Source organism: Bacteroides rodentium JCM 16496 (assembly GCF_000614125.1).
In the GTDB taxonomy this organism is placed as follows: domain Bacteria; phylum Bacteroidota; class Bacteroidia; order Bacteroidales; family Bacteroidaceae; genus Bacteroides; species Bacteroides rodentium.
Genome location: NZ_BAKJ01000041.1, coordinates 1 through 45,274 on the forward strand (window position 1 = coordinate 1; position 45,274 = coordinate 45,274).

At 49.4% G+C, this 45,274-nt stretch carries 23 protein-coding genes and 10 pseudogenes; 22 read left to right on the forward strand and 11 right to left on the reverse strand.

Annotated elements, in window-relative coordinates; all coding sequences use genetic code 11:
* Nucleotides 1-119 precede the first annotated feature (119 nt).
* The 12 genes and pseudogenes from pheT to JCM16496_RS15820 all read left to right on the forward strand — a co-directional run bounded on the left by pheT (nucleotide 120) and on the right by JCM16496_RS15820 (nucleotide 15,866).
* Nucleotides 120-1,394, forward strand: a complete 1,275-nt coding sequence (pheT, locus tag JCM16496_RS24120; protein ID WP_244440432.1) for a phenylalanine--tRNA ligase subunit beta — start codon at nucleotides 120-122, stop codon at nucleotides 1,392-1,394.
* Between the two features lie 35 nt (nucleotides 1,395-1,429).
* A pseudogene (locus JCM16496_RS24125) lies at nucleotides 1,430-2,577 on the forward strand (hypothetical protein); the annotation flags it as partial.
* Between the two features lie 62 nt (nucleotides 2,578-2,639).
* Nucleotides 2,640-3,377, forward strand: a complete 738-nt coding sequence (locus JCM16496_RS15775; RefSeq protein WP_025835492.1) for a YebC/PmpR family DNA-binding transcriptional regulator — start codon at nucleotides 2,640-2,642, stop codon at nucleotides 3,375-3,377.
* A complete protein-coding gene (locus tag JCM16496_RS15780) occupies nucleotides 3,377-3,622 on the forward strand; it encodes a TIGR03905 family TSCPD domain-containing protein (protein ID WP_025835494.1) in 246 nt (81 codons plus the stop codon). The genes JCM16496_RS15775 and JCM16496_RS15780 overlap by 1 nt, the downstream gene beginning before the upstream one ends.
* Before the next feature lie 127 nt (nucleotides 3,623-3,749).
* Nucleotides 3,750-5,014, forward strand: a pseudogene (locus tag JCM16496_RS15785) (Nramp family divalent metal transporter).
* 29 nt (nucleotides 5,015-5,043) lie between these two features.
* Nucleotides 5,044-5,808: an exodeoxyribonuclease III gene (locus tag JCM16496_RS15790; RefSeq protein ID WP_025835496.1), complete on the forward strand. Its 765-nt coding sequence runs from the start codon at nucleotides 5,044-5,046 to the stop codon at nucleotides 5,806-5,808.
* Nucleotides 5,808-6,278 (forward strand): C-GCAxxG-C-C family protein, encoded by a 471-nt coding sequence (locus JCM16496_RS15795; protein ID WP_025835498.1) that lies wholly within the window; start codon nucleotides 5,808-5,810, stop codon nucleotides 6,276-6,278. The genes JCM16496_RS15790 and JCM16496_RS15795 overlap by 1 nt, the downstream gene beginning before the upstream one ends.
* Before the next feature lie 151 nt (nucleotides 6,279-6,429).
* Nucleotides 6,430-6,630, forward strand: coding sequence for a winged helix-turn-helix domain-containing protein (locus JCM16496_RS15800; RefSeq protein WP_005828272.1), 201 nt, complete (start codon nucleotides 6,430-6,432; stop codon nucleotides 6,628-6,630).
* 124 nt (nucleotides 6,631-6,754) lie between these two features.
* Complete coding sequence (lepA, locus tag JCM16496_RS15805) at nucleotides 6,755-8,536, forward strand: translation elongation factor 4 (protein WP_025835500.1); 1,782 nt, start codon at nucleotides 6,755-6,757, stop codon at nucleotides 8,534-8,536.
* Between the two features lie 39 nt (nucleotides 8,537-8,575).
* Nucleotides 8,576-9,894, forward strand: a pseudogene (nhaA, locus tag JCM16496_RS15810) (Na+/H+ antiporter NhaA).
* A gap of 184 nt (nucleotides 9,895-10,078) precedes the next feature.
* A pseudogene (locus JCM16496_RS25325) lies at nucleotides 10,079-12,357 on the forward strand (sensor histidine kinase).
* 108 nt (nucleotides 12,358-12,465) lie between these two features.
* A pseudogene (locus JCM16496_RS15820) lies at nucleotides 12,466-15,866 on the forward strand (TonB-dependent receptor).
* Between the two features lie 99 nt (nucleotides 15,867-15,965).
* On the opposite strand, the gene JCM16496_RS15825 reads toward JCM16496_RS15820, so the two are convergent.
* The 5 genes and pseudogenes from JCM16496_RS15825 to JCM16496_RS15850 form a co-directional block, all read right to left on the reverse strand.
* The gene (locus JCM16496_RS15825; protein WP_025835502.1) at nucleotides 15,966-17,051 is read right to left on the reverse strand and encodes an endonuclease/exonuclease/phosphatase family protein; all 1,086 of its coding nucleotides are present in this window, start codon (nucleotides 17,049-17,051) and stop codon (nucleotides 15,966-15,968) included.
* 9 nt (nucleotides 17,052-17,060) lie between these two features.
* Nucleotides 17,061-18,017: a D-2-hydroxyacid dehydrogenase gene (locus JCM16496_RS15830; protein ID WP_025835504.1), complete on the reverse strand. Its 957-nt coding sequence runs from the start codon at nucleotides 18,015-18,017 to the stop codon at nucleotides 17,061-17,063.
* Between the two features lie 104 nt (nucleotides 18,018-18,121).
* A pseudogene (locus JCM16496_RS15835) lies at nucleotides 18,122-19,390 on the reverse strand (replication-associated recombination protein A).
* Between the two features lie 293 nt (nucleotides 19,391-19,683).
* Nucleotides 19,684-22,269, reverse strand: a complete 2,586-nt coding sequence (locus JCM16496_RS15845) for a DUF5686 and carboxypeptidase-like regulatory domain-containing protein (RefSeq protein WP_025835508.1) — start codon at nucleotides 22,267-22,269, stop codon at nucleotides 19,684-19,686.
* Between the two features lie 299 nt (nucleotides 22,270-22,568).
* Nucleotides 22,569-23,663 carry a UDP-N-acetyl glucosamine 2-epimerase gene (locus JCM16496_RS15850; RefSeq protein ID WP_025835510.1) on the reverse strand — a complete coding sequence of 365 codons (1,095 nt, stop codon included), beginning with the start codon at nucleotides 23,661-23,663 and terminating at the stop codon, nucleotides 22,569-22,571.
* A gap of 152 nt (nucleotides 23,664-23,815) precedes the next feature.
* Between JCM16496_RS15850 and JCM16496_RS15855 the strand changes: the two genes are divergently transcribed.
* The gene (locus JCM16496_RS15855) at nucleotides 23,816-24,442 is read left to right on the forward strand and encodes a trimeric intracellular cation channel family protein (protein WP_005836440.1); all 627 of its coding nucleotides are present in this window, start codon (nucleotides 23,816-23,818) and stop codon (nucleotides 24,440-24,442) included.
* Between the two features lie 188 nt (nucleotides 24,443-24,630).
* Here JCM16496_RS15855 and JCM16496_RS15865 read toward each other — a convergent pair.
* Nucleotides 24,631-27,532: pseudogene (locus tag JCM16496_RS15865) on the reverse strand (M16 family metallopeptidase).
* A 271-nt stretch (nucleotides 27,533-27,803) separates the two neighbouring features.
* On the opposite strand from JCM16496_RS15865, the gene JCM16496_RS15870 reads away from it, so the two are divergent.
* On the forward strand, nucleotides 27,804-28,307 hold the full coding sequence (locus JCM16496_RS15870) for an RNA polymerase sigma factor (RefSeq protein WP_005828302.1): 504 nt from the start codon (nucleotides 27,804-27,806) through the stop codon (nucleotides 28,305-28,307).
* A gap of 144 nt (nucleotides 28,308-28,451) precedes the next feature.
* On the forward strand, nucleotides 28,452-30,227 hold the full coding sequence (locus tag JCM16496_RS15875) for a hydroxymethylglutaryl-CoA lyase-like TIM-barrel protein (RefSeq protein WP_025835515.1): 1,776 nt from the start codon (nucleotides 28,452-28,454) through the stop codon (nucleotides 30,225-30,227).
* Between the two features lie 24 nt (nucleotides 30,228-30,251).
* Here JCM16496_RS15875 and JCM16496_RS15880 read toward each other — a convergent pair whose 3' ends face one another.
* From JCM16496_RS15880 to JCM16496_RS15895, 3 genes and pseudogenes are all read right to left on the reverse strand, one after another.
* Nucleotides 30,252-32,942 (reverse strand): hybrid sensor histidine kinase/response regulator, encoded by a 2,691-nt coding sequence (locus JCM16496_RS15880; RefSeq protein ID WP_025835517.1) that lies wholly within the window; start codon nucleotides 32,940-32,942, stop codon nucleotides 30,252-30,254.
* 16 nt (nucleotides 32,943-32,958) lie between these two features.
* A pseudogene (locus tag JCM16496_RS15885) lies at nucleotides 32,959-34,148 on the reverse strand (glycosyltransferase family 2 protein).
* 274 nt (nucleotides 34,149-34,422) lie between these two features.
* Nucleotides 34,423-35,625 carry a BamA/TamA family outer membrane protein gene (locus tag JCM16496_RS15895; RefSeq protein ID WP_025835521.1) on the reverse strand — a complete coding sequence of 401 codons (1,203 nt, stop codon included), beginning with the start codon at nucleotides 35,623-35,625 and terminating at the stop codon, nucleotides 34,423-34,425.
* Between the two features lie 159 nt (nucleotides 35,626-35,784).
* Here JCM16496_RS15895 and JCM16496_RS15900 point away from each other — a divergent pair.
* From JCM16496_RS15900 to nqrF, 7 genes and pseudogenes are all read left to right on the forward strand, one after another.
* Nucleotides 35,785-37,183 (forward strand): annotated as a pseudogene (locus tag JCM16496_RS15900) (C1 family peptidase).
* 221 nt (nucleotides 37,184-37,404) lie between these two features.
* A pseudogene (locus JCM16496_RS15905) lies at nucleotides 37,405-38,753 on the forward strand (Na(+)-translocating NADH-quinone reductase subunit A).
* Nucleotides 38,754-38,806: 53 nt separating this feature from the next.
* Nucleotides 38,807-39,976 carry an NADH:ubiquinone reductase (Na(+)-transporting) subunit B gene (locus JCM16496_RS15910; RefSeq protein ID WP_025835522.1) on the forward strand — a complete coding sequence of 390 codons (1,170 nt, stop codon included), beginning with the start codon at nucleotides 38,807-38,809 and terminating at the stop codon, nucleotides 39,974-39,976.
* A 14-nt stretch (nucleotides 39,977-39,990) separates the two neighbouring features.
* On the forward strand, nucleotides 39,991-40,680 hold the full coding sequence (locus JCM16496_RS15915) for a Na(+)-translocating NADH-quinone reductase subunit C (RefSeq protein ID WP_025835523.1): 690 nt from the start codon (nucleotides 39,991-39,993) through the stop codon (nucleotides 40,678-40,680).
* A gap of 4 nt (nucleotides 40,681-40,684) precedes the next feature.
* Entirely contained in the window at nucleotides 40,685-41,323 is a 639-nt protein-coding gene (locus tag JCM16496_RS15920) for an NADH:ubiquinone reductase (Na(+)-transporting) subunit D (RefSeq protein ID WP_025835525.1), read from the forward strand.
* Between the two features lie 113 nt (nucleotides 41,324-41,436).
* Entirely contained in the window at nucleotides 41,437-42,063 is a 627-nt protein-coding gene (gene nqrE / locus JCM16496_RS15925) for an NADH:ubiquinone reductase (Na(+)-transporting) subunit E (protein ID WP_005828321.1), read from the forward strand.
* Nucleotides 42,064-42,080: 17 nt separating this feature from the next.
* Nucleotides 42,081-43,355, forward strand: a complete 1,275-nt coding sequence (gene nqrF, locus JCM16496_RS15930; protein ID WP_025835529.1) for an NADH:ubiquinone reductase (Na(+)-transporting) subunit F — start codon at nucleotides 42,081-42,083, stop codon at nucleotides 43,353-43,355.
* Between the two features lie 77 nt (nucleotides 43,356-43,432).
* Here the strand turns inward: nqrF and JCM16496_RS15935 are convergent, their stop codons facing one another.
* Both JCM16496_RS15935 and JCM16496_RS15940 read right to left on the reverse strand, forming a co-directional pair.
* Complete coding sequence (locus tag JCM16496_RS15935) at nucleotides 43,433-43,900, reverse strand: nucleoside deaminase (RefSeq protein ID WP_025835530.1); 468 nt, start codon at nucleotides 43,898-43,900, stop codon at nucleotides 43,433-43,435.
* Between the two features lie 89 nt (nucleotides 43,901-43,989).
* Nucleotides 43,990-44,877, reverse strand: coding sequence for a hypothetical protein (locus JCM16496_RS15940; protein WP_025835532.1), 888 nt, complete (start codon nucleotides 44,875-44,877; stop codon nucleotides 43,990-43,992).
* Nucleotides 44,878-45,274 lie beyond the last annotated feature (397 nt).

Sequence of the window (45,274 nt, forward strand, 5' to 3'; positions counted from 1 at the left end):
ACTCTTCACAATGTGTAGAGTATACTATTTTGTTATTTTCTTCATTTATAATTCCCTGCCAACCAAAAAATCTTATTACCTTTGCGGGTCACTTTTGAAAACAATAAAAATATAATGATATGAATATCTCTTATAATTGGTTGAAAGAGTATGTCGATTTCGATTTGACACCGGATGAAGTTGCTGCGGCACTGACCTCCATCGGACTGGAAACGGGAAGTGTGGAAGAGGTGCAGACCATTAAAGGCGGACTGGAAGGACTGGTCATCGGCGAAGTGCTGACATGTGAAGCTCATCCCAACTCAGACCATATGCACGTCACTACGGTGAACTTGGGGCAAGGTGAACCCGTGCAGATTGTATGCGGCGCTCCGAATGTAGCTGCCGGGCAGAAAGTGGTAGTGGCCACGCTGGGCACAAAACTGTATGACGGTGACGAATGCTTTACCATTAAGAAATCAAAACTTCGTGGCGTGGAATCTGTCGGCATGATTTGTGCTGAAGATGAAATCGGTATCGGTACGGACCATGCGGGTATCATCGTACTGCCGGAAACAGCTGTTCCGGGTACGCTTGCCAAGGATTATTATAACATCAAGAGCGATTACGTGCTGGAAGTGGACATCACTCCCAACCGTGCCGATGCTTGCTCACATTATGGGGTGGCACGCGACTTGTACGCCTACTTGATACAGAACGGTAAGCCGGCTACCTTGAAGAAACCTTCGGTAGACGCTTTTGCGGTGGAAAATCACGACTTGGATATTAAAGTAACCGTAGAGAATAGCGAGGCATGTCCCCGATATGCCGGTGTTACGGTGAAAGGGGTTACCGTGAAAGAAAGCCCCGAATGGTTGCAGAACAAGTTGCGTATTATCGGTCTGCGTCCTATCAATAATGTGGTGGATATTACCAACTATATCGTTCATGCTTTCGGCCAGCCGCTGCATTGTTTCGATGCGGATAAGATTAAAGGCGGTGAGGTGATTGTAAAGACCATGCCGGAAGGTACTCCGTTTGTAACTCTTGACGGCGTGGAGCGTAAATTGAACGAACGCGACCTGATGATTTGCAACAAGGAAGAGGCGATGTGTATTGCCGGCGTGTTCGGCGGTCTGGATTCCGGCTCTACGGAAACCACCAAGGATGTGTTCCTTGAAAGTGCTTACTTCCATCCGACGTGGGTGCGCAAGACAGCCCGCCGCCATGCGCTGAACACAGATGCTTCTTTCCGTTTTGAAAGAGGTATCGACCCGAATGCCACTATTTACTGTCTGAAGCTGGCTGCTTTGATGGTAAAGGAACTTGCCGGAGGTACCATCTCTTCTGAAATAAAGGATGTGTGCGCCGCTCCCGCCCAGGATTTCCGTGTGAACTTGCTTATGAGAAAGTGAACTCACTGATTGGTAAAGTGATTCCGGTGGATACCATCAAGAGTATCGTGACAAGTCTGGAAATGAAGATTGTAGACGAGACTGCCGAAGGGCTTACGCTGGATGTTCCTCCTTACCGTGTGGACGTGCAGCGCGATTGCGATGTGATAGAGGATATTCTGCGTATCTACGGATATAATAATGTAGAGATTCCGACTACCTTGAAGTCTTGTCTGACTACCAAGGGTGAATATGATAAATCCAACAAACTGCAGAACTTGGTTGCCGAGCAGTTGGTGGGCTGTGGTTTCAATGAGATTCTGAATAACTCATTGACCCGTGCCGCTTACTATGACAACCTGGAGTCTTATCCGTCAAAGAATCTGGTAATGTTGCTGAATCCGTTGAGTGCAGACCTGAATGCCATGCGTCAGACACTGCTTTTCGGCGGATTGGAAAGCATCTCGCACAATGCCAACCGCAAGAATGCAGACTTGAAATTCTTTGAATTCGGTAACTGCTACCACTTCAACGAGGAGAAGAAGAATCCGGAAAAGGTGCTTGCCGCTTATTCCGAAGACTATCATCTTGGTTTGTGGGTGACTGGCAAGAGGGTGACCAACTCATGGCTCATCCGGATGAGAACAGCTCGGTATATGAGCTGAAGGCATACGTTGAGAATGTCTTTGCCAGATTGGGGCTGCACATGCATGATTTGGTTGTCGGTAATCTGACCGATGACATTTATGCTGCCGGTTTGTCCATACAGACAAAGGGAGGAAAGCGACTGGCTACCTTCGGCGTCGTAACGAAGAAGTTACTGAAGGCATTCGACATTGACAATGAGGTGTATTACGCCGATTTCAACTGGAAAGAATTGCTGAAAGCCATCCGTAATGTGAAGGTGAGCTATACGGAAATTTCCAAGTTCCCTGCCGTGAAACGTGACTTGGCACTGCTGCTCGACAAGAAAGTGCAGTTTGCGGAAATCGAGAAGATTGCTTACGAGACAGAGAAAAAGTTGCTGAAGGAGGTTTCTCTCTTCGACGTTTACGAGGGTAAGAATCTGGAAGCCGGAAAGAAGAGTTACGCGGTGAGCTTCTTGCTGCAGGATGAGAATGCAACGTTGAACGACAAGCAGATTGACAAGATTATGTCCAAACTGGTGAAGAACCTGGAGGACAAGTTGAATGCCAAGCTGCGTTGATTCATTATTCAGAATTTATTATTCAGAATTTATAATTCATAATTTAAAATACAGTTCCAATGGGAAGAGCGTTTGAATATAGAAAAGCTGCCAAATTGAAAAGATGGGGTCACATGGCAAAGACCTTTACAAGATTGGGTAAACAAATTGCTATTGCGGTGAAGGCCGGCGGTCCGGAACCGGAAAACAACCCGACACTGCGTTCGGTAATCGCTACTTGTAAGCGTGAAAACATGCCGAAGGATAATATTGAACGTGCCATCAAGAATGCGATGGGCAAGGACCAGAGCGACTATAAGGGTATGACTTATGAAGGATACGGTCCTCACGGTGTAGCTGTTTTTGTGGATACACTGACTGATAATACTACCCGTACAGTAGCCGATGTGCGTTCCGTATTCAACAAGTTCGGCGGTAACTTGGGAACAATGGGTTCACTGGCTTTCTTGTTTGACCACAAGTGCGTGTTCACTTTCAAGAAGAAAGACGGTATCGATATGGAAGAGCTCATCCTTGACTTGATTGACTACGATGTAGAGGAAGATTTCGAGGAAGATGAAGAAGAAGGCACTATCACCATCTATGGTGACCCGAAGAGCTATGCGGCCATCCAGAAGCATTTGGAAGAGTGCGGCTTCGAAGATGTCGGTGGTGAGTTCACTTACATCCCCAATGATACGAAGGATGTGACTCCCGAGCAACGCGAGACTATCGACAAAATGATAGAACGTCTCGAAGAGTTTGATGATGTACAGACGGTTTATACCAACATGAAACCGGAAGAAAGCGAAGAGTAATGACATATACATACAAGACTCAAGGTACATGTAGCAGTAACATCGAACTGGATGTGGAAGATGGCATTGTGAAAGAGGTGGCATTTTGGGGTGGATGTAATGGAAACCTGCAAGGACTTTCACGTTTGGTGAAAGGTATGCCGGTAGATGCAGTGATTACCCGTTTGGAAGGAATTCGCTGCGGAAGACGTTCCACTTCCTGCCCTGACCAGTTGTGCAAAGCATTGCACGAGATGGGGTATTGAGCCTCCCGCCTGAAAGAATGGATGAGAGCCCCTGACATTGAAAGATGCCAGGGGCTTTTTTTTGAACCTAACATGGGAGTATTTGTTATTATTTGAGTATTTTTACGCTCTTAATAGAACAGACACAATGATGAATATTTTTAAAGACTTGAAACGGAGAGACCACAAACGCTATTTGGGCGGTCTGGACGTTTTTAAATATATAGGTCCCGGACTGCTGGTGACTGTAGGCTTTATCGACCGGGAAACTGGGCATCTAATTTTGCAGCAGGTTCTGAATTTGGCTATTCGTTGCTGTGGGTCGTGACTTTATCTACTATCATGCTGATTGTATTGCAGCATAATGTGGCGCATCTTGGCATTGTAACCGGATTGTGCTTGTCCGAAGCCGCTACCAAATATACTCCTTCCTGGGTGTCGCGTCCCATATTGGGCACAGCGGTATTGGCTTCCATATCGACTTCGCTGGCAGAGATATTGGGAGGTGCCATTGCTTTGCAGATGCTGTTCGGCATTCCCATCATATGGGGCTCTGTCTTGACTGCCGTGTTTGTAGTCGTCATGCTTTTCACCAATTCCTATAAGAAGATAGAACGTTCCATCATTGCTTTTGTTTCGGTCATCGGGCTCTCCTTTATCTATGAGCTGTTTCTGGTGAAGATAGATTGGCCGCTGGCCGCACAGGGGTGGGTGACACCTTCGTTTCCGCATGGAAGCATGCTGATTATCATGAGTGTACTCGGTGCGGTGGTGATGCCGCATAATCTGTTCCTCCACTCGGAAGTGATACAGAGCCATGAATATAATAAGAAAGATGATGCGTCCATCCGCAAGGTGTTGAAATATGAATTGTTCGATACCTTGTTTTCCATGGTTGTAGGGTGGGCCATCAATAGTGCCATGATACTGCTGGCGGCGGCAACTTTCTTTAAGAGCGGTATTCAGGTGGAAGAGTTGCAACAGGCCAAATCTTTGCTGGAACCGTTGCTGGGGGGCAGTGCTGCCGTGGTTTTTGCATTGGCATTACTGATGGCGGGTATATCTTCTACGATAACCAGCGGTATGGCGGCAGGTTCTATTTTTGCCGGTATTTTCGGAGAATCCTATCATATCAAAGACAGTCACTCGCAGGTGGGTGTGATTCTGTCGCTGGGCATTGCGCTGCTGCTGATTTTCTTTATCGGAGACCCGTTCAAAGGTTTGCTGATTTCACAGATGATACTGAGCATCCAGCTGCCGTTTACGGTTTTCCTGCAAGTGGGACTGACTTCTTCACGCAAAGTGATGGGGCAGTATGTAAACAGTAAATGGAGCACATTTGTGCTTTACGCCATTGCTGCGGTGGTCACTGTGCTGAATATCATGCTGCTGGTATCCGAGTTGACATCTTGAATAATTCATTTCTAAGAAATCAAATAAGTATGAAGATTATTACATATAACGTAAATGGGTTACGGGCTGCCGTGACAAAAGGTTTTTCCGAGTGGCTGGCACAAGAGCAGCCGGATGTGCTTTGTTTGCAGGAAACGAAGTTGCAACCGGAACAGTATCCGGCAGAGGTGCTGGATGCTTTGGGGTATAAGCATTATCTATATTCTGCACAGAAGAAGGGGTATAGTGGAGTCGCTATTCTGAGCAAGCAAGAGCCGGACCATGTGGAGTACGGCATGGGTATTGAAGAATACGATAACGAAGGGCGCTTTATCCGTGCCGACTTCGGTGATGTGTCCGTTGTGAGTGTTTATCATCCTTCCGGTACCAGCGGCGACGAACGTCAGGCTTTCAAAATGGTCTGGTTGGAGAAATTCCAAGAGTATGTATTGGAGTTGGAACGTACGCGTCCTAACCTCATTCTTTGCGGTGATTATAATATCTGCCATGAGGCAATAGATATTCACGACCCTATCAGGAATGCCACCAACAGTGGCTTTTTGCCTGAAGAGCGGGAGTGGATGACGCGCTTTCTCAATGCAGGATTCATAGATTCCTTCCGTTGGCTTCATCCCGACAAGCAGGAATATACGTGGTGGAGCTATCGCTTTAATTCACGTGCCAAGAACAAAGGGTGGCGTATTGATTATTGCATGGTGAGTGAACCGGTGCGTCCGATGTTGAAGGAGGCGAGAATTTTGGGTGACGTTGTCCATTCGGACCATTGCCCGATGTTGTTGGAAATTACAGAATAATGATGATGGAGACGAAGGATAGGATAGAAAGGGCAGTGGAACTTTTCAAGAGTGGCTATAACTGCTCGCAGTCGGTGGTGGGAGCTTTTGCAGATATGTATGGCTTTACAGAAGAGCAGGCTTTCCGGATGTCCGCCTCTTTTGGTGGGGGCATAGGTCGTATGAGGCAGACATGTGGTGCTGCGTGCGGCATGTTCCTGTTGGCCGGATTGGAAAAAGGAGCGGTGGAAGGCAAGGACCGTGAAGGTAAGGCGGCAAACTATGCGTTGGTGCAGGAGCTGGCTGCTGAGTTCAAGAAACGAAACGGCTCTTTGATATGTGCTGAACTGCTTGGACTGAAGAAACCGGAAGGCTCGTCCGTTCCGGAAGCACGGACGGAGCAGTATTATGCTAAACGCCCGTGTGCCAGGATGGTAGAGGTAGCTGCCCGAATTTGGACTGAATACCTGGAAAAAACGTCCTCAAAGTAAGAAAAAGAAACTTTTTTACCCCTTAGTAAGAAAAAAAAGTGCCTAATAATGTGTTGTATAACATAAATATACCTATCTTTGCAGCGATATAAAAACACCGACATCTCTATACTTGGAGATGAGGATAACGTTTAACTAAAAGCAAATAGAAATGTTAAAAGAAAAAGCTGGTAATGTTGCAGGACAGATTTGGACTGCACTGAATGGCACAGATGGCTTGACTCACAAGCAAATTAAGAAAGCAACTAAACTGATTGACAAGGACTTCTTCCTGGGATTGGGCTGGTTGTTGAGAGAAGACAAAGTCTCTACTTCTGAGGTGGAAGGCGAATTGTTTGTAAAGCTGAACTAAGCGAGGAATTGATTGGAATGTTATAAAAAGATGCGTTGGTACATGAATATGTTATCAACGCATTTTTTTTATTTGCTCTGTTTTTAGTATCTTTGCGCACCCAATTAATAGATAGTTATTGACAATGAAGAATATACGAAATTTTTGCATTATTGCCCATATCGACCACGGTAAATCAACCTTGGCAGACCGTCTGCTGGAATTTACCAATACTATACAAGTAACTAACGGACAAATGCTGGATGACATGGACCTTGAGAAGGAAAGAGGTATCACCATCAAGAGCCATGCCATACAAATGGAGTATACATATAAAGGCGAAAAGTATATTCTGAACTTGATAGACACTCCGGGACACGTGGACTTCTCGTACGAGGTGTCACGTTCTATCGCCGCTTGTGAAGGAGCGTTGCTTATTGTAGATGCTTCGCAGGGAGTGCAGGCACAGACTATTTCGAATCTATATATGGCCATTGAGCATGATCTGGAGATTATTCCGGTCATCAACAAATGTGACATGGCAAGCGCCATGCCCGAGGAAGTGGAGGACGAAATCGTTGAACTGTTGGGCTGCAAGCGTGATGAGATTATCCGTGCTTCCGGTAAAACGGGCATGGGAGTGGAAGAGATTCTGGCTGCGGTCATTGAGCGTATCCCTCATCCGGAAGGCAACGAGGAAGCTCCGTTGCAGGCGTTGATTTTCGATTCAGTCTTTAATTCTTTCCGTGGTATCATTGCATATTTCAAGATAGTGAACGGCGTGATCCGTAAAGGGGATAAAGTGAAATTCTTCAATACGGGTAAGGAATATGATGCGGATGAAATCGGAGTGCTCAAAATGGAGATGATGCCACGTCCGGAGTTGCGTACGGGGGATGTGGGCTATATCATCTCGGGTATCAAAACCTCTAAGGAAGTGAAAGTGGGTGATACGATTACGCATATTGCCCGTCCTTGCGAAGAGGCTATCGCCGGTTTTGAGGAGGTAAAGCCGATGGTTTTTGCCGGTGTGTATCCCATCGAGGCGGAAGATTTCGAGGATCTGCGTTCTTCTTTGGAGAAGCTGCAGTTGAATGATGCTTCGCTGACTTTCCAGCCTGAGTCCTCATTGGCTTTGGGCTTTGGTTTCCGTTGCGGTTTCCTTGGGCTGCTCCACATGGAGATTGTGCAGGAACGCCTTGACCGCGAATTTGATATGAACGTTATCACCACTGTGCCCAACGTTTCCTACAATATCTATGACAAGCAGGGAAATATGACCGAAGTGCATAATCCCGGCAGCATGCCCGACCCTACCATGATAGACCGTATTGAGGAGCCTTATATCCGTGCCTCGGTGATTACCACTACTGATTACATCGGCCCTATCATGACTCTTTGCCTGGGCAAGCGTGGCGAGCTGGTGAAGCAGGAATATATTTCCGGTAACCGTGTAGAAATATATTATGACATGCCTCTTGGCGAAATAGTCATCGATTTTTATGATAAATTGAAGAGTATCTCCAAAGGATATGCCTCTTTTGACTATCATCCCCACGGTTTCCGCCCTTCCAAACTGGTGAAGCTGGATATTTTGCTGAACGGTGAGCCGGTGGATGCTCTTTCTACCTTGACACACTTTGACAATGCCTACGAGTTGGGACGCCGGATGTGCGAGAAGTTGAAAGACCTGATTCCGAGACAGCAGTTCGATATTGCCATTCAGGCTGCTATCGGTGCCAAGATTATTTCCAGGGAAACGATTAAGGCTGTGCGTAAGGATGTAACGGCCAAATGTTATGGCGGTGACGTGAGCCGTAAACGAAAATTGCTTGAGAAACAGAAGAGAGGTAAGAAGCGTATGAAACAGATTGGTAATGTGGAGGTACCTCAGAAAGCGTTCCTGGCAGTCCTGAAGCTGGATTGATGTCGAAAGGATGGAATCTTAAATCAAATATACTTCTTTATGATTATTTTACGTACTGTGAAAAACTTCTCGTCGCTGAATATAGTGGCGAGCATCTTGTTGTTTTTGATGGCCATTTTGGCGGCCGTTATTGCTAATTCACCGATGGCTCCGTTGTATCAGGGCTTTCTTTTGCAGGAACTGCATTTGCGCATCGGAGACTTCAACTTGTTCTCTCATGGTGGTCATCCGTTGAAAATGATTGAGTTTATAAACGACTGCCTGATGACTGTTTTCTTTCTGGCCGTGGGGTTGGAGATAAAGCGGGAACTGCTGGTGGGTGAACTTTCTTCCTTTCGTAAGGCTTCTTTACCCTTTGTAGCGGCGTGTGGCGGTATGCTGATGCCGGTCATTGTCTATTCACTTCTGGTCGTTCAGGGTACTCCGGAAACGCGCGGTATGGCTATACCGATGGCTACGGATATTGCTTTTTCATTGGGGGTACTCAGTCTGCTGGGTAAGCGGGTGCCTTTGAGTCTGAAAATTTTCCTGACGGCATTTGCAGTAGTCGATGATATTGGCGGCATTCTGGTTATTGCCATTTTCTATAGTTCCGAAGTGGCTTACGGATACCTTATTGTAGCTGCTGTCCTTTATTTTTTCCTTTACTATATGGGGAAACTCGGTATGACACAGAAGATATTCTTCCTGCTTATCGGGGTGATTATTTGGTATTTGTTCCTTCAGTCGGGCATTCACAGCACTATTTCCGGAGTGATACTGGCGTTTGTAATACCGGCCCGTCCCCGTTTGGATGCCGGGAAATACATTAAACGTATCCGCGACATCATCGGTGATTTTCCGGTTACCAAATCAGATAATATTATATTGACCAATGAGCAGATTGCCACTCTAAAACAAGTGGAACGCGCTTCTGATCACGTAATTAGTCCTTTGCAATCCCTGGAAGATAATTTGCATGGTGCGGTAAACTTTGTGATACTGCCGCTCTTTGCTTTTGCCAATGCCGGTGTGGTGTTCAGCGGAGGCGGTGGCGTTGTTGGAGCTGTTAGTATAGCGGTGGCTGCAGGGTTGCTTTTTGGCAAGTTTATCGGTATCTTTCTGTTTACCTGGCTGGCGGTCAAGAGCGGTTTGTCCTCGATGCTCCGGGAATGAATTGGAGAAGTGTTGCCGGAGTATCTTTGCTGGGGGGAATCGGTTTTACGGTATCTTTATTTATTGCCAACCTTTCTTTTGCAGCAGATTATCCGGATTTGTTGAACCAGGCGAAATTCGGCGTGCTACTGGGAACGATTGTTGCCGGTATTTTGGGATATATGGTACTGAATGCGGTGTTGCCGAAGGTTAAGGACAAATAACCCGGATACTGAGCGAAGAATCAGTTCTTTGGGGATATTCAGTAAAATCCCCTAAAAAATAAGTTGGCATGTGACAATGATTTAAGAAAACGTATTCTCTGTTGCAGAAACAGAAGAAATAGCTTATTATTCTTAAAAAACATTCGTATCTTTGCTGGTACAAGTCGAAAAGGACCTTCCGGATATGAAGCAAACAACGGTAGTTGCCGTATATATATTGACACTTTCCCTCTGCCTCGTGTGGTGTGCCTGCCCCGCCCATGCGGAGACCCGGCGTATTGCGCTGATACACTCCTTCGAGCCGGGGTATCTGCCCGCCGCGAAAGCTCTGGAACTGTTGAAGAAGGAGTTCCACCGTCTTGGCTTGGACTGTGATGTACGCGAATACTACTTGGACTGCGACCGTTACATGGAGGAGGCAGAAAACCTCCGTATGGCCGGTTTCGTGGACGACCTCTCCACCTGGGGAGCCGAGCTGATAGCAGTACTCGACGACCAGGCCGCTTATGCGCTGATGGCATGCGGACATTCGCTGGCGCACGAAATACCCGTTGTGTTCAGCGGTGTGAACTATCCCAACATCCCCCTGCTTCTGCAATACCCCAACATCACGGGTTATGCCGATACGCCCGATTACCTGCGCACCATCCGCATGATAGAGAGTATCATGGGCAAGTCGCGCATCTGCTTGATAAACGGACAAGTGTTTCTGGATCGCAAGATATGGCATGCGCTGAATGAGCAGTGCCGTGGGCAGGGTTTCGCCATCGTGACCTCTACCGAGGGCGCCTACTTTGCCGGTTCCTCCTATCACCGTGTGCGTGAGGGGGAGACCATCAGCCCCATACTGAAACGGCAGAACATAGACGTGCTGCTGGACACCACGAAGATTGTGCGTATGACGAGCGATTCCATAGCGATACGCCATCTGATGTGGCTGGGACGCGGTGACAACACGCTGCTGCTCTACACCAAGCGGGACTATACCACCAAGCGCGTGGGCATGCTCTTCGACAATCCTACGTTCCAGACCATCAACGAGGGTTTCGGTTTTGCCGACTACTTGCTGGGAGGATATTTTACCCCACTGGAGAGCCAGATAAGATACATGGCGACCGGCATCAAGGAACGCCTTGAAGGACGGATGCCCCGGCAACAGGTGACAGAATGCGCCAAACAGTACGTGCTGAACTGGCATGTGCTGCAGAAGTATGGCATCCCGCTCGAGAGCATTCCGGCGGAGTACACCGTGATGTATATCCCTTTCTCGGAGCGCTATCGTTACCATATACTCGTGGGTTCCATTTTGGGCGCTGTCTTCGTGCTGACAGTGATAGTCTTGCTCTCCTTTAGCTTGCTACGCGAACGCAGGCGCAAGCGTGAGGCACTGCGAAACCTCCTCTACGAGCATGAGACCCTCTGCCTGGCCATCGAAGGAAATTCTACCTATGCCTGGCGACTGGAGGGAGATTTCGTGTCCTGCGACTCGCAGTTTTGCGAGCTTATTCACCACCGCCCCGGTCGTCTTCTGCTCAATGAAATCACTCCCTACATCCATCCCGACGACTTACCCGCCTTCCGCAAGAATATAGCGGCAAGGCACGAACGCACGCACCACAAGGGGCAGTACCGCTGTAACTTCACCGGTGAGTTCCAGTGGTGGGAGTTCAGCTACAATACCATCCACACCCCCGGACATGCACCCATCATAGCCGGACTGCTGCAGAACATCCAGGAGCTGAAAGACCACGAGCAGGAGCTGATAGAATCTCGCGAGTTGGCGGAGCAGGCCGAACTGAAACAGTCGTTCCTCAACAACATGAGTCACGAGATACGCACTCCGCTCAATGCCATTGTGGGCTTCTCGGACATGCTGGCCAACGAACCGGAGTTCTCCGATGCAGAGCGTCAGGAGTTTGTGGACATCATCAACACCAATACCAAACTGCTGCTGAAGCTGGTGGGCGATATACTGGAGCTGTCGCGTATCGAGTCGGGCAACCTCTCGTTCACTTTCCAACATGAGAGTGTGCGCAAGCTGCTCGATGATGTCTACCAGACACATAGCCTGCTCATTCATCCTCCGTTGCAGTTCGTCAAGGACTTCCCGGTCTGGGATGTGCAGGTGGACGTGGACCCCATGCGTCTGACGCAGGTGCTCACCAACTTCCTGAACAATGCCAACAAGTTCACCGAGACCGGCAGCATCCGGCTGGGTTACCGCTGTCCGCCCGGTACGGGCGAGGTACATCTCTATGTGGAAGACACCGGCGTAGGCATTCCGCACAGCGAGCAGAAGATGATTTTCGAGCGTTTCTACAAGCGCAGCGAGTTCTCGCAAGGCGTAGGCTGGGGCTGTCCATTTGCGTGCTCATTGCCGAAAAGATGGGAGGACGCATTGAACTCCGTTCCGAAGAGGGCCGTGGAAGCCGTTTCACAGTGGTACTTCCTTGTATTGAATAGATTCTTAAAATCTGTAATCGTAATGTAATCTTTTTATATATAAATTTACGTATCTTTGCCGGCGTTTTAAGAAATATAACGTTTTAAAGAACTAATTTAAAAGACATTATGTTAAAGAGAGTAAGAATTGTACTGACAGCGCTACTGCTACTGGCTGCCGTAGGTGTAAATGCGCAGGTCACCACCGCCTCTATGGCAGGTAAGGTGACGGATGCAAGTAATGAGCCCATTATAGGCGCTACTGTCCAGGCTGTTCACCAGCCTTCCGGTTCGCGCTACGGAACCGTGACCAACGTTGACGGACGCTATTCCATCCAGGGTATGCGCACTGGTGGTCCCTATCGGGTGGAGATTTCCTACATCGGCTATCAGACGGTTGTTTATAAGGACATCACTCTCCAGCTGGGTGAGGTGTACAACCTGAACGTAGAGATGAGTGAATCTTCCGAGTTGCTGAACGAAGTGATTGTGACGGCTGCCAAGACCAAGTTCACCGCTGAAAAGACGGGTGCCACTACCAATATCTCGTCTGCACAGATGACGCAGCTTCCCACCGTGAACCGCAGCATCAGTGACATTGCCCGCCTTTCTCCCTATGCCAACGGCATGAGTTTTGCCGGCGGTGACGGACGTTCCACGAACTTCACCATCGACGGTGCCAACTTCAACAATAACTTCGGACTTAGCTCCAACCTCCCCGGCGGCGGCAACCCCATCTCCATGGATGCCATCGAAGAGGTGCAGGTAGTGGTGGCTCCCTTTGACGTGCGCCAGACGAACTTCATAGGCGGCGGCATCAACGCTATTACCAAGAGTGGTACGAACACGTTCAGAGGTACTGCCTATACCTATTACCGCAACCAGGACATGCGCGGTAACCGCATCAACGGCGAGGACTTGGGAGCACGTTCCGACGAGTCCAAGACTACCTACGGCTTCACGCTGGGCGGTCCTATCATCAAGAACAAACTGTTCTTCTTCGTGAACTACGAAAAGGAGAAGACTCCTGGAGAGGTTATAAAGTATCGCGCGCGTGAGGACGGCGAAGAGGCAAAAGGCATGGTGTCCCGTACGCTGAAGTCGGATATGGAGAAGGTGTACAACCATCTGAAGGACAAGTACGGCTACGACGCAGGCTCTTACACAAGTTTTCCTGCTGACGAGGAGAACACCAAGATTCTGGCCCGCATCGACTGGAACATCACGGACCGCCATCGCTTGAGCCTCCGCTACAACAATACGAAGAATACAGCTTGGAATGCCCCGAATGGTAACTCTTCCGACACGGGATACCGTTTGAACAACACTTACCGCGTAGGTACGCAGTCTATGGCGTTTGCCAACAGCATGTATTCCATGGACAATAAGGTGCAGTCTTGGGCGGCAGATTTGAACAGCCGTTTCACCGATAAGATTTCCAACCAGCTGTTGTTCACCTACACCAATATAGAGGACATGCGCGGCACCAACTCTTCTCCTTTCCCCTTTATCGACATCATGGCAGGCAAGGACGAGAACGGAAACCAGATTCTGGAACCGTATATGAGCGCCGGTTACGAGTTGTTCACCTACAACAACGGTGTGAAGAACAAGATTACGAACATCACTGATAACTTCACCTTCTTCACCGGTAACCACAAGCTGACGGCAGGCCTTAGCTACGAGCACCAGTTTGCCAACAACGCCTATATGCGTAATGGTACGGGATATTACCGCTACAACAGTCTGGAGGACTTCTTGAACGGTGCAGCCCCCGAATCCTTCGCGTTGACCTACGGTTTCAACGGGGTGGCCAACCCCAATGCCCAGGTTACCTTCAACCAGCTTGGCTTCTATGCCCAGGACGAATGGAACCTCGGCAATAGTCTGAAACTGACCTACGGTATCCGTTTCGACAACTTGATGTTCGACAACGACGACCTCCAGAGAAATGATGCCATCTATGAGCTCGACTTCGACGGACAGCACATCGATACCGGCAAGTGGCCGGATTCCAGGTGCAGATTTCTCCCCGTGTAGGTTTTGTTTGGGACGTGTTTAAGGACAAGTCATTGAAAGTACGTGGAGGTACGGGTGTGTTTACTGGACGTCTGCCGTTGGTTTTCTTCACCAATATGCCGACCAATGCCTCTATGGTGCAGAACTCCGTTACCTTTAAGACCCAATATGACAATGGAAAGGTGGTGGGACATGATTCGCGTCTGGACCAGTTGGCAGGCGGCATGATTACGGACATGAACCAGGTAATCGACAAGTTCAACCTTCCCACCACGATTGAGAAACACGTGGCAGGAAGCAAGATTTCCGGCGTGGCCAAGGACTTTAAGATGCCGCAAGTGTGGAAGTCGTCCATCGCGGTAGACTACCAGGTACCGGTAGCTTTCCCCTTGACGGTGACGGGAGAGTTCATGTTCACGAAGAATGTGAATGCCGTTACCATCAACAACATCAACATCAAGAACCCCGATGAATGGAAATACAATAAGCTGACCACTGTCAAGGGCGCTGATGGAAAAGACGTGACAACTACGGAACTGCTGCATACGGGTATGCAACGTTTCAATGGCGCGGATAACCGTATGGTGTACTCTTATTCTCTTTATGATAACCCCGACAAGAATGTGAAATATGCAGGTGACTTTGTTCATTACAATGGCAAGAACGCCGTGGTGCTCGACAATACATCCAAAGGCTACGGCTATACGGCAAACATCACGGTGAATGCCCAGCCGGTGGACGACTTGATGCTGATGCTGGCCTATACGCACACGGAGTCCAAAGAAGTTTCCGGTCTTCCAGGCAGCGACCCTATCTCCACTTGGCAGGGATTGAACACGATTGACGGTTCCAATTATGTGGATGCACAACGTTCACAGTATGTGGTTCCCGACAAGGTGATTGCTTCTGTGGGCTACTACATCCCCTTCAGACACAAAGGCCTGCTTCGCGGCACACACCTGAATCTGTTCTATTCCGGTTATTCTTCCGGCGGTTACAGCTTCTGCTACACCAACGACATGAATGGCGACGGCATCAACAACGACCTGATGTACATTCCGAAGGACGATAGTGAAATCAACTTCAAGACAGAGGAAGACCGCGTTGCTTTCTGGAAATTCGTAGAGCAGGATTCCTACCTGAAGAATCACAAAGGACAGTATGCCGAGGCTTATGCTGCCCGCGCTCCGTGGGTGCACCGCTTTGACTTCCGTCTGCTGGAGGATTTTGAATTCAAGATTGGCAAGACCAAGCATTGCTTCCAGCTGAGTTTCGACATCATGAACGTGGGTAACCTCATCAACTCCAAATGGGGTATCTCCAAGACCAACACCGTTTCCAACAGCAACCGAATCCTGAAGTATGAAGGGGTGAAGAGCGCCACTGACCTGACTCCGGTATTCTCCATGTATAAAGTGAACGGTGAATATCCTACCAAGACTTACGACACCTATCAGAACTACAGCGAATGCTGGAAGTTGCAAGTCGGTATCCGCTACGTGTTCAACTAATCGGGTGCAGATAACCTCCGCTGAATGGCGGAATATGATAAGGCAAGGGCTGTTCCGGGATTTCCGGGACAGCCCTTATTGTTTTTGGCTTTCTTTACTTTATTGTATTTCAACCTCCATAATCACCGGATTGTGGTCGCTGCACAAATCCAGGTCCGGAGAGTAGTATTCGATACCCTTCAGGCTGGGGGAGTGGAAGATGTAATCAATACGCAACATGCGTTTGGCATAGCGGTAGGTGTACATGTATCCGTTTCCGGCAGTGCGGAATCCGTCTTTGAGGGTTTTCCTCAAATGGTGGTAGGTGTAGGAGGAAGGTATTGAGTTGAAGTCGCCGCATAGCAGCACGGGATAGGGGCTGGTCTTGGCGTAGTGGCTGATGACGTAAGTCTGCGTGGCCCGTTTCATGAAGTTTTCGTGCAGGGTGCCTGCGGCATCTTTGGCTGCCCGGACTTCACGGCGGGTGTCGTCGGTGGCCAGCTCGCGTTCCCACTTCCTGCGTTTCTGGCTGACGCTGGTGGTCTGCAGGTGGTTGTTTATCAGACGTATGGTATCCGTAGCCATCACTACATCGCACATCATGCTACAGTTGGAGCTGTGCTGGTAAGTGATGAAACGGTGGTTCGCCAATGGATAGCGGCTGAATACGGCGATAGGCAGTACGTCCTTGACGGAGTCTTCGGAAGGGATGAGCGCGTGTGACCAATGCGAGAGTACGCGCCGTATGCTGTCCGTGGGGAAGTCACTGTTGTCTCCGAACTCTTGGAAGCACAACACATCTACGCCCTCCTGCTGCATGTACCGGGCTATCTCCTTGCAGGAATAACCGGTAATCTCACCTCCGAAGTTATGTATGTTGTAGGTGGCTATCTTCAGATACTTTCCTGCCGGGGTCTTGTCTTTCGGCAGGTGGAGCTGGAAGACAGACGTCAGATATCCCCAGTTGCAGAAGAATGCCACCAGCGGAACCAGTGCCCAGCGCTTACGGGCCAACGCCCAGCAGAGTGACGTTATCAGATTGGCAATCAGGAGTACGGGCACTGCCAGCCCCAGTAATGGCATGATGACGGAATCGACCGGAGCCACGCTTCCTGAGAAGGCTGCCACTATGGTGATGGTGGCCAAGACGAATGTCGCTGCTATCAGGCAGATGTAGAACAGACCTTTTACGGCGGACTTTCCCATGTTGTTTGCTTATTTATTCACTACATTTTCTGGCTTGCCATTTTGATATGCCTTGATGTTTTCGAGCATAATCTGCATGAGGCGTTCGCGCGCGGCAGTGCTTGCCCAGGCAATGTGCGGAGTGATGTAGCAGTTACGGGCAGAGAGCAACGGATTGTCGGCACGGGGAGGCTCTTGCGAGAGTACGTCTACGCCGGCGGCATAGATGGTGCCGTTGTTAAGTGCGTCGGCAAGGTCTTGTTCGTTGATGAGCGGGCCGCGTCCGGTATTGATGAGGATGGCGGTGGGCTTCATCAGCCGGAGCCGTTCTGCATTTACCATCTCGCGGGTGGAGTCGGTGAGGGGACAGTGCAGACTGATGATGTCACATTCGCGGAACAGCTCGTCCAGCTCCATCTTGCGGATTTCGGGAGGAAGCTGGAAGTTGGTCTTGGAGGTGTAGGCGCATACCTTCATGCCAAATCCGATGGCGATGCGTGCCGTGGCGAAGCCGGTGTGGCCCAGACCTACGATACCGAGCTTCTTTTCGCGCAGTTCGATGAGCGGCGTGTCCCAGAAGCAGAAGTCCTTGCTTGCTGTCCAGCGACCGCGGTGCACCTCTTCGGAGTGGTGCTGCACTTGCTGGGCGATGTTCAGTATATGGGCAAAGACCATCTGGGCAACGGAGTCGGTGCTGTAGGCGGGAATGTTGGTGACGATGATGCCGCGTTCTTTGGCGGCAGCGGTGTCTACGATGTTGTATCCGGTGGCCAGCACACCGATATACTTCAGTTCGGGCAGTGCGGCCATGTGTTCGGCGGTGAGCACAGTTTTGTTGGTCAGCAGGATTTCTGCACCGGCGGCGCGTTCCAATACTTCCGCAGGGGCGGTGCGGTCGTAGATGGTGCACTCGCCCAAGGCTTGCAATTCGTCCCAGCAAAGGTCGCCGGGGTTGGCGGCATAGCCGTCTAATACTACTATATTCATGGAGTTATGAGTTATTTGTTGTGGAGATTTTCTGTATCCGACTTTTAATCTCCAACTTTTAATTTTTAATTTTCAATTTTTAATTTTTAATTTGAATTGATAGCTTACCAATTCTTTTCCCCTCCCCAGAGTTGCTGCATCCGTTCCTTATGCTTCTGCTCGGCAGGGTTGAGTTGTGGTTCCCAGATACGGCGGTCTTTCAATTCGTCGGGCAGGAATTGTTGCTTGACGAAGTTGCCGGGGTAGTCGTGGGCGTACTTGTAGTTCTCGCCGTAGCCCAATTGCTTCATCAATTTGGTGGGCGCGTTGCGCAGGTGCAGGGGTACGGGGAGGTTACCCGTTTCGCGTACCAGCTGCAGGGCGTTGTTGATGGCCATGTAGGCCGAATTGCTCTTGGGGCTGGTGGCAAGGTATATGGTGGCTTCTGCCAGGGGGATACGTCCTTCGGGCCATCCTACCTTCATCAGCGTGTCGAAGCAGGCGTTGGCAAGCAGCAGCGCGTTGGGGTTGGCCAGTCCGATGTCTTCGGAGGCGGAGATGACGAGGCGGCGGGCTATGAAGCAGGGTCTTCACCGCCTTCGACCATACGTGCCAGCCAGTAGATGGCGCCATCCGGGTCGCTGCCCCGGATGGATTTGATGAAGGCGGAGATGATGTCGTAGTGCATCTCTCCATCTTTATCATAGGCAAGAGGGTTCTGTTGAAGGCGCTCGGTCACCATGTCATCGGTAATAATGACGGTTTCTCCGGCTTCGGATTCCACTACCAGTTCCAGAATGTTGAGCAGCTTGCGGGCGTCTCCTCCGCTGAAGCGGAGTATGGCGGTGGTTTCTTTCAGTTCTATTTTCCGTTCCTTCAGCACGGTGTCTGTGGTGATGGCGCGTTGCAGCAGTTCCAGCAGGTCGTCCTTCTCCAGTGACTTCAGGGTATAGAGCTGACAGCGGGACAGTAGCGGGCGGATGACTTCGAACGAGGGGTTCTCTGTGGTGGCGCCTATCAGCGTCACGGTGCCTTGCTCCACGGCTCCCAGCAACGAGTCTTGTTGCGACTTGCTGAAGCGGTGTATCTCGTCGATGAAGAGGATGGGACTGGCTTGCGAGAAGAAGCGGTTGCTCTTGGCACGCTCTATCACGTCGCGCACGTCCTTCACGCCGCTGGTCACGGCACTGAGCGTATAGAAAGGGGTTTCCAGCTTGTTGGCGATAATCTGTGCCAGGGTTGTCTTTCCCACTCCCGGAGCCCCATAGGATAAACGAAGAGATACGTCCTGCATCAATCATTTTGCGCAGCACCGCACCCGGACCCACCAAATGTTTCTGTCCGATGTATTCGTCTAATGTTCTTGGCCGAAGCCGTTCTGCTAATGGAGGCATGGTTGTTAGTTATTAGTGATTAGTTATTGGTGATTGGTGGTTTTGAGTTGTTCTTTTTGCAAGTAACGATAGTAGCGGTTATCATTTTTATAAGAATTACACAATCTTCATTGAGGGAATCGTATTGTTGGGGTGTGATAGACATCACTCTCTCTTGCCTTTTATCATTTAAATAATAGTATAGGTTTACTATACGTACTGCAAAATCCATCGATTTATCTTTTAATATACTTTCTTTCATCATTATTACTCATCCCATAATTAATCACCAATCACTAATAACTAATAACTAATCAAAACACTGTCAATATCATGAATCGTATTCCCCAGTTCTTTGTTCCGGGGATGTCGGTATAAGTCAGCCGGCGTACATATTCTATATGGAGCAGCTTGAAGATGTTGTAGATACCTACGCTGGCTTCCACATAGGGGGTCTTGTCCATGATGTGGCTGGTGGGTACACCGTCGCGCGTGGGGAAGAGGAACAAGTCCGGGTTACTGCTCTTGTACGGGTTGTTCTTGTCGGTCAGCGTGCCCCACAGGCCGCGGACACGGAACATCTCGCGCCACTTCAGCTTCTTGATGAGCGGGATGCGGTTGAAGAGTTTTCCGTTCATGTCGTAGCTCAGGTTGAGCGAGGCATAGCGGTCGTTCAGGAACTCCATGTTGTTGATGAGGTTGAACGATTCGTTGTTCTGCGTGATGTACGAGAGGTTCGCCATCGGCAGGTTCAGCAGAGGGAAGGGGACGGTGTTCCATTGCGCACCGGCACGTGCCGTAATGTCCAGCTTACCCCACGAGCCGAACCAGAAGCGCTTGCGTATGCTGGCTTCCGTCAGGTTGAAGTTATACTCTCCGCCCAGTACGCCCTTGAAACCGGAGGTGTGCGAGAGGCTGAATATCGGAGCATCCAGCGACACGGGCACGCGGCGCTGCTTGGTGTTGACGAATGTTTCGCCGGGTGCATAGCGTAAGGTCAACCCCAGTTCAGTGGTGGTGATGTCATGCACCAGCGTATTCTTTTCATCCCATGTGCCGGGTGTTCCGCCGTTGTTTTTCCAGTATTGCAGTATGCCTGCAGGCTGGTCGTTGCGGTGGCGTGCCATGGCCTGGACGGAGAAGCCGGTGTTGGTCTCCAGTTCGTAGGTCAGTGTGGCGTCGCGCATATACGACATTTGGTCTACCGTGGTCCATTTCCAGCCGACAAACAAGTTGTCCTTGTCCGTGGCGAGGTACTTGTCCATGGGAGACATCACGTCGTAGGTGTACTTGAAGGCGATGTAGTGCTTCGGGAACTCCCACAATACGTATTCGCGCTTGTTGAAGGAGTAGGCCACCTGTCCGGAGTAGAACCATTTCTTGTCCTTGGTTCCGTAGGCGCCGTAACCGCTCAGGCTCCAGTGCGGGTCGAGGTTACCGGTTGTCATGCCGCTCAGACGGAAGCGCGTGCCGTTGACGTAGTTGCTGGTTATCATCGTATTGATGGGGCCGAAGTCGAACTTGCTGGGATGGTTCTTGCTGCCCGTTTCCACGAAGTTCTCAATCAAGGCTTTCGCCCCGAAGATGACGTACTTGAAGCCGGGAATCTGTTCGATGCGGTTCATGAATACGTCCATCGTGCTCTCCTTCTTGGTGAGGGGCACTTGGCGCACTTTCGCCCAATACTCGTCGCTCTTGGCAAGCATGTTCGCCTCCTTGATGACGTTTCCTTTCAGGCGGAAGAGGCGGGGTTCTATCTCCGTGAACTGATAGTCGCTGTACTTGGTGGTCCGCTGCACTTCCAGGCCTTGGATACCTTTCACGAAGTGCAGTTCTACGGTCATGTCATCGTCGGTCAGCACCCAGTTTCCGTCGGACAGTTGTTCGAACTGCTGCACGATGTCGAGGTTTTCCACGAAGTTGACACCCGTCTTCTTGGGCAGGTTCATGGTACATTTCTTCACGGCATAGGTGGAGTCCTTCACCACGTAGAGGTGCCCCGTGAAACCGAAGTCCTGCGGGTTCTGGGGAACGAAGGTGAGGTGCACGCACTCTTGCCTATCCACCATGAGCGTGTCCATCAAGTAGTATTTGTAGAAGCTGATGGCTCCGCGGCCGATGGGGCTGACGAAGCGGCGTTGCAGCAGGCGGATGTCGTCGTCGTAGATGTTGATGTCGGAGAATACGTCCGTAAGGATGGTCCCCAGCATGTCTCCGGTGTTGAAGAACTCTTCGATACCGGTGGAGTTCATACCTTCGATGATGGTCTTTTCGCTCTTGGGGTTTTTACGGAAAATGGTCTTGCTGGCCGTCTCCTTGATGGAGATGGGTAGAATCATTTTGTTGGTCTTGGGTGATACCTCCACCTGGTCTTTGAAGAAGGAGAATTTCTTGTAGATGCCTTTCTCCATTTTGTCAGGGGTGACGTCGTTGAGCGACATCTTCATCTTTTCGTACTTCTGGTACTGGTAGTAGTCGTTCTCTTCCAGTTTCAGTGCCTTCTTGTTCTCGATGACCTTCTTCATGAACTCCACGGCGGGGTTGTTCTTGCGGGAATATTTCTCCTTTTTGGGCTTCACCACGACCTCGGAGAGCATGATGTCATCCGATTGCAGTTTGACGTTCAGCACCCGGGTGCCGGGTTTTAGTTTTACTTTCTTGGTGATATAGCCTACAGCAGAGAACGTCAGCTCATCCCAGCCTTTGCGGGTTTCCACCTGGTATTCACCGTTTGCGTTGGAGATGCCGCCTACACCTTTCCCTTCATACTGTACGGTGATGTACATTAGCGGTTCGTTCGTGAGGGAGTCTGTGATGACACCCTTTATCTGGGCGGATGCGCTGATGGAGACGAACAGTGACAGCAGGAAAAGGGCGTAAATTGTATATCTTTGCTTCATAAGTTACAGATAATTCGGGCGCAAAGTTAACAAATTAAGGTTAATCAAGAAGCAAATATAGACTAAAGAAACGGGAGATATGGTTAAATGAACGTGAAAGTCGTATGTCTTGTTTGCCGGATACAGATAAAAAACGTACAGAATCCTTATAGAAAAGTTGCCGGATATAAAGGATAAAGTTGCACAACGTATGGAAAAAGTTCTATCCCAAGCCTTGGGATAGAAAGACCCAAGCTTGGGATAAGCGTCCGTAGGTTTGGGATAGACGTTTGCAAGCTTGGGATAGAATTTATGGAGGATTATGAATTGTTGCCGTTCAGTAGTGTCTGTACGATGCGTTCCGCCGTTCGTCCGTCCCAGCGGTCGGGCAGGGTGGTGTGCTTCCATTCTCCGTGCAGCAGCTTGTCGAGCGAGGCGGAGAGAGCGAAGGAATTTTCGCCTACCAGCTCGTTGGTACCGATGCGCCAGGTTTCGGGATGCTCGGCATAGGTATTGAGGGTGATGCAGGGGACGTCGAGGAAGGTAGCTTCTTCGGCGATGTTTCCCGAGTCGGTGACGATGCCCCGTGCCTGGTTGATGAAGAATCCGAAGTGCAGGTAACTCTGCGGAGGCAGGATGTGCAGGTTGGTAGCATTCACTTCCAGCGACTTCACCGCCTTTTGCACGTAGGGGTGTAGCGGGGCGACGATAGGCATGCCGCCGGCCTTCTCGATGACGGTCTGGAGCAGGGAGTGCAGTACGGCTTTCTTCTCCAGCAGGTCGCGGCGGTTGAGGGTGAGCAGCAGGTAGTTCCCTTTCCGCAGGCCGAGGCTGGAGAACCACATGGGCTGCACCAGGCGGTGGCGGTTGAAACGGATGGTGTCAATCAGTATGTTGCCCACGTAGTGGATATATTCGGGTATCATGCCCTCCTGGTTGAGGTTGCGGTTGGCCACCATGCCGGCGGTGAAGAGATAGTCGGAAATGGCGTCCACGATGGTGCGGTTCACCTCGCGGGGCATGTTCATGTCGAAAGAGCGTGTGCCGGCTATGACGTGCGCCACCTTCAGTCCGCGCTTCTTGGCGACGATGGAGCAGCTCATAGTGGCGGTCATGTCATCTACCACCAGTACGACTTGTGCCGGATGCCCGTCCAACTCCCGCTCGAAGGCGAGCATGATGGAGGCTGCCACCTGCGAGTGGTTGTGTCCGGTGACACCGAGGTAGGCATCCGGTTTCCTCATGGAAAGGTCGGAGAAGAGCGAGGCATCCAGGCTGGTGTCATCCTGCGGACCGGTGTAGACGATGCGGTAGGAGATGTTCTTTCCTGCCTCTCTGGCGGCGTCGATGGCGCGGCAGATGGGGGCTATTTTCATGAAGTTGGGGCGTGCGCCCGATACGATTGTTATTCTCATTGTCGTAGTTGGTGAAAAATGATACGACAAAAATACGTTTTCTTAGGGAAATTATTTGTTACTTTGCCTATTATTTTCAGAGTGTCTGTTGAAAATACACACTTATTCAATGTTTAATTTATAATTTTTAATTTTTAATTCTCAAAGTGATAATGCCAACATTTGTTCAGATACTCGATTTCATTGGCACATTTGCCTTTGCCATCAGTGGCATACGCCTGGCCTCGGCCAAGCGGTTCGACTGGTTTGGAGCGTATGTGGTGGGTTTTGTGACGGCCATTGGCGGCGGTACGATACGCGACCTGTTGCTGGACGTCACCCCGGGCTGGATGACGGATCCCATTTACTTGATTTGTACCGGACTGGCCTTGTTGTGGGTCATCCTCTTCGGTAAACATCTCATCCATCTGCACAATACGTTCTTCATATTCGACAGTATCGGCCTGGCACTGTTCACGGTGGTCGGCGTGGGCAAGAGCATCGCGCTGGGCTATCCCTTCTGGGTGGCCATCATTATGGGCAGCATCACCGGGGCTGCGGGAGGTGTGATACGTGACGTATTCATTAACGAAATTCCGCTGATATTCCGGAAGGAGATTTATGCGATGGCTTGTGTGGTGGGAGGAACCTTCTACTGGATGTGCCATCTTCTGGGGATGGAGTCTTTCGTGTGTCAGATTGTGGGCGGTGTGACGGTGTTCGTTACCCGCATACTGGCGGTGAAGTATAGGATTTGCCTGCCTATCCTTTCGGGCAATGAAGAGGAGCAGGAAGGGTAGTCCGTTATCTGCTGTCTGAGAATCTCAGGGATTTTCCGGTGAAATTCCGGGCAATGTGCAAAAGAACTTCAGGTGTTAAAAATAAGATTCCCCGGCATTTGCAACCGAAATGTCGGGGAATCTTTCATATTCCTCGTTCCCCTGATAAGGGGGAAGGAGGATGGGATTGCTAAAGGGATAAAACAAGGTTAGAACAATGCATCCTTCGTGTTGAAAAGTTTGCGTTCGTTCAGTTTCACTACCTTGCCGAATTTTTCCAGTCGCTTCAGGTCAATGTTCTTTGGGTTGCCCATGATGGAAATGCAGTAAGGTTTGTCTTTGATGTTCTCTTCGTAGAATTTCACGATGTCGTCAAAGGTCAGTGCATCTACTTTCGGCAGGTTTTCCTTTGCTGGGTCGTCTGTGTAGCCTCTGTAGCCCAAGTCTACCAGTTCCATGGCTTTGTTGCGGAAGCTGGGGTGACTGGTCAGCATGGCTTGGCGGAGGTAGCTCTTGATGTTGTCGATACGTTCCGGATTTTTCGGCATGTCGTTGACGAGACCCATCAGTACGTCCAATGCATCGTTTGCCTTGTCGTTCTGGGTACCGATGTAGCCGCGCAGATAGCTTGCTTTTCCGGCTATGCCTTGCGTGCCGACGAATGCGTAGCTGTATAGGCCATGGAGCGTTTTTCGCGGATTTCGTTCAGAACGATGCCGGTGAAGTCAAGACCGAAGTATTGGTTGAATGCGCTACGCAGCACGTCGTCCTTTTTGTCAGCCTTCTGCATCGGGATGTAGAGGTGGATTTGGGCTTGTTCTGCATCGTTGTTAGGCAGGAAGTAGACGGTGTTTTCGGTCACCGGCATCATGTCCTTTGCCTGTGGGGAGTTGGACGGGCGTTCGTTGGCCACCAATGGGAGGTTCTTGCTCAGGATATCGTATACTTGGTCGAAGGGGAGTGTTCCGGTGAAGAACACCTTTGCCTCGTAGTTGGAGGCGCGGTTGATGTCGCCCGTCAGTTCTGAAATCTGTAATTCGTAAATCTCCTTGTCGGTCAGTTCCTTGATGTAGTCTGATTTCTCTCCGTAGAGCATGTACTGCCGCAGTGCTTCGTTCAGGATGCTGACGTTGTCTTTGCGCTGCTGGCGCATACCCATTGCCGAACCTTTCAGACGTGCCAGTTGCTTTTCGTCCAGTTTTGGCATCAAAATCTGGCGTGAAAGTAGCTGGCAGGCTTGCGGCAGGGTGGCTTCGTAGCCCTCCATGATGATGTAGAGGTTGTCATCATCGGCTGTCACGTGGCAGGTTGCGTTCAGCTTGCTGAGTTCTTCTTTCAACTCTTGCGGTTCGTAGGCCCCCATGATGCCTGCGTTGTTCATCAACTGGGCGGCATAGCCAAGTTTTGGGAATTCGCGTTCACCGGCTCCGTATTGTACAACCAACTGGAATACGTTATTCTCCTTGTTGGGTGTGTAGTACATCTTTGAACGGTCGTTCAGTTGCTTGATTTGCACTTCGCCGTAGTCTGCGAATTTCTCCTCCATCTGTCCGATGGGCAGGTTTTTGAATTGTGTTGCATAGAGCGATTCTTTTCCTATCGGAGGTTCTACGGGTTTGTAACCCGGCTTCTCAATCTTGGCGTTCTTGTCAGGCTTTCCTTTTTCGATATATAGGGCCAGGTAATTGTCTGACAGATATTTCTTGGCTACTCGCTTGATGTCGTCAGTGGTGATGGCCATAATCTTGTCCTTGTAATTGAGTATGTCGCCCAAGTCCTGCTCGTTGTAGAAGGCGTTCATCAGTATCATGGCCTTGTCCTCGTTCGACTCCATTTCCAGGTCGAACTGGCGGCATTTCTCGGCTTTGATGGCATCAATTTTCCAGTCCTCGAATTCTCCGTTGGCGATTTGCTGGATGGCTTTCAAGGCTTTCTTTTCGGCGCTCTTGGTCGACTCGAAACGGCGCTGGTTTTCGTCGTAGAGGGGAATGGCCGCTACGATGGCGCGTCCTTGTTCGCGGAAAGTACGGGTGTAGGCTCCGGCGCTGGTCAGTTCACCGTCCAGTACCAGCTTGTCCATAGTTCCGGTCTGACTGTTGTTGTTCAGCAGTGCCAGGGCGATGTCCAGAGCGTCTTCGTCGGGATGTCCGGCAGGTACTCCATTGAATACCATTGCCACTTGCGGTAGAATCCTACTTTAGCCGAATACTGTTTGCGGCCCTTTATTTCGAGGTTCTGGTAGACCTTGCGCTCGGGTGCGGGCTTAGCAGCCAGACGTCCAAAGGCGGCATTGATGCGTCCGCTGATTTGTTGGGCTTTGATGTTTCCTACGAGTACCAGTACCATGTTTTCGGGGACATACCATTGTTCGTAAAATTCAATCAGCTTGCTCAGGCGGGGATTCTTCAGATGTTCGGGCAGGCCGATGATGGAACGGGAGTAAGGATGTCCCTCAAAAGCTTTCTCCATCACGAACTGGTTCTGTGCACGTCCCTGGTCATCTTGTGAACGGTTATATTCTTCGTACACGTTTTCCAGCTCCGACTGGAAGGAACGGAATACGGGATGCAGGAAACGTTGTGAGGAGATTTCCAGCCATTTGTTTATCTGATAGGCAGGGAAGGAGCTGTGATAGAAGGTCCAGTCATAGTAGGTGCCTGCATTCACCCCTTTGGCACCCATGCTTTCCATCAGGTTGGAGTATTCGTTGGGAAGTCCCAATTTTCCAGCTTTGACGGTCAGCTCATTGATTTCCTTGCTGATGGCTTCTTTTTTTGCCGGGTCGGCTTCTTCGGCCATCTGGTCGTACTTGGCGATGATTTCCTTGTAGATCGGTTCTTCTTCCGTCCAGTTCAGCGCGCCTATCTTGTCTGTTCCTTTAAACATGACGTGCTCCAGGTAGTGTGCAAGTCCCGTGTACTCTTCGGGGTCGTTGATGGAACCGGCACGTACGCCTACCAGTCCGAACACGTCCGATTTGGATTCATCTTCCCATATATATACGGAAAGACCGTTCTTCAGCTTGAACGCCTTCAGTCCTTGTCCGAAGGAGGGCAGGGAAATGATAAGGGTAGTCAGCAGAAGAAGTGACTTAAATTGAAATGATTTCATAAAATAAAGTGTTTTTATGTAATAAAAGTGTTTTCCTATATGTAGGCAAAGCTATAAAAAAATCACGTAACATTTACGAAATCTTCGGAAAATGATAGTTTTCAGTATATAATATCACCCGTAAACTATCAGAGAGGGGGGTGTAAACTGTCAAATGATAGTTTTCACCCCTAATAAAAACCGTATTCCGTCCCCCGGGGCTTCAAATCTTCCTTATACTTGCAATCGTAAAACCTAAACCATTATTAACTATTTAAAAATTGAGCAAAGTATGAATACTTACAGTTTTAGAAAAGATTTGCTTGCAGTGCAAGAAGAACTGCTTCGCTTTGCATACAAGTTGACAGCCGACCGGGAAGAAGCGAATGATTTGTTGCAAGAGACATCTCTCAAGGCTTTGGATAACGAAGACAAATTTGAACCCGACACCAATTTCAGAGGTTGGATGTATACCATTATGCGCAACATCTTTATCAATAATTACCGGAAAATAGTTCGCGAACAGACTTTTGTGGACCAGACGGACAATCAGTATCACCTCAGCATGCCCCAGGACTCTGGTTTTGCCAGTACCGAGGGTGCCTACGACCTGAAAGAAATGCATCGCATCGTCAATGCCCTTCCACGCGACTATAAAGTCCCTTTCTCCATGCATGTGTCCGGTTTCAAGTACCGCGAGATTGCCGAACGCCTCGGCCTTCCGCTCGGAACGGTGAAAAGCCGCATCTTCTTTACGCGCCAGAAGTTGCAGGATGAATTGAAAGATTTCATCTGATAATAATTTGATAGTAGCAATATGATATATAACATATTGCTTATGATGAATTTTTAAGGGTTATTCTTGACTATATGTCAGAATAATCCTTTATATTTGTATATGTTAAGTTAACCGAAGGAAAATCTCTTATTATTGACTATGATGAAAAAGGAAATTAAATTCAGTCTTGTTTACCGGGACATGTGGCAGTCGTCCGGTAAGTATCAACCCCGGGTAGACCAGTTGGTACGTATTGCTCCGTTGATAGTTGAAATGGGTTGTTTTGCACGCGTTGAAACAAACGGAGGAGCTTTTGAGCAGGTAAACCTTCTGTATGGTGAAAATCCCAACAAGGCTGTACGCGCCTTTACCGCACCTTTTAGGGAAGCAGGCATACAGACGCATATGCTCGACCGCGGGCTAAATGCACTGCGCATGTATCCCGTTCCGGCAGATGTGCGCCGGCTGATGTACAAGGTGAAGCATGCCCAGGGTGTGGACATTACCCGTATCTTCTGCGGATTGAACGAGACGCGGAATATAATTCCTTCTATCAAATATGCTCTGGAAGCGGGCATGATACCGCAGGCTACGCTCTGCATCACGTATTCTCCCGTCCATACGGTGGAATACTATGCCAGTATTGCCGACCGGTTGATTGAAGCCGGGGCACCTGAAATCTGCTTGAAGGATATGGCGGGCATCGGACGTCCGGGTATGCTGGGACAGCTTGTCAGAACCATTAAGGAGAAGCACCCCGATGTGCTGATACAATACCACGGGCATAGCGGTCCCGGACTTTCCATGGCTTCCATTCTCGAAGTCTGTGAGAACGGTGCCGACATCATCGATGTGGCGATGGAACCCATGTCGTGGGGCAAGGTTCATCCGGACATCATCTCCGTGCAGGCCATGCTGAAAGACCTGGGTTTCCAAGTGCCCGACATAAACATGAAAGCCTACATGAAAGCCCGTGCCATGACGCAGGAGTTCATTGACGAGTTCTTGGGTTATTTCATGGACCCCACCAATAAACATATGTCCTCACTCTTGCTGAAGTGCGGTTTGCCGGGTGGCATGATGGGCTCCATGATGGCCGACTTGAAGGGAGTGCATTCCGGCATCAACATGATACTGCGCGGTAAGAACGAGCCGGAACTCAGTCTGGACGACCTGCTCGTCATGCTGTTCGACGAAGTGGAATATGTATGGCCCAAGCTGGGTTATCCTCCTTTGGTGACTCCTTTCAGCCAGTATGTGAAGAATGTGGCTTTGATGAACCTCATGCAGCAGGTAAAGGGAGAGGAGCGTTGGACGATGATAGACAACCATACGTGGGACATGATTCTGGGCAAGAGTGGACGCCTCCCCGGTACTTTAGCGCCCGAGATAGTGGAACTGGCTAAGTCCAAAGGCTTTGAGTTCGTGGATACGGACCCGCAGCTGAACTACCCGGATGCTCTGGATACATACCGGAAAGAGATGGACGAAAACGGTTGGGAATATGGCGATGATGACGAGGAACTCTTCGAGCTTGCCATGCACGACCGGCAGTATCGCGACTATAAATCCGGCGTTGCCAAGAAACGTTTTGAGGATGACCTGCAGCGTGCCAAGGATGCGGCGATGGCCAAAAACGGATACTCGGAAGAAGAAATCAAGAAGCTGAAGCGTGCCAAGGCAGACCCGATAATCGCGCCTTCCAAGGGGCAAGTGCTTTGGGAGGTTTCCGTCGAAGGTCCTTCTTCTGCTCCTTTCATCGGACGCAAGTACCAGCATGATGAGGTGTTCTGCTACATCTCTACGCCGTGGGGCGAATACGAGAAGATATGGACCGGGTTTACCGGACGTGTGGTGGAAGTCTGTGCCAAGCAAGGGGATGTGGTCAATAAAGGGGATGTGATTGCTTATATCCAGCGAAGTGATATTTTTGCATAAAGTGGAGGATGACTGTTTTTTCAGTCATCCTTTATTATCCAGCCATTTCTTGATGGTTTCCTTCAGCACTTCTTGAGTGAAGGGTTTGGTAAGGAAGTCGTTGCAACCTGCTTCCAGGGCAGCTTGCTTGTCGTGCTCGTAGGCATAGGCTGTAAGGGCTATGATGGGGACATCCGGTGTCAGCTCACGGATGATGCGCGTGGCGTCGATTCCGCCAAGGTTTGGCATTTTCATGTCCATCAGGATGAGGTCGGGGTGGACTTCCTCAAACATCGTTACGGCTTCCATGCCGTCTTTGGCATGTTTCAGCCGATAGAGTCGGCCTAAAATGGCGTTAATTAGGATGAAGTTGCTTTCTGTATCTTCGGCAATCAGGATGGTCTTGGCAGGAGGGGTAGGGAGTGCTCCGGCCTCTTCATTCTTCGGGGAAGCTCCGGGGGCTGCATTTTTGCCCCTCTGCTCTGTGGAGTGTGTCTCTGCTGTCGTTTCCTGGTTGTCCTCTTCTTTCTTTTCCGCCTCTGTTTTGCTGGCGGATTCCAGCGGGAGAACAAAAGTAAATGTGGTGCCTTTACCCACCTCCGAAGTGACGGATATGTTGCCGCCCAGACGTTCGATGATGGTTTTACAGATGGAAAGTCCCAGTCCGGTGCCCTGGGCAAAATTGTTCACCTTGACGAAGCGCTCGAATACCCGGTCCACCTTGTCCGGTGCAATGCCCATACCCGTATCGGTGACGTGGAATGCTACATACTTGCCTTCCCGGCGATACCCGTAACTGATGTGCCCAGTGGTGGTGAACTTGAAGGCATTGCCTATCAGATTGGAAATGACCTGGAAAATCCGGTTCTTATCTCCGTCAATCACGATATTCTCGTCAGAGGGTTCATATATCAGTTCCACTCCTTCGGGACAGCGGAAAATATGTGCATCGTGTATCTCCTTGCAGAGCGGATGGAGGCGTACGGGCGTGATGGTGAACTCCACGATGCCCGATTCGATTTTTGATAAGTCGAGGATTTCGTTAATGAGCTGGAGCAGGCGTTCGTTGTTCGATTCCACTATTTCGTAATAGTTTAGCCGTTCTTCTTCATCGGCGCTTTCGGCAATGATGCGCGAGAAGCCTACGATGGCATTGAGTGGTGTACGTATCTCATGACTCATGTTGGCGAGAAAGGCTGATTTGAGTTGGTCGGAGGTCTCGGCTTTCTCTTTGGCCACGAGCAGTTCCCGTTTCATCAGTTCCATTTCCGTGATGTCCCATTCAATGCTCAGGAGGATGGGAGAGAAGTCATTGCTTTCAATCTTCATCTTCCGCTTGTCCAGATAGATGGGGTTGCCGTTCACGTTTCGCTCTTCTGCAATCCAGTGCATCTCTTTGCCGGTTCTGGCTATTTCTGTGTCTTGTGCCCTCTTTTCTCGGGCTGTTTCTAAGGGATAAAAGTCGAAGTCGTCCTTCCCCAATGCATCTTGTATGGTGATTTCCCGGTTGTATGATTCGCGGTTGCGGTAGAGGTATTTAAAACTGTTGTTGATGTCTTTCACGACAATGCCTGCGGGGAGGTTTTCGATGATTTTGTCCAAGACCTGGTTGAACTGTTTGATTTGTTGTTCGTGGCGGATGCGTGTCGATACGTCTCTTCCGAATGTCCAGATAGTTCCTTCTCCTTTGTCGCTCGTCACCCAATAGGCGTTTCCTTCAATGGCGAGCACTTCCGGACGCTTGGGCAGCGGATGGTAGACGATGTATCCGTGGTTCGTCTCTCCACGTTTGACGCGGTTGGCAAACTCTTTCCAGGATGTTTCATCCCTGCCGTATGAGGGCAGGTCGTATATCTTTATCCGGGTGATGTCTTGGGTGTTGCCGATGCCATGCCGTTCCTTGAAGCAGCGGTTGCAGAATATCAGCGTGCCGTCTTCGTGTGCCGAATAAATGTCCTCGGTGGAATTGTTGATGGCATGTGTCAGCAGGTTAATGTCGTTGCGCCGTTGCTGAATGTCGGTGATATTCTGTATATATCCTTCCAGAATGGTATTTTTGCCTTTATGATATTCGCGTGCAAAGGCCTTGAGCCGTATATAGAAAATCTTTTCCTGGAGCAGGATGCGGTAGTCCACACTGTTTTCCATTTTCCCTTTCAGATTTTCTTTCAGCCAGTTGGTGAAAGATTTCCGGTCTTCGGGAAGTATCAGTTTCAGATAATCGTTCAGATTGATTTCTTGCGTCTCTTCTGTGCATAGGATATTGGTGTGTCCGGCATATTTGAAGTTCTTGGTGTCGGAATCGTATTGCCAGTTTCCGATAAGCGCAGCTTTTTGAATTTCATTCAGCTCTTGGTTTTTTCTTTCGAGTTCCAGCTTGCGCTGGCTGCGTTCCGTGATGTCGCGGTACTGGCAGAGCACCATTCCATCAAAGGGGGACATGATACACTTGAAGAAATAAGTGGTGCCGTTCAAGACCATTTCGTAGTTGTGGGTAGAACGTATTTTGTGCGTCAGTACCTTCTTGAACTCCGGATATACTTGGTAATAAGTGGACGGCGGTATCAGTTGGAACAGATTCTTGCCCAGCAACTTTTCTTCCTTCATGAACCAAAGGTCTACATTGTACACTGCGATGTCCATGCAAATGCCGTCTCGGTCTAGGAGGAGCATGGTATCCGACGTCAGCTTCAACAGTCTCTCGGCGTTTTCAGCTTGTTTCAAAATGTTTTTCATTCTTACAGTATTAATTTCATGCCCTTTTGGCCTTCTCCCATGCACCGCTTGCATTGCCTTTGCGCTTGCGCAGGTAGTTGAATCCTCGTATGACGTTGACGTTCATGAAGAGGAAATAGTAGGGAATGAAAAGTATCTTGTTTTTTATATGCTTCGTTGAAAGGTAGTACCCCCAACTTCCCATGAGGTAGAAAAAAAGTTTGTAACAGCCAGATGATGGCATACAGTAATGGCGTGCTTGTCGTAAAGATGAGAATTGTGTTGAGGGGAAGCAATAGAAACAATAGGATAGGAGTGAGCGACCAGCGCAGCACCCGGTGGGAAATATATTGGAAACAGAATGTGCCGTAACGGAACGGGTTGAGTAACGGACGCAGCCGCCAGATGGACTGCACCCCCCCTGCAGCGATGCGCACCTTGCGCTTTTCTTCCTCGCGCATGTCTGCCGAGCCGCTTTCTACGGCATAGGCATTGGCGCAATAGGCAATGGTGTGTCCCTGCATGACGATGCGCAGGGAGAGTATGAAGTCGTCGAGCAGCGTGTCTGTCCGCATTTCCTCGAACAGTTCGCGGCGCACGGCAAACAACTCACCCGCTGCGCCTACTGCCGAATAGAGGCGTGCGTCGAGCGCTTTGAGGGTGGATTCGTATTTCCAGTACAGCCCTTCTCCCCCCGAGGCAGCATTGTCCTTACTTTGCACGGCGATACGTTTTTCGCCTGCCACGCATCCCACTTTAGTTGGTGAAGGCGTGCACTATCTCCCGCAAGGCTTCGCGGTTGAGGTGCGTATTGGCATCGGTGAACACGACAAGGGGTGTTTTTACGAAATGTATACCACGGTTCAGAGCGGCTGTCTTGCCTTGACGTTGGGGTTGGTGGAGGACGGTGGCTTGCGGCCAGCGGGAGAGACGTTCGTTAGTACGGTCGTTGCTGCCGTCGGTCACCCAGAGGATGCGTAGCTTGTCGGCGGGATAATCCAGCTCCAGGCAGTTACGCATTTTTTCGTCCACTACATCTTCTTCGTTGTAGGCGGCGATAAACAGTGTCAATGGGGGCAAAGCATCGTCGGCAGGCATCGGACGGGGAGCAGGCTTGCGGAAACATTCTTTTATCTTGACCAGGATATATAATAGTATACCATATCCTATATAGGTATAGAACACTATGAATAAACTTATCCAGAAGAGTGCTTCAAGGGCTTTCATGTATCCGTTCGTTTGCTGTCTTTTTTAATAAAAAGAAATGTGATTGCCAAAAGTATGGATAATCTTTTACCGATGCAAGAAAAAGAAAAGAAAAATAAAATGTTTGTGCTTCAGGGTGTAATGTCTGTTCTCAAGGTATTTCGATGTTATAAGGAAGTGGGCTTCCTAATAGAGGTGAACTTGAATAACCTTATGAGCGAGATGCGATTAAAAGGCTTTCAATCGTCATTCTCCATAGGAGGAAGATGGCAGGTACGGTAAGACAGGGCGTTACTCAAAACGCTTCTGTCATATTGAAGTAAAACAGCATCTGGTTGTTTACCGTGTTTTTGCCTAAATCCAGGCGGACGTTCATGCGTGGCTGTACCTCAATGCGCAGGCCTACACCATAGTTGGGCAGTACACCCTCTATCTTGCCGGGAGTGGGACCCATGAAGCCGCAGCCGGTCCATGCAACAAAGCCTACGTGGTTGAGCATCCGCTTCAGCCAGGTGCTACGGTCGGTATTAAGCATCTGCCGGTACTCTGCCATGACCACATGTGAGGACTTGTCGCGATATTGCCCCATGTAGTAGCCGCGCAGGTCGAAAGGCGTTCCGGTGAGGGCATATTGCGTCAGAGGGACGTCGCCGAACACGTTCTTGGTCTGTGCCGTCCACGCAAGCACCCTGCGCTTGCCCAATGACTTGTATTGGCGGTAGTCTATCTCCAGGCGGTAGAAGGTCTGGTCGCTGCCGATGAACTTGGCGTACATCATGCCGCGGAAATCCAGATACATGCCGCGGTAGGCGTTGGCAGGGACGTCACGGCTGTCGTATGTCAGCAGGAAACCGAGGCCGGAGTTGAAGTTGTTGTAGCCGTTGGCCGTACCGCCTGCCTCTTTGTACGAAGGTTCGTCCGCCAAGAACTTACCGGGCTCCGTCAAGTGGTCGTAATTGATGTCGATTTGAGGTCCGGCAAAGATATTGCTGTTGCCCAGCCGGAAGAGGAACCAGGGGTTGATTTGTACGCCGCTGTACCGGTATTTGCTGGTACTGTCGCTTCGTACATAATCTTTATTGGTATTATAGCCGATGCCGTAAAAGTTTTCTTCCGTATTTTTATAGCTGAACTTTCCGAAGATACGGAAACGGTCGCCCTTAAAGAAGAGTTGCGGTTTGGAGAAGAGATTGATGCCACCGTTGAACATGAAGGCGATGGCCATGGGCACTACGGAGCGCAGCTGCGTGGTGTCGCTGGGGTTCATGCGGAAGGTCATCAGGGCGCTTCCTCCCAGCACGGCACCGAAGTCGGGGGTGTAGCTGGGTCCGCCCAAAATATTGTAATGCAGATTCCGGCGCGCTACCTTTTGCTTGCGCAGTTCTTTTTTGGTTAGTGCAGGAACGCTGTCGTTTGTGGCGGTCGCAGTCTGTTCCTGGGCATAAAAGGTGGTGGCGAACAACACCAGTGCGATAATGCTTAGTATATATCTTTTCATGTCGTACGAAATGTGGGTGCAAAGGAAACTATTTTATCCCAAATAGTTTTCACTGTAATAGATAATAAATCTAAAGATGTCACTAAAATTATCAAAAAAGACATTACTTTTGTCTGCTCCACGAAGCAAGACATCAATAACTAAAAACACATAATCTGAATGAAGAAACGATTTTTATCTGTAATTGTTCTGAGTGCCGCACTGCTCTCCGTGCAGGCACAAGAGGGAAAAGGGGGCATTAGCCCGAAATGCTTGGGCAAATCAAGCAAAGTTATCAAGCACGGCTGCCGACAAGGCTCTCCGTAATGCCATAGGCAATAATGACATCCGCAAACTGGCACTCAACCAGGAGAATATGCAGGGCATGGATACCCATTTCTCCGTCAAGGTAGAGTCCAAAGGCATCACCGACCAGAAGTCGTCTGGCCGCTGCTGGCTGTTTACCGGGCTTAACGTGATGCGTGCCAAGACCCTTGCCGAATACGGTTTCCGCTCGTTCGAGTTCTCCGAAGTCTATCCCTTCTTCTGGGACCAGCTGGAGAAGGCAAACCTCTTCCTGCAAGGCATTATCGACACCTCCAAGAGTCCCCTGACTGATAAAACCGTAGAATGGCTCTTCCAGCATCCGCTGAGCGATGGAGGCACCTTTACCGGTGTGGCCGACATAGTTTCCAAATACGGCCTTGTTCCCAAAGATGCCATGCCCGAAACAAACAGCAGTGAAAATACCTCCCGCATGGCCAACCTCATCTCTCTGAAACTGAAAGAGTATGGTTTGCAACTGCGTGACATGGCTGCTGCCGGTGCCAAGCCCGCAGCACTGGAGAAGGAGAAAACCACGATGCTCGGAACCATCTACCGCATGCTGGTGCTGAACCTCGGTGTACCTCCCACGGAGTTCGACTATGTCCGCCACGATGCCAAGGGTAATCCCGTGGAGACAGAGCATCACACTCCCATGTCTTTCCTTGAGAAATATGGAGACAAACAACTGCTGACCAACTACGTAATGCTGATGAACGACCCCAGTCGCGAGTATTACAAGTGCTATGAAATAGACTATGACCGCCACCGTTATGACGGTAAGAACTGGACTTATGTCAACCTCCCCGTAGAGGATATCAAGGAGATGGCGATCGCTTCGTTGAAGGACAGCACCATGATGTACTTCTCTTGCGACGTGGGCAAGTTCCTAAACTCCGAACGCGGACTGCTCGATGTGAAAAACTATGACTACGAGTCACTGATGGGCACTACCTTCGGAATGGATAAAAAACAACGCATTCAGACCTTCTCCAGCGGCTCGTCCCACGCCATGACCTTGATGGCTGTCGACTTGAACAAAGACGGAAAGCCCGTAAAGTGGATGGTAGAGAATAGCTGGGGAGCCGCTTCCGGTTACCAGGGACATCTTATCATGACCGACGAATGGTTCAACGAATACATGTTCCGCCTGGTGGTAGAGACAAAGTATGTTCCCGCCAAAGTGATGGAATTGTTCAAACAAAAACCTATCCGCTTGCCGGCATGGGACCCGATGTTTGCGGAGGAAAAGTGAGGATAAGGATTAGGGGTTAAGGATTAGTGATTAGTGGGGCTGCGCTATGATTCCGCAGGGCACTAATCCTTAATCTCTAACCCCTAATCCTTATTCCCGTGTTCGTTAACGAAAGGAATTACGGAAATTTCTCCGTAATTCCTTTCTTTTTTACTCTTTATTCACGTTCTTTTTTGCTACTTTTGCGGCAAATTAATGAAACCATTATTTTAAATAAACGCATGGCAAATGTAATTAAGTTACGTAAAGGCCTTGACATCAACCTGAAAGGCGCTGCTGCCCAGGAACTTGTGTCTGTTAAGGAACCGGGATTCTATTCGCTGGTTCCCGATGACTATACAGGCATTACTCCGAAAGTAGTGGTGAAAGAGCAGGAATATGTGATGGCCGGGGGACCCTTGTTTATCGACAAGAATCATCCTGAATTGAAATTTGTTTCGCCCGTTAGCGGCGTAGTGACAAGCGTGGAGCGTGGTGCACGCCGCAAGGTGCTGAACATCGTCGTAGAGGCCGCCGCTGAGCAAGACTATGAAGAATTCGGCAAGATGGACCCGTCCAAGATGAGCGGCCAGCAGGTAAAGGAAGCTCTTTTGCAGGCAGGTATGTTCGCTTTCATCCGCCAACGTCCGTATGACGTTATCGCTGACCCGACGGTGACTCCGAAAGCTATCTTCATTTCGGCTTTCGACAGCAATCCGCTGGCTCCCGATTTCGAATTTGCGCTGAAGGGAGAAGAAGCAAACTTCCAGACGGGACTCGACGCTTTGTCAAAGATGGCAAAGACGTATCTGGGCATTAGTGTAAAACAAAAGTCTGCTGCTCTTGTGCAGGCAAAGAACGTTACCGTAACAGCTTTCGACGGACCACATCCGGCAGGCAACGTGGGTGTACAGATTAATCATATCTCTCCGGTAGTGAAGGGTGAAACGGTCTGGACCATCAGTGCCGAAGCCGTACTCTTCATCGGACGTTTGATGAATACCGGTCGTGTGGACATGACCCGCACGGTGGCTGTAACAGGTTCCGAAGTGTTGAAACCCGCTTATTGCAAGCTGAAAGTCGGCGCTCTGCTGACAAACGTTTTCAAAGGCAACGTGACTACCGACAAAGACCTCCGCTATATCAGCGGCAACGTGCTGACCGGTAAGAAAGTTTCTCCGAACGGTTTCCTTGGTTCTTTCGACAGCCAACTGACCGTTATTCCCGAAGGAGATGAAATCCATGAAATGTTGGGTTGGATTATGCCGCGCTTCAATCAGTTCAGCGTCAACCGCTCTTACTTCAGCTGGTTGATGGGCAAGAAGGAATATGTGATAGATGCCCGTATCAAGGGTGGTGAACGTCACATGATTATGTCGGGCGAATACGACCGAGTATTCCCGATGGATATCTTCCCCGAATATCTGGTGAAAGCAATCATTGCAGGTGATATCGACCGTATGGAGGCTTTGGTATCTACGAAGTAGCTCCCGAAGACTTCGCTCTCTGCGAATTCGTATGTTCTTCCAAGGTGGAAGTGCAGCGCATCGTACGTGCAGGACTCGATATGCTTCGTGCCGAAATGGCATAATCGGGGCGTATGGCAAATCGTAAATTGTAAATCGTAAAATCGTAAATATATTAATGAAAGCGTTAAGAAATTATCTCGATAAGATAAAGCCGAACTTTGAAGAAGGCGGCAAATTCCACGCATTTCGTTCGGTGTTCGACGGCTTCGAAACATTCTTGTTCGTGCCCAATGCCACTTCGAAATCGGGAACGCATATTCACGACTCCATTGACAGCAAACGCATCATGTCGATGGTGGTCATTGCGTTAGTACCGGCGCTGCTGTTCGGTATGTATAACGTAGGTTACCAGCATTTCCACGCTACCGGTGCTGCCGGAGGCTTCTGGGAGATGTTCATCTACGGTTTTCTGGCTGTATTGCCAAAAATCATTGTATCTTATGTAGTAGGTCTCGGCATTGAGTTCGTAGTGGCTCAGTGGAAGAAGGAGGAGATTCAGGAAGGCTTCCTGGTTTCCGGTATCTTGATTCCGATGATTGTTCCGGTAGACTGCCCGTTGTGGATTTTGGCGGTGGCTACTGCATTCTCTGTAATTTTTGCTAAGGAAGTATTCGGTGGTACGGGTATGAACGTGTTCAACGTTGCTTTGATTACCCGTGCATTCTTATTCTTTGCTTATCCTACGAAGATGTCCGGTGATGCCGTTTGGGTATCGGGCGACAGTATCTTTGGTCTGGGTCAGTCGGTAGACGGATTGACTGTAGCTACTCCGCTGGGTGCAGCCGCTACCTCGGGCACCGTTCCGGAGTTCTCTTGGGACATGGTGACCGGCCTTATTCCGGGTTCTATCGGTGAGACAAGCGTTATCGCCATCGCTCTGGGTGCCATTCTGCTGTTGTGGACGGGCATTGCAAGCTGGAAGACGATGTTCTCCGTATTCGTAGGCGGTGCCTTCATGGCATGGGTGTTCAATGCAATCGGTCCCGACACTCCGATGGCACAGATGCCTTGGTACGAACACCTCGTGCTGGGCGGTTTCTGCTTCGGTGCTGTGTTTATGGCTACCGACCCCGTTACATCGGCACGTACAGAGACCGGTAAGTACATCTTCGGATTTCTGATTGGTGCCATGGCTATCATCATCCGTGTGCTCAACCCCGGTTACCCCGAAGGTATGATGCTTGCCATCCTGCTGATGAATATCTTCGCTCCGCTGATTGACTACTGTGTAGTACAAGGCAACATCAGCCGTCGCGAGAAACGTGCAATCAAGTCTAACAATTAAATACCGGAAAAGAAATGAATACCAATAGTAATAGTTATACTATCATTTATGCTTCGGTAATGGTTGTTATCGTTGCATTCCTGCTGGCATTCGTAAGTTCTTCCTTGCGCGAGACGCAGAACAAGAACGTGGAACTTGACACGAAGAAGCAGATTCTTGCTGCACTCAACATCAAGGACGTGAAGGATGCCGAAGCAGAATATAATAAATATGTAAAGGGCGATATGCTGATGAACGTTGACGGTACGCTAACAGAGAATACCGGCGCATTTGCTACCGCTTACGAGAAGGAAGCCAAAGAAAATAACCGTCTGCATGTATTCGTGGCAGAGGTTGACGGCGAGAAGAAATATGTATTCCCCGTTTACGGTGCCGGTCTTTGGGGCGCTATCTGGGGATATGTTGCGCTGAACAGTGACAAGGATACCGTTTATGGTGTCTACTTTTCTCATGCCAGCGAGACTCCGGGTCTGGGTGCCGAAATTGCAAGTGCGCACTTCCAGGGAGAGTTCCCCGGCAAGAAGACGCTTGAAAACGGCGAGGTGGCTCTCGGTGTTGTGAAGAACGGCAAGGTAGAGAAACCTGACTATCAGGTGGACGGCATTTCCGGTGGTACCATCACTTCTGTAGGTGTGGATGCCATGTTGAAGGCTTGTCTGAGCAGCTACAAGAACTTTTTAACTAATAATAATGAGGAGGAATAAGAATATGGGACAATTGTTTTCAAAGAAGAATAAAGAAGTATTCTCTACTCCGCTGGGACTGAACAACCCCGTTACCGTGCAGGTATTGGGTATCTGTTCTGCTTTGGCTGTTACTGCCAAGCTGGAGCCCGCTATCGTGATGGGGCTATCGGTAACAGTGATTACGGCATTTGCCAACGTAGTGATTTCACTACTGCGCAAGACGATTCCCAACCGTATCCGTATCATCGTTCAGCTGGTGGTTGTTGCCGCGTTGGTTACTATTGTAAGTGAGATTCTGAAAGCTTTTGCTTATGATGTAAGTGTGCAGCTTTCTGTATATGTAGGTCTGATTATTACCAACTGTATCCTGATGGGACGCTTGGAAGCATTTGCCATGCAGAACGGTCCTTGGGAGTCTTTCCTTGACGGTGTGGGTAATGGTTTGGGATATGCCAAGATTCTGGTAATCGTAGCCTTCTTCCGCGAGCTTCTGGGTTCGGGAACACTGCTCGGTTTCAACATCTTGAACTATGAACCTCTGCAGAAGTTGGGCTATGTGAACAACGGCTTGATGCTGATGCCGCCAATGGCGTTGATTCTCTGCGCTTGCATCATCTGGTATCAGCGTGCACGTCACAAAGAATTGCAAGAAAAGCAGTAATAAATAAATGAAGAATGAAAAATGAAAGAATGAAAAATGGGCTGCTCTGCTGCAGTACAAGTTCTCATTGCTTTAATTCTTTAATTCTTTAATTCTTAATTTATCGAAGAGATATGGAACATTTAATAAGTTTATTCGTCCGCTCTATCTTTGTGGACAACATGATATTCGCGTTCTTCCTCGGTATGTGTTCTTACCTTGCCGTATCGAAGAATGTGAAGACTGCCGTGGGACTGGGTATCGCCGTAACTTTCGTGTTGGTGGTTACGCTTCCGGTCAACTATTTATTGCAGACCAAGGTGCTGGCTGCCAACGCAATCATTGAAGGCGTTGACCTCAGCTTCCTGAGCTTTATTCTTTTCATTGCTGTAATTGCAGCTATCGTTCAGTTGGTGGAAATGATTGTAGAGCGTTTCAGCCCTTCGCTGTATGCTTCACTGGGTATCTTCCTGCCGCTGATAGCTGTAAACTGTGCCATCATGGGAGCTTCTCTTTTCATGCAGCAACGCATCACATTGGGCGAGAGCGACCCGAAATTCATCGGTGGTATTGCTGATGCTGTCTCTTATGCATTGGGTTCCGGTATCGGCTGGTTGCTGGCTATCGTAGGTCTGGCTGCCATCCGTGAGAAAATGGCCTATTCTGACGTTCCGGCTCCACTGAAAGGACTGGGCATCACGTTTATCACTGTAGGTCTGATGGCAATGGCATTTATGTGTTTCTCTGGTTTGAACATCTAAAAGAAAGGAATAAAACAATGGATATGAATATGATATTAGCAAGCATTGGAGTATTCCTCGTGGTTGTTATCCTGCTTGTTGTTATCCTGCTGGTTGCCAAGAATTTCTTGGTGCCTTCGGGTAATGTAAAACTGACTATCAATGGTGATAAGGAATTGGACGTAGCTTCCGGTTCTACATTGCTGAATACGCTGTCTGTAAACGGTGTGTTCCTTTCCTCCGCTTGTGGTGGTAAAGGTTCCTGCGGACAGTGCAAATGCCAGGTGATGGAAGGTGGAGGTGAAATCCTGCCTTCTGAGACTCCGCATTTCAGCCGTAAGCAAATACAAGACCACTGGCGTCTGGGTTGCCAGGTGAAGGTGAAAGGTGATATGGCCATCAAGGTTCCCGAAAGCGTACTGGGCGTGAAAGAGTGGGAGTGCGAAGTTATCTCCAACAAGAATGTGGCTACGTTCATCAAAGAGTTTATCGTTGCATTACCCAAAGGCGAGCATATGGATTTCGTCCCGGGTTCTTATGCGCAGATTAAGATTCCTAAATATTCAATGGATTATGATAAGGATATCGATAAGGAGCTTATTGGTAAGGAATACTTGCCTGCATGGGAGAAATTCGGTCTGATGGGCTTGAAGTGCCGCAACGATGAAGAAACTATCCGTGCTTACTCTATGGCCAACTATCCTGCTGAGGGCGACCGCATCATGTTGACTGTACGTATCGCTACTCCTCCGTTCAAACCGAAAGACCAGGGTCCGGGCTTCATGGATGTAATGCCGGGCATCGCTTCTTCTTATATCTTCACGCTGAAACCGGGTGATAAGGTAATCATGAGTGGTCCTTACGGAGACTTCCATCCGATATTCGACTCCAAGAAGGAAATGATGTGGGTCGGCGGTGGTGCCGGTATGGCTCCGTTGCGTGCGCAGATTATGCATATGACGAAGACACTGCACACTACAGATCGCGTAATGAACTACTTCTACGGTGCTCGTGCATTGAACGAAGTGTTCTACCTGGAAGACTTCCTGCAGATAGAAAAGGATTTCCCCAACTTCAAGTTCCACCTTGCATTGGACCGTCCCGACCCTGCAGCCGATGCAGCGGGCGTGAAGTATACTCCGGGTTTCGTACACAATGTAATCTACGAAACTTATTTGAAAGACCACGAAGCTCCCGAAGACATCGAATACTACATGTGTGGTCCCGGCCCGATGTCGAAGGCTGTTGAGAAGATGCTTGACGACCTCGGCGTTCCGGCTCAGAACTTGATGTTCGACAACTTTGGCGGATAATCTTTCTTATCCACCTTGAGATAACAAAAAAACTCCGGCTTTGCCGGAGTTTTTTTATTGTTTCTGAATGCTGGCGTTTAGTATTCCACCTTATCCTCTTTCTTCATCCATAAATCGAATGCTTTGATGGCTTCTTCGGGCAACAAAATTTTTGATGGCAGGCGGCGTTGGTCTTTGGGAAGTTCCAGTTCATCGTAGATGAAAGAGTCATCAAAGCCGATATTTTGGGCATCGGTCTTGTTGTTGCCATAGTATATTTTATCCAAATGTGCCCAATAGATGGCACCTAGACACATAGGGCATGGTTCGCACGAGGTATAGATTTCGCATCCGCTCAAGTCGAATGTATTCAATTCGTGGCAGGCGGCACGGATGGCGCTTACTTCGGCATGGGCAGTGGGGTCATGACTGGCCGTTACACGATTTACTCCCGTAGCAATTATTTCACCTTCACGGGCAATGACTGCGCCAAAAGGACCTCCACCATTCTTTACATTCTCGATGGAGAGTGTAATGGCTGTTCGCATCAGTTCTTCTTGGGTCATAATTTCCTGTTCTTTGTTACATGAAATGAAGATAAGAAAAAGAAGCGAGATAAAAAAAGATTCTTTACAGTATTTCATATTGTTTATGATTATCGGCTGATTACCACCAATGTTTCTCCTTTGTCCAGGGCTGTCTTTATTTCTTTTTCGCCGCGGGTCACTTTGCATAGGCTGAGGTCATCGCCCATTACTTCTTCTACTTTCAGGCGGCCTATTTCTTGACGGGCTTCACGTCCAGCGATGTTTTTTAGTATATAGACGTTGAATTGCTGTCCTTCGCCCACGTGGTAGATACCTCCCAAGTCGATATATACCGTGCGCTGCTTCTCCTTCTTCTCTTCACCGCGCTCCACGATAGAGGCATGTAGGGGGAAGTTGCCGTTGTAGTAGTTGGCGATGCGTTCGGAGAGGCGGGCGATGGCATCGTTCAGCGCCTTGTCGGCAGAGGTCATCCAAGACATGTCGCTGTCGGTGATGCTGAATATGCGGCTATCCACAGCTTCATCCGTGCGGGCATCCTTCAGATTGAGGGTGACGTTGACTAGCACCTTGTAGTTCTGTTCGGCGGGTTTATCTTTCACGGCATTTGGAGTGAGTTGCGAGATGCCGGTGATGCTGTTGATGGTGCCGTCCACGTAGAGAGCCTCTTCATTGTTGGCAAGTTCATCGGGATGAAACTCGCCGTCGATGGTGCGGAAGCGTACCACGTTGCTCAAGGCATTTACGATGGCTTCGCGCACAGAGGGGGCATATTCGTCGTGCTGGGTGGTGTTCTTTCCGGTGACGGCGGTCGTGGCGAGGTCGGTCAGGATACTACCCACGGTCTGTTTCTTCTGTGTCTTTGCTTTGTCCACGTAGCGGATGTCGCCCACGGACACCTTGATGAAACTGTTACGGGTACTTTGTGCTCGTAACGATGCCGCTTGGGGCAACAGTGCCGAAAGCAGCAGGGCGGTGGTGAGGATGAATGTTTTCATTTGTTTGATTTATGATTTATAAATTATGACTTACTTGTTTCTTTTCTTCCACAATGGGTTTTCTATCATTTTCAGCTTCTTTTCTTCGCCTGTGGTGGAGCGTGTCTCGATGTATTGTGTACCAGAGCCGAAGGGCGAAAAGGGATAAGATAAATGTTCTCATGTTGTAAGTTATTAGTTGTTTATCACAGAGGAACACAGAGTTCCACGGAGTTTTTCTTTTTAAAGAGTCTCTTTTATAGTCGAACAGAATTGGTTTGCGAAAAAATACAGAGTGGCTTACTTCTCCTCCTCCGGGGAGGAGGAGTACCCGTAGGGGGAGGTGGTAGCGACACACACTGTACTATTTCTCATTGCTTTATGCTCCCTACCACCCCGCCCGTCGGGCACCCCTCCT

What these genes read in the sequence shown, in the direction of transcription:
- pheT (WP_244440432.1), top strand. Translation starts at nt 120, where the DNA reads ATGAATATCTCTTATAATTGGTTGAAAGAGTATGTCGATTTCGATTTG.
- JCM16496_RS15775 (WP_025835492.1), top strand. Translation starts at nt 2,640, where the DNA reads ATGGGAAGAGCGTTTGAATATAGAAAAGCTGCCAAATTGAAAAGATGG.
- JCM16496_RS15780 (WP_025835494.1), top strand. Translation starts at nt 3,377, where the DNA reads ATGACATATACATACAAGACTCAAGGTACATGTAGCAGTAACATCGAA.
- JCM16496_RS15790 (WP_025835496.1), top strand. Translation starts at nt 5,044, where the DNA reads ATGAAGATTATTACATATAACGTAAATGGGTTACGGGCTGCCGTGACA.
- JCM16496_RS15795 (WP_025835498.1), top strand. Translation starts at nt 5,808, where the DNA reads ATGATGATGGAGACGAAGGATAGGATAGAAAGGGCAGTGGAACTTTTC.
- JCM16496_RS15800 (WP_005828272.1), top strand. Translation starts at nt 6,430, where the DNA reads ATGTTAAAAGAAAAAGCTGGTAATGTTGCAGGACAGATTTGGACTGCA.
- lepA (WP_025835500.1), top strand. Translation starts at nt 6,755, where the DNA reads ATGAAGAATATACGAAATTTTTGCATTATTGCCCATATCGACCACGGT.
- JCM16496_RS15825 (WP_025835502.1), bottom strand. Translation starts at nt 17,051, where the DNA reads ATGGGAAAGTCCGCCGTAAAAGGTCTGTTCTACATCTGCCTGATAGCA.
- JCM16496_RS15830 (WP_025835504.1), bottom strand. Translation starts at nt 18,017, where the DNA reads ATGAATATAGTAGTATTAGACGGCTATGCCGCCAACCCCGGCGACCTT.
- JCM16496_RS15845 (WP_025835508.1), bottom strand. Translation starts at nt 22,269, where the DNA reads ATGAAGCAAAGATATACAATTTACGCCCTTTTCCTGCTGTCACTGTTC.
- JCM16496_RS15850 (WP_025835510.1), bottom strand. Translation starts at nt 23,663, where the DNA reads ATGAGAATAACAATCGTATCGGGCGCACGCCCCAACTTCATGAAAATA.
- JCM16496_RS15855 (WP_005836440.1), top strand. Translation starts at nt 23,816, where the DNA reads ATGCCAACATTTGTTCAGATACTCGATTTCATTGGCACATTTGCCTTT.
- JCM16496_RS15870 (WP_005828302.1), top strand. Translation starts at nt 27,804, where the DNA reads ATGAATACTTACAGTTTTAGAAAAGATTTGCTTGCAGTGCAAGAAGAA.
- JCM16496_RS15875 (WP_025835515.1), top strand. Translation starts at nt 28,452, where the DNA reads ATGAAAAAGGAAATTAAATTCAGTCTTGTTTACCGGGACATGTGGCAG.
- JCM16496_RS15880 (WP_025835517.1), bottom strand. Translation starts at nt 32,942, where the DNA reads ATGAAAAACATTTTGAAACAAGCTGAAAACGCCGAGAGACTGTTGAAG.
- JCM16496_RS15895 (WP_025835521.1), bottom strand. Translation starts at nt 35,625, where the DNA reads ATGAAAAGATATATACTAAGCATTATCGCACTGGTGTTGTTCGCCACC.
- JCM16496_RS15910 (WP_025835522.1), top strand. Translation starts at nt 38,807, where the DNA reads ATGAAAGCGTTAAGAAATTATCTCGATAAGATAAAGCCGAACTTTGAA.
- JCM16496_RS15915 (WP_025835523.1), top strand. Translation starts at nt 39,991, where the DNA reads ATGAATACCAATAGTAATAGTTATACTATCATTTATGCTTCGGTAATG.
- JCM16496_RS15920 (WP_025835525.1), top strand. Translation starts at nt 40,685, where the DNA reads ATGGGACAATTGTTTTCAAAGAAGAATAAAGAAGTATTCTCTACTCCG.
- nqrE (WP_005828321.1), top strand. Translation starts at nt 41,437, where the DNA reads ATGGAACATTTAATAAGTTTATTCGTCCGCTCTATCTTTGTGGACAAC.
- nqrF (WP_025835529.1), top strand. Translation starts at nt 42,081, where the DNA reads ATGGATATGAATATGATATTAGCAAGCATTGGAGTATTCCTCGTGGTT.
- JCM16496_RS15935 (WP_025835530.1), bottom strand. Translation starts at nt 43,900, where the DNA reads ATGACCCAAGAAGAACTGATGCGAACAGCCATTACACTCTCCATCGAG.
- JCM16496_RS15940 (WP_025835532.1), bottom strand. Translation starts at nt 44,877, where the DNA reads ATGAAAACATTCATCCTCACCACCGCCCTGCTGCTTTCGGCACTGTTG.